Source organism: Bifidobacterium sp. M0404 (assembly GCF_016101415.1).
Taxonomy (GTDB): domain Bacteria; phylum Actinomycetota; class Actinomycetes; order Actinomycetales; family Bifidobacteriaceae; genus Bombiscardovia; species Bombiscardovia polysaccharolytica.
Genome location: NZ_JACFQP010000001.1, coordinates 634,387 through 692,057 on the forward strand (window position 1 = coordinate 634,387; position 57,671 = coordinate 692,057).

Below are 57,671 nucleotides of genomic sequence, written 5' to 3' on the forward strand. Positions count from 1 at the left end.
AAATAACAACTTATAAAGTGTTCTGCAAGACCATTCATGATTGCATCCTCTTGTACCATCATGATCACAAAAGAGACCACTGCAACTTCTGCGTATACCTTTCGCGACAAGATAACAGAATCTTCATCCATATCAAGATGTTTGGCCGAAGTAAACAGTTGAATAAACATGCCCGTTCCGAGAAGGCAAAAGCTGATAGGCAAGGCAAGGAACTCGCTTATCAGCTAGGCTCTATGTTGGGATCCTGCTTGTACAACATCGGTATGAGTAAGAAAAAACTCGAAGAAGAGCAAGAGTATTACAGTGCTCTTGATCAGGTTTTCGAGAAAGCGTTTGATAACTTTCCTCCACGTGCCTCTCTTTGTTAAGTAGCCAATGCATATGAATCGTCCACAATTGATAATCGGCAATAATTAAGCCATTTCAGTTCTACCTATAGTTCACTCAAATACTGGCATGACATTTTATAAAGACTGTATTCTTTCATCTAGTGCATCAATCGCATAAGTCGGGACCTATTGAACTTAAAACTGTGCATGTGCTCATTGAAGCTGCTATGAAACTCATGTGTTAACTCGGTTTGGCTCAATATTAAGAAACACTGTCTTACTCTGTGTTGGCATGTCCTCTGCAGGGGACATTTCCTTTTCCCGCCTTGAAGACCTGTGCGCTCCGAATTTGCATGGAAATCATTAGCGTTCTTGTTGGGAGGGTATGCACAATGGCACATGCAGACGGAAGCAATCACCCACAGCTGGCTGTGGCCACACAGGGGTTGGTCAAGGCTTATGGCAAATTTAAAGCCGTGGATGGGCTGAATCTACGGGTACCGGCTGGCGGGGTCTATGGACTGCTGGGACCAAACGGAGCCGGAAAATCGACCACCATGAAGCTCCTCCTGGGATTGACAAAACCGACTGCCGGAAGCATGTGGCTGCTGGGACAGCAGGTCGGAAAGAAGAGCAGGATCCAGCCGGGCCGTGTGGGCTCCATGATTGAAGGACCCAGCTTCTATCCAGGCCTATCAGGTCTCGATAACTGCCGCATGGTAGCCGATTATCTGGATCTGCCAGTTTCGGCTGCCTCAGAAGTGCTCACCAAGGTTGGATTGCGGGGATACGAGAAGAGGAAGGCGGGCGCCTACTCTCTGGGGATGAAGCAGCGGCTGGGCATCGCCATGGCGCTGATCTCGCATCCGGAGCTCCTGCTCCTGGATGAGCCCACCAATGGATTGGATGCCGAGGCGGTGGTCGAGGTGCGACGAATGATTATGGACTTGGCCGCCTCGGAGGGGGTCACTGTCATCATCAGCAGCCATATCCTGTCGGAGATTGAAAAGATGGCTCCGGTGGTTGGCATCATTGCCGATGGTCATTTGCTCTACCAGGGAACTTTGAAAAACCTGCGGGAAGAGGGTCATATCGATCTACGGGTGTCCGATCCTGGGCTCGCGTCAGAGATGCTCGAAACTCAAGGCATTCAACACGAATATATCAGGAAGAGCGCAACCCTGCGCATTCCCGAGATACCAGACCCGCAAATCGGGTCGCTGGTAACTCGACTGGTATCGCATGGTTTGCAGGTATACCGTGTCGCCTCCGAACGCAAAAGCTTGGAAGAAGCCTTCCTCGAACTAGTGGAAAACCCGCAGAACCATATTCCACAAAACTATGTCTTACAGAACCATGTAGCGCAGAGTGATATGAAGCCGTCCGATCTTAAACGGAGGAACACACGATGAGCTCTGTCGAATCAATCTCCATGCGGTCCGAAGAATTTCGATTGGGAAAACCGCCACGCCCATCCCATCCAGGAGGGCTACCTGTTCTGCTTTCCATGGAGCTTCGCAAGTTGAAAGGCTCCTCATTCTGGTGGATGGCCTTGGGCATGATTGTTCTGGTTTCGTCATGGTCAGGCTTGGCATTCATGAAACGAGCTGAATCTTCGAACCCCGCCACTCGTACCGTAGCCCTTGCACAAGGTGAGATCTTCCAGACCGTAGGCCTGCTGGCACCTATCCTCGCGGCCCTGCTGACCAGCCGGCTTGCCGTCATGGAGAGCAGCGAGCGCATGGATCTCAAATGGCTCTCCTTGGGCCAGAGCCCGATGGGGATGTTTCTTGCCAAGCTCGTAGTTGCGGGGTGCGCGCTTACACTTTGCTTCGTGATTCCTCTGACTTGGATACCGCTGTCAGCTTCAGCACAAGGGTTCCATCTCGATGGCAGTCTGGCCGAATACATACTCCTTCCGGCACTGATTGCTTGCTTCTCATCCATGGCTGTCACGGCCATACAACTCGCCCTCTCCCTGACTATCGAAAGGCAGGCCATAGGCCTGGGTCTGGGTGTGATAGCCGGTCTGATCGGGACTGGACTGGGCCCGATGAATATGCCGGCTCTGGGCTGGTTCTTCCCAGCCGGGATCAGTTCCGCGACCAGCCCGTTCCTGTTTTCAGCCAGCTCTGATGGTTTTGCCAGAATGACCTTGGTCGCCAATCCCTGGCCAAAAGTCCTGACCAGCCTTCTGGCATACATTATCTGGTCGGGAATATCAGCACTCATCGTCAAGGTCAAGGAGTCAGGCCGATGAACAGGCAATACCCTGCAAACGCTATGACCATCACCCCGATGCATCGCCACAAGCCATCGATCGCCGCCGCCTTCAAATGGGAGATTCGCAAGGCCGGCAATCTCTGGTACTGGCTGGCCACCATGCTCTTCGACGCCATAGGAATCTTCAACGGTTGGGACCAGTATCAGAGCTACAAACCGGACTTCCAGGCTCAAGGGGTGACCTGGGCTGCGGTCTGGGGGCAGGCGATCCTTCTGCCAAGCATGGTCTTCATGCCAGTCCTGGTCGCGGCCTTTGCAGCCCAGGTTGAAGCCAACGAGCACAAGGGACGAAACTGGCAGCGTCTTAATGCCTCAGGCATGGTCGGGACCGCCATAGTCGGGAAGATGCTGCACGGACTGCTGGCATCCCTCCTTACCGTCGCCATTTTCGAATCCGAATTCATACTCGTGGGTGTTCTGGTAGGAGGCTTCGGCCCAGCGGAACTCGGTCCCTATCTCTTGCGCGGCGTACCAATGACGTTGGCAGTGTGGGCCATTATGACTCTGACCCAGGCCATAGCTGCCAGAGCCGAATCCTTTGCCTCGACTATGAGCATCATGTTTCTGCTCACTCTGGCAGGCTGTGCGCTGTCGGTTGCCGCACCGGCTTTGGCACTGCCTTATCCGCTGGCCCTGATCACCACTGCATCCGCAGCCCGTGACATGGGCAATATCGCGTCTACGGCCTCCATGGCGGCCTCGTGCATGACGGCAATCCTCTGGGTGCTAATCAGCCTCCTTATATTCCGGCACGAGGCCCGCAGAGCAGTCTAATTTTGATGCAGAGTCAATGAAGAGAGGATGTAGCACTCGCAAGGTCGCACATTTCAGTGTCTGACAGCATAATGGACTACCAGCAGTTACCAGGAAGAGGCTCATCGATGAGGGCAGACAAGAAGACTCAAGGTTGGATTCAGTTATGGAACCGGCCATACACGGCCTTCGTGGCAGTCTTTCTCTGCGCCATCTACGAGACGATGATGCTGACCAGGCTGATTCTCGCCCCGGGCAGTGCCAATCGAACCCTTTACCAGGTTTTGAAGTCTGACAGCTGGGGCTTGCCCCTGTTCGTGGTCATTATTTTTGTCGCACTTGTCACCCTATGCCTGCGCCGCCTATATCCTATGGCGACCCTACTGGTTTTCAGTGGCCTGCTTGCCCTGACTGCCGCAATCTATGGCTCGGGATGCACCTACCTGATCATTCCCTGGCTCGTCAACCTCTACGCCTGCGCTGTAGAAGCCAAAAGCTTGGCATCATTGGCAGCTGGACTGTGTAGTTCCACCATTCTGGGTCTGCTCAGCATTGCACTCTCTGCCAACTGGCATCATGATGTCCACTTCACTGACCTTCTATATCCGACTGGTCTGGCATTCGCCCTGTGTCTGACAGCCGCCTTTTTCTCACGCTCAGCAAGGCAGTCACGCATGTCGGAGCAGGAACTGGAGGAGGAGCGCTCGCATGCCCAGACCCTGGCCCGCGAGCGGGACGAGGCCATGTATCAGTCCAAGGTCGCCGCCGATTTGCACGACAGCCTGGGTCACGACTTGACCGCCATCATCGCCCTATCCGAGGGGATGGATCATACCAGCGGTAAGCCGGAAATCGATGAGGCCATCTCGATGATCAACGACCTGGCACGGCAGGGATTGGACGACACCCGGACAGCTGTAAAAACCCTGCAATCAAAGGCAGGGCCTGAAAACGACCCAGCGCAGTCCATAGGGGAGGAGCATGGCTGGAATGACATCAAACCCATCCTCGACCACGCCCGTCATGCCGGCATCAGCACTGCCTTGACAGAGACAGGCCGTCGACCACAAGATCCCAGGCAGGCCAATCTTGCTTTCACTGTAACCAGGGAGGCGATCACCAACGCCCTCCGCCACGGACAGGAGGTTAATCGTATTGTGGTCTCCTGGGATCACAACAGCCACGGCGGCATAAACATTACCGTTCGCGACGATGGCCAACTTTTGAACAATGATGATGACAACAACGGTAGCAACGGTACAGGCCTTGCCAGGTTAAAGGCCGAAGTGCAAGCTCATGGGGGCAGCTTCCATTCGGGTCCTGATTCTGACGGTTGGACCTTGCAGGCCCGTTTACCCTCACTAGCCGCAATGGCAGCTGACAACAGGGGTAAGGAGGAAAGTGCATGATCCGCGTCATGATCGTCGACGACCAGCGCCCGACCCGCATGGGACTGGCACTCATGGTCGCCAAGGATCCAACCTTGCAGGTCGTAGCACAGGCGGCCAACGGCCAAGAAGCTTTGGATAAACTGGCCACAGCCACCGAAAATCAACAGCCTTTGCCTGATGTGATTCTGATGGATGTGCGAATGCCGGTCATGGACGGGCTGGATGCCATCAGCCGTATCAAGAAACTCCATCCTGAAATGAGTATTCTCATTTTGACCACCTACGACGAGGACGACTATGCCTTCACAGCTTTAGGGGCAGGAGCCTCCGGATTCCTGCTCAAGGATGTCAAGACAGCCGATCTGAACAGAGCCATCCATGCGGTACATGCGGGCGATGCCATTCTTACGCCGCGCATCACGGCCGAAGTGATCAGGAGAGGAGTCCCAAAGACAAGAGCCAGTGATGAGTCTAAGGCTCGCGAAAAATTCGCCCAGCTGGGCAAACGCGAGCTTGAGGTCGCTTCGCTGGTCAGCCAAGGCCTGACGAATGCGGAGATTGCTGAGCATCTCCAGCTACAGCCTGACTCGGTCAAAAAGACCGTCAGCCGCATACTGGCAAAGATCAAGGTCAGGGACCGGATCAACATTGCCGTTCTCTGGTATCAGGCCAACATGGCAAACCACTAAGTAGCACTGAATGCGGTCTCGCTCATCCATGGATGGAAAAGAACCGCCTCTGACTGGAATTCCTGCGTCTTAACTCTTTAACTCTTATATTGGCGATAGAAGTCTGCCATCTGGTTCATCAACGGCACATCCAGCTCGAAGCCCTTTGACTTGTCAAAATGCTTGGCCGAATATGCGTTATAGCTTTCGTTAGAAGGCTTTTGACCCAGTTGTCTTATGTGCTCCTTGTATTCCTGGTCGAATTGCTTTCGGTATCGCACCGAGTCCTGAGAATAGTAGACATAGGCGTGCCCGCGATCCTGGTATTCACGGAACCGGAATCGTGGGTTGGACTGAAATTCCTCATGGAAGAGGCCATAACTATATCTGACTGGGACCACCTGATCGTCCCGGCTCTGAGTGATGAAAATTCCTACCTTGGATTTCTTCAAGCCATCCAAAGCGGTATAGTCCGCAAACTTCCCGAACTTTACATGCTCATACAAACCCAGGCAGGGCAGAATGAGCGAGACGGCAGGGCCAGCGATTTTTCTGCCGGGCTGACGCATCATATCGATCGAGCGATTGAATCCAGAAACCATGACCGCAGCCTTGACCTCTGGGTGAAGATTGAGAACAGCGCCAACGGCATAGCCTCCCCATCTCTGTCCGAACAGGAAAAGAGAAATTAGACGATTACATATCTCGACGGGAGTAAGGTAAAATACCAAAACCTTGGTATCCAGAGCTATAGCACGCTTTAAAAGCGTTATCTAACCGAAATACTACGAGCCCACATGGGGTGCTAACACAAAACAATTGAATATGTCCGTACAGGCACAATAAATCGGACTATTGCTCTCAATGCCCGGCGGTGTTCCTTTACAAGTGTATTACGAGACACTTGACTGACCGACCCTACCCCTTCAGCCTCAAATCCGGCAAATTTTAGCTCGTGCTCATCGCGCTCAACCTCTTATAATGTCGTTTAGCTGTATTGGGATGTCGAATAAGACTGGGCCAACCTTCATGAGTTCATCTTCCTCGAGCATAATGGATCTCAAAATACACGTAATAAAACACCATCAAGTTGAAGAAACTGGTTTTCGATCAGTGACATGGACACACAAAAGTAAAACCTAACACGGAACCCATTAGCATGCTGTCCATGCATCTCGCTTCACGAGGTACCGCCTCCAAAACTCACCCAGGAAATTGCGTTCCACTCCAGATAAGTGATTAGAATGCGTCCTGTCACACCATTAGTTTAAACGAACGCATACAAGCCGTATAAAACTCGCCTCGGCTCCCGCCATCGAATAGTAATTGAAATCTAACTATTAGACGTGGGATTTGAGACTAAGTTTAATATAGAGTTATCCTAAAGCTGCGATCACAATGCCTTTATGCAAAAGTTGCATTGTTGCAAGACAGAAGGCGGAATATACAGACTAATCATTCTTTTTGAACAAGATTACTCTCTCTCCCATAGAGCTATCTGTAAACCTTCGGTCTGTGCCTCATCTTCTGTGATTGGGAACAGAGCAACAATCCTGTATTCACCGAGATATGTGTATATGTTGCGTCTTGTGTCTTGCTTATACATTATGAAGATATGGCGTTTAAGACCTATAGAATTACCATCACGCTTGGAATTCTCTTCTTTTGGCCAACATTCAATAATGTATTTTCTATTTGGTGTAGATGAAACAAAGTCCCAATTATCTTTTCCTTCTTTAAAAAATGATATTTGAAGGCTAGTTAAACCTGGAGAGGCAGCAGTGACATGAGGAGGGTTTTTTGCATTTAAATTAGTAGATACCGTTGGCGACCATGAGGAATGCTGATAGAAGCTGTAAACTGACGGAACTTGTTGATTTGTAAAACTTACCTTATTTTTAGCCATGAAAGTAAGTGCTTCTGGAATTGTGTGGAATGTAGCCCCCTCATCAGGAATCCTCAATGATTGCGATGCAATGCCAATAGGATAAGAATCCATTTCTGCTTTCCTCCATATTCAGTGATTCAAAAATTCATCTAACACTTTACTAGTTTAGTATATATATATCATATACTAAAGGCTGGTTGATAAGCAGATTTCCGAGAATTTGCAATAGCATTAATTACTCTCCAAGATTCTTTATGTGAAGCTTGTTTTAGATCTTTGTCATTCCCAGCCATCAAAGTTGTCTTCTAGAGTTTTATGGACTCTCCGACACTGCTTACTTTGTTATGCCTAAGTATCGCTATTTATCTTATCCTAATAACTTTTATATGTTTTCAAAAGTCTATGGAGTGGATCGCCAACACTATGCACACAGCCTAAGCAGTCTGAACAGTTTCCCCGTCAATTATCGCAACAATCTCAGTGTTTAGAACTGCGCGGTAATTGGATCTGCGGCCTGCCGATCTATTGCGATCAAAATGTAATCACGCTCCGAGGTCTTCTCCTACAACTCAGGAAATTTCCACTATCATCAGTATAATCCTGTCAACGTTTCAACAATAACAGGGATCTAAAAGGTCTCCTGAGGTTTGATTCGATCGCTCAATCGTTTTGCAGATGCTTATGAATGATTTTTTCACTGGATGCCCGGTCTCATGGCTCCTGAAAAGCAGCAGCCGATACCCGACCTAGATCGTCTGGCACTGCTCGTTTCCGTTTTCTTTCGATGCTAGTGCTCACAGCCGCCTTGATTTCAAACCTTATGAGTAACATTCCTATGAGATTGATTCTAGCTGGCTTCATGCCAAAGACCGTACTGTAGCTGATTAAGGCCTTAATCGTGTCCGTAGTACTTTGTGTCCCGCAGCCGCAAGCCTTTGGTGGGGCATTTTGATGGATCCAAAATCTTGTGCGGAACCAATCAACATGCAGAAAAGTACAGTATAGAGCCACCAGTACGAAAAGTTCGAGCAACATTCATGCCGTGTTTTCCTTGGACTGGTGTCGGTCGATTGCCTGCTGGCCAGTTGATGGGAGCTAATCAATGGGCGCTCATGCTCGTGTACGCTCTGTTAGCGATGCTCTTGATCCCTGCCCTGTCTTATGCAATCGTAAGGTTCGTACATCATGGATTACCGTCTGGCAAAGCTGCGAAAAGAACACGACTGGTTTCAAGAACAACTATCAAAAAGCTGGGAGTAAGTCGACAGGCGATCATTTCGATCGAAAAAGGCCATAATAATGAATGCCGTGAGCATATTAGGCTTAATTGTCACAGCTGCTATACAAAATCCGAGCTGGCTATTACAGTGACGAGCACCCTAACCTTTTCACTCAATTCGATTCGACGCAATCAGATTTTGCATGGATTTGTGCCTTGTTATTTTTTATTCTTTGCGTATTATCACTTTCAATGGTAATTTACTTTGTCGAACAGGCAAAACGAAAGTCGCCGAACCAATAAAAGTGGCGGTACCAGGTCGTACGTCACTACGAATACACGTCTCAAACACGGCATACTGCCAGCTATTGAACTCAGGAACTATCAAACAGTTCTCGCCCCTCGTTTTGAGCTTATCCTTGTTCAGCTGCCTGCAGCATCACAATTAATAGGGATTTATGCTGGAGTACGTTTTAATAATAATATGTTAATCGTTGACTTGACATGCGGAACCTCTGGTATGTCCTTCTTGGATATTACAGCATCAAAGCGCAGCCAAGACGACAACTGCGGCCTTCTCGTCGGTCTCAGTTCCCAATATTCTAGCAAGTTTTACTAGAATATTAACAGCGATGGGATCGATACCTTACTTATCTATATAACAAAGCGCATCGTCGCACTGAAACATATTTCTTAAACACTAGCGGTTGACAACCATTGCGGCAGTCTTATTTATCTCTCATAATCTTTATTCGACCTCACTTAGCACCCAACCAGGTATTCGTCATACTGTTGAACTCCACCGCTGGAAGCGCCTTACCATTTTCAACCAAATTAGTTCCAGTAGCACAGCATTCCATTACTACAACTCACATGGGGAATTCAAAAGATGTATCACCATATGGAGACTCTTGAAATAGGATTGAGAATAGTAATTGTGTTTGATGAAGCAAAAATTGTAATTCCTAATAGCATGTTTTATTTTTAAGCATATGCCACCTGCTGTCTGACATTAGGTTAAGCGAATTTGTTTGCGTTCAGTATGTATTGCGTCTAACCTAGTTTAATTTTCGTCGTGGGATTTGACACGCGAGTGAGCCGCATATATGCGCCCAAATTACGTGCATGGACGGCATAGCATTGAATTAAGACAAATCCTATCTATTACTCATCAATCAGTACGACGACATCATTTGAGGTATAGGCCAAACTTTTTTTGCCTTGTGCAAGCATGCTCTCCACATCTTTGAGAGAAACATATCCTTTTTCTTCTCTTGCTCGCAGAGCGAAGCTATACGCGCGACATACTCAAGCCACTGACTGCAGGCACCCAACTTACGCGTGCTTCCGAAAATACTTATATTCTTCAACATATAACTTCGCACATGGAACGACGAAACCATTGCCAAAAAGTACAACACGATAATGATCTTCACAGGTAGAATTAAAGTATATTAAAATTCTTGCCGTGAATCACCGAGAATTGCTTTCATCTACTCGGAAACCATAACAGTTTTAAGAATCAATACTTGAATAGCCTGACATAAATAGCATAATTGTCTTATATCGTTGGTACAGATACAATATGTCTATAATTTAAGGAAATTTTTAAGCAGAAATTAGTTTAAGTTGTCTTTTTGGTTGCTTCTGCGTCAGATTTAATTTGAGATTTTCTCTCATCCCCTCAACTAGACTACACCGGCAGTCTTTATAACAGTGACCAAGCAAATTGCAAGTATCTCAATGTTTCATAGCGCGGAGTTTAAACTGCGATTTATATGAGTTTTAACACTAAGGGTGGATAGCCTAAACAATATCTGCTGCTGACAATATCTGCTGCTGACATTATTTGCTTCTAACTTAGCAAATGCGAGCATAAGCAGTTCTTTTAAGTTGTAACCGAAGTTATTCTCCTTAGGCGAAGAATAATTCAATCTCAATGCATCCAATCGCAATATAAGTATATAATTTAATCCGAATACGGAGGGGCTATGGTCGACTTTAATCAACTTGGTTATGAAGCAGCAAAGAGCGAACCTATTGATCCGCTTGATATCTTTGAGCGTTTAGTAAAGCCACAGGGGATAAACGATCTTTATAACAGCCAGCATGAAGTTCTCAATAACTGGTATCAAAAAATGAAAGATATCAAAGATGTTGTTGTAAAACTACACACTGGCGGCGGCAAAACACTTGTCGGCCTACTTATCGGTCTTTCTTCAATGCGGGAATTACACAAACCAGTACTTTATCTAACACCAACCCACCAACTTGCAGAACAAACATTTGAACAAGCTCAACGTATCGGAATACCAGCTGTCCTGTATGAGAAAGGCGTGCCTCTGGTTCCGGATTTTCTTAATGGAAATGCAATAATGGTCGGCACATATAACTGCTTATTCAATGCCAAGAGTAAATTTGGCGTCAACGGATCAGCAAAGTTTCAAGAGCTCGGTGCTATTTTACTCGATGATGCTCATGCAAGTTTCCCTATAATAAGAGATTGCTTTACGCTTGAAGTATCATCAAAGAATAATAAGGATTTATATGAAGCTCTAACAGATTTGTTCAAATATTCTTTTATTAGGATTCATCGAGAAGAAGCGTACGAGGATATATTGGCTGGTAGAGATTCAGGAGTACTCGAAGTACCATACTGGGCATGGCATGAAAAAAGCAGCAACATAGCGGAGCTTATAAGACAACAATCGAACATGATTGGTTCTGATTTTACATTTTCATGGCCCTTGTTACGCGACAATTTAAATCTCTGTCATGCTTTGATTAGTTCGACCTCATTTACTATTACCTCCATGTTGCCACTCGTCAAACTATTCCCAGCTTTTGTTAATGCGGACAGACGAATTTATATGTCAGCAAATATTAATGACACAAATGAAATCATACGGACATTTGGTGCCACGCCAGAGCTGATACCGACACCTGAAAGTTCTAAGACACTGGTAGGTGTAAGTGAAAAAATGATATTAATACCAGAAAAAATGCCCTTCTATCCTCAGACACAAGAGGATGTGCAAAATATATTCAGTCAAATGATGGAATTAGTAAGAACCGCAAAACTCGGCACAATTATACTAGTCCCTTCTAATAGGGTTGCTGAAGAATGGGCTGATTATGCATATGTTGCCAATGGCTCAGAACAGGTTGAAGAGTATGTCAAAGAACTACAAAGCAAATTAAATTATGGTCCATTTGTTTTTGCTAACCGCTACGACGGTGTAGATCTGCCTGGCAATGCATGTCGGCTGCTCATTATGAGCGGGTTACCAGAAGGATCTAGCAATTACGATAAATTTAAGGCCACTGCTCTTAGAGGAAGCGAATCAATAACTAGAGAAATTGCGCAAAAAATAGAACAGGGTATCGGGCGTGGGGCAAGAGGCGCAAGCGACTATTGCGTTGTTTTTCTGGTAGGCCGTGATTTGGTCAATTGGGTGTCTATAACGAAGAATACAGCATATTTGACAAATATAACACGAGCTCAGTTGGAAATTGCAAGTCAAGTAAGTGAGTCCGTATCAAGTTATGAAGACCTAATCGATACAGTGAGAAAATGTCTCACTAGGGATAAGACTTGGACCGAGTTTTACCGAAAGACATTGTCGAATAATCTAACAGATGATTATGAAACAGCTCAAGTCGAAGAAGCTTTATTGGAGAGGACAGTTATTGATCTCTGGCAGGAGGGATATAAGGATAAAGCAATTGACAAGCTGAATAACTATTTTAAAAAAGGGCATACTATTACGGATCCTCCAATGAGAGGTTGGCTCGAACAACTGAGCAGCAAGATATATTATGACAATAATAATTACATAGCTTCAGAGCAAATGCAGAAAAGAGCTTTTGGTCACAACAAGAATTTAACCCGTCCGAGCGAGTACACAGATTATCCGTCTCTACCAGCACCTGATGGTCAGGCAAAAGCCATAGTTGAGAATCTATCCAAGTATTCATCAGTCAATGATGCGATTAGAAAGTTTGAATCAATTGCTGATTCTTTAGTACTGCACGCCCCTCCTAAAAAGTTTGAACAGGCTCTCTGTGATTTTGCATATTTTCTTGGCTTCAAACCGGAGAGGCATGATATCAACGGAGAAGGCTCGGATGTCATATGGCTGACACCTTCGAAAGTGGGCTTCATTATGGAAGCGAAGAACAACAAGAACAACGACGTGCCGTTACACAAGAAAGAAGCTGGGCAGCTTAATGTAGCTAAGAACTGGTTTAATAGGGAATATACCCATTATCGGGGAATACCTGTAAGTGTCCACCCTAGCGACTTAGCTGATAAGAATGCCGAAGCTCAAGTTTTAAAACTCTTGTCGTTAAAGGACTTGAGACGACTTATTAGCGAAACATATAATTTTCTTTTACAATTTGAAACATATAGGATTGATCAGTATGAAACAAACTGTGAGTTATTGCTGGAACAGTCAAAGTTAAGACCTGAAGATATCGAACGTTATTTTCTTTCTAACTTCAAAACTGTAGAACATTGATTTAATATCAGAGCTTAATAAACAAATTATTTATGTTGACCTTATTCAAAACCATGACAGCCTTGACCTGTAGCATATCTCTGGACAACCACCGTGCGATTAAATTAGACTGACGAGATATAGCATTCAACTGCTACAGCACAGATAAAAAGAGAAATACGGTGAACGTGTTCTTACAGCGCCGAACCGCCTTTCAGCAGGGGAGGGAGGTAGAATTGGCCCATCAATAACAACCACTTTTGAAATTAGGAGCTAAACTCATCTATACAGATTTGGCACCGAAGATACCTGAACTATCGTCTAAAGGATGATAGTCCCATTACCGCCATATCACACAAAACAAATGGAATCTGAAACTTGTGGTTACGGTACTTTATCTAGTGAAGATTGCTTATGCATATAGCGGTAATTCCATTTGTAGAGAAATAGATGAGACGAGGAATACATCCGATTCTTTCATTTCCATTAGGCTTACCATCATTCACCTTTTAACGCCAAAACCTGTACATCTTATATAGAAGAAACGGAAGAGCTCATTGCCAGATGGGTAGCTTCTGTCAGTTGTTTGGGAAGCACATCAATCCGAGGGAAATGTCAGGATAGCAGTTCATCAGTTCCGAGAAATTCTTGTGTCAATAAGTAATGCCCAGCTGCTGCAGCAAAAAGTGGTCCATGGTAAGGAACACCTCTGGGTCTTTAATTCCGGTCAGTGGAAGGGATTCCATTTGTTCACAGCCAGTTGGTATGCCAGATACAGCTTAGCCTTAATATTTAATATACTTGGTTTTGTGCTGTTCGAGAGACGGTCATGGAGGTCGGTCTTGTTCAGGACGACACAATGTTATCGATTCAAACGCGCAGCAGTTTCTTATTGCCAACACCGGGCTTGTTGGACATGATTCCCGGTTGCAAGACCAACCTGCTTTTGATGGCAGGTTCGACACACTTGTAGAAGATCTTCTTGAAATTACCGCAGAACAGCCAATCCACTAGCATCCATATGGGCGGCTGAGAATCGTAGTAGGTGCTCTTGAAAGGCTTGAGCTGTGCAGCGAAGATTGCTTATAATTCTTTGCGATGGCGACAATCACACTCTTATAATCCTCGGTGCCGGGTCCAGGTAGACCAGCAGGCTCATAGTAACCGAACGGCCCGTAGCCTTGGCAAGTTCAGTAGCCATGTAGCTTTTGAGAATGACCTCAATGTTAACGATACCATCAAAGACGAGATAACGTAATTCCTGATCCAACATTTACCGTTCCCAAATGGGATCACAAGCAGTGTTCGGAAGAAAGGACAGCTTACGTTTACTGTGCTACCTGACCTAAAAGCAAAAAGGATACCGATAGCCCTTGATACGATAATAGCCTACCAACTCCATACGACCCGCGAGGTCCTGCACGTTGATGTCTGTCAACTCGTTGTCCAAAAGCAGCTGAGCCAAGTCTGCATAATCGCGGTAAAGATGGCTAGGGTAAAAGGGCAGCTTGGTTGCGGTTGCGGATTCCATATGCCTTCCGGGTTAAAAAATAACGCCATAGTATACGTTCCGCCCCGAAAGGCAGTAGAGGCGGTGGCAGCTTCTAACACAACTGACATTTCTTGATGCCGGGGCCGAATGCAAAACTTCAAAACTTGATTGTGGCCCAGAGCTAAGACTGAGCGTAGATGACGCTAAACGAGATGGCATTTTCTGGGCCAAACCAGGACGCTGGGTCTCGTTATGACCTTCTGCCATGCTCCCATAGTGGCCCTAGGTACACTCCTGGTGGTCCCGGTTAGAGCGGGAGGATACCGGCGACATTAGCTCTGACTGTCCACCAGTACGACCCGCTTTCGGATTCGCAAGGACCCAGTGACGAAAATCAAAAACCTGTCGGCTTCTCAGACCAATCCGCCACAGGAACTCGGAAACCAGCATCCGGACGCAACTCAATACAAAGAGGAGACTCTACTTTAGAATTAAGTAAAGAATGCTATTCGGGGGGACTACCCCATATGCCAAGGTGGTCCGAGTGGAAGAGGCCTCGACTTGTGTCTGTGATGAGACAGTTGCCCAGGCAGTCGGCTTAGACCGTCGAAACTGCTGAGTTCTGTTTTCCGATCCACCACCCTACTGAAGCGGCCAAAGGATGAGCTCCCCAGCTATTTGCGGCGACTGTCCCCGCAGGAGAATCCTGAGGCCAAAACTACCGTCACTCAGATTCGCACCACCCACTGCGATCATTCCAGTATGAGGTCAGTGATCCGAAGCCACACGATGAGTAGCTGACCAGCTGCCTGACCAGTCACAGCCGACGATTCCCCTGATGATGAACCAGACCGCATCACCATCAGAAGGAAACCCATGCCGAACCCTAGTATCATCACCGTCACCGACCTCGGCTTCGCCTATCCGAGCAGCCCATCCGCCATCTTTGAGCACCTGTCCGCGACCTTGGATCGGGGCTTGACCGCCCTGCTTGGCGATAACGGCTGCGGTAAAATCACCTTGGCTCTGCTCCTGTGCGGACGCCTATCGCCAACCCAGGGAAGCATCAGCCCGAAACCAAGCAGCCTGGTTTGCGAATACTGCCCCCAGGACATCGCCGAGCAACCGCATAACCTGGACGATTTTGCCAACGACTGGTCACAGCGGACCGTTGCCATCAGGCGGACCCTGGGCATAGCAGACGATTGGGTCTACCGGTATCCGACCCTCTCCGGTGGTGAGGCGAAGCGCCTGCAAGTGGCCTGCTCACTCAGCCGGGAACCTGACCTGCTGGTCCTGGATGAGCCAACCAACCATGTGGATGCAGCGACCAGAACCCGTATCGGTAAGGCCATGGACCGCTTCGCAGGTATCGGTCTATTGATCTCTCACGACCGGGCCCTGATCGACGCCAGCTGCCCTAGGTCGTTGGCCTTCCGCACACGTCACACGCAGGCTGGCAATGTGCTGACGCTGACCCAGTTCAAGGGCAGGCTGGCGCAGATCGAGGAGCAGGAGAAGGCTGAAGACCGTCACGCCCAGGAGGAATTGGATGGCAACCACAGGGAATTGGACAGGCTTATGCGGTACAAGGCTGCCCGCTTCCAGAAACTCCAGCATGTAGATGCCCTGAGACGGCAGGGAGGCCGGATCGACCCACACGACCACGACGCCCGGAACATTCACAAACTGGCCAAACCCGGGGCCTCGGGAGCAGCAGCTGCTCGCGGCTATCGGCAAGCTGACGCGCGCATCGCCGCGACCAGCAGAAAGAACGCCGACCTACAGACTGCCGCTAAACGCTATGACGGGAGTATGAGCCTACAGGCCGAAGCCAGCCGTAAACGTGAATTGGTCTGGGTTGATGGCAGCGACCTACGTGACTGGATGGAAAGACATGGCGTCGAAGACTTCCACCTGTATCTGAGCGGGAATGCAGCTACAGACAGCGGGGATGACAGCCAGCATGGGCCAGCTCTAAAAACCATCAGCATCAGGCCGAAAGACCACATCGGCATCAGTGGTCCGAATGGACGTGGTAAGTCCACCTTGCTCGAGCTGCTTGCCGCCCGTCTGCCCACGGATCTGCCCCGCCTGATCCTGCCCCAGATCATTGGCTCGGCACGAATACACAAGGCCTTGGAGGACGCGGTCGCGCTGCCGGGGACTCAGAGAAGGAAACAGATGTCGGCTTACGCCCAGCTCAACGCTGACCCAGAAGATCTTCTGGCCGGTCACGAACTCTCTGCGGGCGAGGGCCGCAAACTATTGCTGTGCCTGGGATTCTTGGAGCATCCGCAGCTATTGATCCTGGACGAACCGACCAATCATCTAGACCTTCGCTCCCAGGCCGCTCTGGCCGAGGTGCTGGCACCCTACCACGGAGCCCTGGTGGTCGTCTCCCACGATGAAGGCCTCCTGGAAGCTGTAAGCTCAATCCACTGGGAAGTCGAATGATCCCAGGACACCCAGCAGCCTGATATTAGTGTGCGTGTTAGGGGACGCAAGTTAGTGATGTACCTGTCGCCATGCGACCTCCATATGAACATGTTGCCCCAAACATGTCGCCCCAATCCGCCACAGTGCTGTGCAGCTAAAAGAGCGAAGAAACGAGAAGAACCAGTGATATGTCAAATATGTGCCCGGAGCTGAGAACACAGATAATAAAAAAATCCAAGGCCTAAGACCTTGGAATCGTTGCTATTTGGTCGGGCCGGCGGGATTTGAACCCGCGACCCCTTGACCCCCAGTCAAGTGCGCTACCAAACTGCGCTACGGCCCGACAGTGCATCAGCACCGAGTAGAGATACTAGCACAGCGTAACTGGGCCGACAACGGTCCGGCGAGTCCCAGCAAACAAATCCAGGCAGACCAGGTCACATGATCAACTTGCTATCATGTTTCTGGACGGTCGACGCAACCCGCGTCGACCGCAAGTCGTCCCAGCCCGGAAGGGGTTCCATGAGCACAGACGTTTTCGACCTTTCGGCCGCGAAGATGCGAGACAAGGGCATGAGCGAAGTCTCCATCAACCAGTTCAAGCAGCTTTACGAAACTTGGGAACGGGGAGATGCCAAGGCCTGCGTGCGCGAGAAGGATGTTACCCCGCTCAAGGACGTGCCCCGCACCAAAGACATCCACGACACCATGGACATGGACATGGCCCTGGATGCATTCTCCCGCACCGCCTTCATCAAGCTTAATGGAGGACTGGGCACCTCCATGGGCCTGGAGAAGGCCAAATCCCTGCTACCCATCCGTCGCCACAAGGCCCGTCGCATGCGTTTCCTGGACATCATCATGGGCCAGGTGCTGACGGCCCGCAAGCGCCTAGGGGTTCCGCTGCCGCTGATCTTCATGAACTCCTTCCGCACCTCGCGCGACACCATGCGCGCGGTCAAGCAGGACCGCCGCTTTGTTCAGAAAGACGTGCCCGTGGAGATCATTCAGCACATCGAACCTAAGATCGACGCTGACACCGGCCGTCCTGTCGACTTCCCAGCCAACCCCGACCTTGAATGGTGCCCTCCCGGCCATGGCGACATCTTCTCGACCATCTGGGAGACGGGCCTACTGGATACACTCAAGGAGCATGGAATCGACTATCTGTTCATCTCTAACTCCGACAACCTGGGCGCCCGGCCTTCAAGGACCCTGGCCGGTTATTTCGCGCAGTCCGGAGCGCCCTTCATGATCGAGGTGGCCAAGCGCACCGATGCTGATCGGAAGGGCGGCCATATCGTTATCGATAAGGCCAGCGGACGCCTTATCCTGCGGGAGATGTCCCAGGTGGACCCGCACGACCGCAGCTCAGCCATGTCCATTCGCAAGCATCCCTACTTCAATACCAACAGCATCTGGGTCAGGGTCGATGCCCTGCGCGACAAGCTGACCGAATACAACGGCGTGCTGCCGCTGCCCATCATCGAGAATCGGAAGACCGTGGACCCCACCGATCCATCCACCCGCCCCGTGGTGCAACTGGAGACCGCCATGGGCTCTGCCGCCACGCTCTTCGAAGGAGCCATCTGCGTACAGGTGGACCGTATGCGCTTTCTGCCGGTCAAGACCACCGACGACCTGTTCATCATGCGCTCTGACCGCTTCCATCTGACCGACTCCTATGAGATGGAGGATGGCAACTACGATTTCCCAAACGTTCAGCTGGATGAGCGCTACTACAAGTACATCGCCGACTTTGACGAGCGCTTCCCCTATGGGGTTCCCAGCCTGGCGGCCGCCAACTCGGTCACGATCGAGGGGGACTGGACCTTCGGCAGGGATGTGACCCTGTATTCGGATGCCCATCTGAGTGATCAGGGGCGCTCCTCATACGTGCCCAATGGTCAGTATGTGGGACCCCAGGGGATCGAACCGGACGAGTGGGTCTAGGGCCAGTCTCAGCAGGGTTCAGCCTGTCAAGAAAAGGTACCGTATTTGGGTATTTGGCTCCCACGGTCCTGAAAATCAATCTATGATAGATAAGCGTGCGTTAGGCGCACTGATACACAAATTTTAACGATACGCGAGGACTGATGGCAGAAGGCACGAACGGAAGACGGCGTTTCTCGGATAAATGGGGCAAGCACGAACTTGATGTCCTAGCCGTCTTATCGTCAGCTTTCCCACAATGGCTTACATCTCGGCAAATAGCCCAACGGGTCAAGGCCTATGCCGACTCCTATGGCGAGCTGGCTGACCAGGCCGCCAAGGCAGCCTTCGCCAAGCAGTTCCAGCGTGACCGCGCCAAGTTGGCGGCCATGGGCATAGCCATAGAATCCCGTCAGCCCGAGTATTCTTCCAAGTCAGAGGGGCAGGATTTCGCCTCCTACCGTCTGCAGCTGGGGGATGAGCCCCGCATCCGTATGCACTTCAATCAGGAGGACATGCCGGTGCTGGCCGCGGCCAACTACCTAGCGCGATCCATAGCCATGTCCCAGGAGGCCAGCGAGGAGCCGACCCGACCGGTCTCGCGCACCACGCCCCGGGTACCGCAGGTGCCCATCCCCGGCCTGGGCCTGGACTCCATAGCCCCTGGATTGGGCACCCAGCGCATTCCCGACGATCTGGTCAAGGTCATCGATTCCCGCCGCTTCGCCGCCACTGTGGACGTGGACGGGGAGAACCTCAACGTGGCCTATGCCGACTCCGATGACCTGGCCATGTTCGTCCTGGAGCACCCCGATGCCTCCATCGTCAGCCCTCAGGAGGCCGCAGATGCCTTCCGGCGCCGTCTGGATGCAGCCGCCCGCTTCAAGCTGGCCGACGAGTCTTTGAGCCCTGGCGCGGCAACGGTCATCTCTCCGGAGATTGCCCGGACCAGCGTCGAGCATTTCGCCACTGACCTAAGCGACGACGACACCGACCTTCGCCACGCCCGTCGGGTCAGTGCATCCTCCTTCCAGACCGGATCCGAGGTGGACCGCCGCCTGAGGCTCATGCTCTTCCTGTCCGCCCACCTGGGCGAGGAGTTCTCCCTGGCCGAGCTGGCCGATCGCTTCATCGGCCACCCCAACAGCAAGGAAGAGCTACGCAAATATGTCAACACCATTCACAAGGACATCAACACCCTGACTACGGTTTCGGACGACGGGGAGATGGCAGGCAGCCAGTTCTTCGATATCGACTGGTCCCTGCTGGACGACAGTGGCATCGTCTCGGCCACCAACTCGCTGGGGCTGGAACGACTGGCCGGCATTTCACCCCAGTACCTGAGCATGCTGACCGCCTCTCTCAACTACCTGGCCCATTCGCCCCTGCTGCCCGAACAGTCCCGCACCCAGGCCGAGTCGCTCTACCAGCGCCTGCGCACGCATGTAGGGCCGGGGGAGACACCCTGGCTCTCCCTGACCGGTTATGAGACTGAGCCCAAGAGCTTCTCGGTAGTCCGACGCGCCATCAAGACCGAGTCCTTGCTGGACATGGAGTACACGGACGCCGCCGGCCGCACCCGCCGCAAGGTGGTGGCACCTGCCAAGATCTTCGTGGATGAGGGCGTCTACTATGTCGCCGCCTGGACCGATATAGGCGATGCAGCAGAGGGCACTGAGGCTGCGGATGCTCCCTCGGATTCCAGCCGCCACCTCAAGCAGGGCACTGGACGCAACAGGCAGTGGCAGGTTCTGCGAATCGCCAGAATCGAGCACGCAACCATCGTCAAGCCCAGCCATAAGGTGGAGTTCCCGGATGTGCCGGTCAGCGAGCTGCGCAAGTGGTCCTTCGACAACGGCACGGCTGCGGTCTTCATCACCGACCGGCCGGATCTGCCCTACATCAAGTCCCTGCCGGGCGCCTCGGTCGAGCCATGCGGATCCGGGCAGAAGGTCCACCTGACCGTCTCCTCGGACTCATGGTTCGTGGCCTTCTGCATCGCCCACGCCAAGCACATCACCGCAGTGGCGCCCAAGACCCTGCGCACCATGATTCTGGCCCGTGCCCAGCGCGAGATCACCATCAGCGACGCTCACGACAAGGAGCAGGACCGGCACTAGTCCCGGTCGGAGAGGAGTGCCATGCCTGGATGGATCTGGATCTTTCTGGTGATCTTCATGCTGGCCATGCTGATTGGCGGAGCCGTCTACGCCATCCGCCACGCCATGACAGCCGGCCGATCCATAGGGCGGGTCTCAGACGATCTGAACCGACACATGCCCCAGCCCCCAGTTGCAGGACAGTCCCAGGCAACAGATAGGGCTGAAGGTCCGGCTTTCGCCCTGCCCTTGTCGCACTCAACCGAACGCTACAGCCAGGCCCACGCCCAGGTTCTGCAGCGCAAGGAGCAGCGCAGGAGGAATCATGCCCGCGTCTGGCGGCGGTGGAAGCAGTTCAATAAGTAGTTCTTGGAGGAATATGTCAGGTCATCGTCACCACGGACAGGATTCATCAACATCCGAACCGGGGCCGGCGGAACGTTACGCTCGTTTCAGTCGTCATCGCAAACGCATGACCGGAGCGCCCGCACGTTTTCAGTCCAAGTTGCCCTTCCCTCTGGATGACTTCCAGCTGGAGGCCATCACGGCTCTGGAGGATGGCGACAACGTTCTGGTGGCCGCTCCGACCGGCGCCGGCAAGACCATCGTGGCCGACTTCGCAGTATTCTTAGCTCAGGAGCAGAACGTCAAGACCTTCTATACCACCCCAATCAAGGCGCTGAGCAACCAGAAATATCATGATCTGGTCGACCGTTACGGCGAGGACCGGGTGGGGCTGCTGACCGGCGACACCTCCATCAACTCCGAGGCGGACATCGTGGTCATGACCACCGAGGTCCTGCGCAACATGCTCTACGAGCAGTCCTCCACCCTGACGGCCCTGAAGTACGTGATCCTGGATGAGGTCCACTATCTGGCCGACCGCTTCCGGGGGCCAGTCTGGGAGGAGGTCATCATCCATCTTCCGGCCTCCATCCGCATTGTGGGGCTGTCGGCCACCGTGTCCAACGTGGAGGAATTCTCCGACTGGATCTCCTCAGTGCGCGGACGCACCCATCTGGTGGTCTCCGAGCGCAGACCCGTGCCGCTGGAGCAGCACGTCCTGGTCCAGGCCGACAGGCACTCCGAGCCCGAGATCCTGGACCTGTATCGGCACGACGGTTCAGGACGGCAGACGCCAAAGATCAACCCGCGTCTGGTCTCCCGGCTGGCCCAGCTGGACAAGGCAGGACAAGAACGTGCCCAGACCCGTGATCAAGGACACCATCACCACCATGGCCGCGGCGGCAGGCCAGAGCGACGGATGGGGGAGCGGTATCGTCCAAGCCGGGCAGACGTGGTCGATGAGCTGGACTTCATGGACATGTTGCCCGGCATCTACTTCATTTTCTCCCGTACCGGCTGCGACCAGGCCGTCCAGCAGTGCATCCGGGCAGGCCTGCAGCTGACTACTGATGAGGAGGCGCGCCGAATACGGCACATCGTGGACTCCATGGCAGCCGGCCAGCTCAGCAAGGAGGATCTCAAGGCGCTGGGATTCTCCCAGTTCCGTTTCGCTCTGGAGCAGGGCTTCGCCGCCCATCACGCTGGCGTGGTCACCCTCTTCCGGCAGATAGTCGAACATCTGTTCGAACTGGGACTACTTAAGGTGGTCTTCGCCACCGAGACCCTGGCTCTGGGCATCAACATGCCTGCCCGCTGCGTCGTGGTCGAAAAGCTGGAGAAGTTTGACGGCACCGGCCATGTAGCCCTGACGCCCGGCGAATTCACCCAGCTGACAGGTCGAGCCGGCCGGCGCGGCATCGACGACATCGGCCATGTAGTAGTGGTCGACCACCGGGACTTCAGCCCCAAGACCATGGTGGCCCTGTCCAGCCGGAGAGTCTATCCGCTGCACTCCAGCTTCCGACCCACCTTCAACATGGCCGTCAACCTGCTCAACTCCTCCAGCTACACGCGTGCCCGGGATACCCTGGACCATTCCTTTGCTCAGTGGGAAGCCAACCGATCAGCCTCAGAGCTGGAGGAGCGCATCGAGACTCTGACCAGCGGCCTGGAGGACTACCTTAAGGCCGCCCAATGCAGCCGCGGCGATCTGATCGAGTTCATGCGCATCCGTGCAGCCCTCTCTTCGGCCCAGAAGAACGATCGCCGCCGTTTGAAGCGTCAAAGGTTCACCAGCGAGAAAGCTCGCGACCAGGCATTCCGTGACCTTGACCGGCACATCGACCAGCTGCGCGAGCAGGAGCGCAACCATCCCTGCCGCCAGTGCCCGGATCTGCCCAAGCACCTTCGCTGGGGGAACCGGTGGATTCGCATGGACAAGGAGCTGCAGAGGACTCGAGAACAGTACGAGTCCAAAACAGGATCAGTCTCGCGCCAGTTCGACAGAATCTGCCAGATTCTGGCTGACCTGCACTACACCCGTCCCGTCGACCCTGATGACTGCCGATTGACACGCAAAGGGCAGCTGCTTCGGCGCATCTACAGTGAGCAGGATCTGAGCCTTGCCGAGATCCTGGATCGGGGCATCCTCAACGATCTGGAGCCCGCAGAACTGGCGGCCGCCGTTTCCGGACTGGTCTACGAATCCCGACGTGGGGTAGGGGAGCAGCCGGGGGAGAGGGCCGGGTACAGAGCTCCCAGGCTGGTCGAGGCCATGGAGGATATGAAACGTCAGTGGTCCCAGGTGCAGGAACGTTGCGATCAGGCCGGGTTGGAACTGCCCCCGGAACTTGATTTTGACTTAGGGCCGACCATCTACGACTGGGCCTGCGGCGACTCTCTGACCACCATCCTGCGTGACAGTGATCTGACGGCGGGGGACTTCGTGCGCAACGCCAAGCGCCTGTCCGATGTGCTCACCCAGATCGTCCAAGTGGAACCCTACCTGGGCAGGGGAGGGCATCACCTGGCCAGGGCAGCCAGCATCGCCGCCGACCAGGTCAATCGCGGCATTGTGGCATATACAGGCGTGGAGTGAACACGGCCGCAGACAGGGAATAAGTTTCAGGTCAACACTGTTCTGTAGCTTGGAGGCAGTGACGGACACGAGTAAGGAGGAATCATGGCAGAGCGTAGTCTTCGCGGTATGAGTATTGGGGCGAAGTCCCTGGAATCTGATCAGAATGTGGACTTCGCGGCACGCAGCGAGGTCGCCTACATCTGCCCCAAGGGCCATCGGACTATCCTGCCCTTGGCCGAGGGCGCTGAGGTGCCGCAGGAGTGGGAGTGCCGCTGTGGGCAGATCGCTCACCTTGAGGGGCACGACGAGCAGGAGTCCGGCAAGACCGGCAAGCCGACCAGGACCCACTGGGACATGCTGTTGGAGCGTCGATCCGAGGACGAGCTCAAGGCTGTGCTTGACAAGCGTCTGAAAATGCATCGCGAAGGATGGTTCCCTGACTATGAGTAAATCACCGCGCCGTCTGGTTCTTCTGGACCTCGACGGCACCCTGACCGCTTCACATCCAGGCATTATCGCTTCCGTAGTGCAAACTTTTAAGGATCTTGGTTATCCCGTGCCCAATGATAGCGAGCTTCGCAGATTCATCGGTCCGGCCGTGAAAGTATCGTTGCGCCGCAACGGCGTCAGGGAGGAAGACCTCGACAGGGGCGTACAGATATACCGGCGCTATTACAGCGAGATGGCATCATTCGAGGATCCGGAGCATCCTGGGCAACACATCCCTGGACGCCTGCTTGCCACCGTTTTCGACGGCATCCCAGAGCAGCTGAATCGTATGCACGAGCGTGGTCTGACGTTGGCCGTGGCCACCTGCAAGCCTGAGTATCAGGCCCTGCCCGTCTGTGACCACTTCGGATTGAGGCCACTGGTAGATGGAGTCTATGGCGCCAGTAAGGACTCCACAAGGGTAACCAAGGATCAGGTCATCACTTATGCGCTGGAGCAGCTTGGTTTCGATGCCGAACACGGCGATCGGGCCCTTATGGTCGGCGATCGCTGGACTGATGCCGATGGTGCGCAGGAAACCGGTCTGGACTGCCTGGGATGCGGCTGGGGCTATGCCGAGCCCGGAGAACTTGAGTCTCACGGGTGCTACCGTGTCATCGCCCAAGTCGACCAGTTGTTCCAGGCCGCCGAGGATTACTTCGACAAAGACCAGACTCAGCACTGAGTCGACCAGAACTGTATCCTGCCTTTTAGGGACCGCCTAGGGCCACCCGAGATTACCAGGGTGGCCCTTTGCTATCTGTGAGTGATGCTAGTGAAACGTCACCAAATTTGACCACAATAGATCGACCATGAATCGCTTGAAAATGGCAAAAATCGTAATCATGATCTAGTAAGCCGATAATGTACGTTATGTCAAATTGCTTATTATTTTTCTCCCCCATTTAGGCCGCCACATGGCCTTCGCACAATGTTGTCCTCGTGATCATGCAGCCCGTTGACGCTGCTCGTGCTGGTGCTCCAAACGCTGGCGCAGACGCATAGCCGTGAGCTCGTCGATGGGCCGCTCAGGCAAGCCTGGTGTCAGCTGTCCGGTAGTCAAATCCACATGGTCGCAGGTCTGCAGTTCCAGATCCATCCGATGCCAGATAGCACCCACAGAGATAGCAAAGACGGCACGCCCGGACTGCATCAAAGCGAAGACCTGATCCGGGCCTGAACACTCGGTAACCTCGTCCCCGTCGCAAACCACAGTCACATGCTCAAGCTGACCGACTGTCCGATGCTCAAGATAAGCCACGGTGCTCGTTGCATTGACCAGGTTGACGCCGGCATCCAGAAGTCGCTTGAGGACAGCCAGGATGACCACATCTTTAAAAGAATATAACCTGCGGGAGCCTGATCCATGTGAGGCCTTGATTGAGGGCTCTACAATCCGTTTGCGGGCCCAGTAATCCAGCTGCCGATAGGTGATGCCGGCCACCTTGGCCGCGACAGTTCCCCGGTAGCCTCGGGTCGTGCCCTCGGCCTGCTCAGCCGAGAAGAGTTCCCCCTGCACCAGCTTCGGCACCTCTTCGGCCATGCCATGCCCCCCTATCAGCTCTTGGCGATGACTGCCCGATTGTCAAAGTAGACCAGCCTGAACTTGCCGATCATGATCTCGTCGCCGTTGTGCAGGTCGGCCTGGTCCACGCGTTCACGGTTGACGTAGGTGCCGTTGAGGCTGCCCGTGTCCTCGACCCTGAAGCCTTGGTCAGTCCGTACAAATATGGCGTGCGCCCTGGAGACTGTCGAGTCGTCCAACAGAATATCCGCTTTGGGATCACGGCCCACGCTGACCTGGTCCTCATCGAGCAGATAACGCGATCCCGACACCGCTCCCCTGGTAGAAATCAGCAGGGCTGTACCCTCAGGCAATCGGGCCATAGTCTCCAGGTCGTCCTTGGTCAGTGGACGGTCACCGTTGGAGGTGACTGGAATGTTCAGGGCCGGCATGCCAATGATGGTCGTCTCGCCCGCAGTGGGAATAGGTTCTGTCATAACTGTCTATTCTACAGGCTTTGCATACTGATAGTCCTGCACGCGTCGAACCTGGTCGATTCTGACACTATCGGACTGCTCCACGGACACGGATGCGTGGAATTGGACCTTGATCCGCGAACCCACTCCCCCGGCGATCTGAATGGCGTTCTGCAGGCTGTCCGGGTCCCCGATGGCCTTGACGACATAGGGGCTTTGCAGCTTGGAGTGGTCGCACTGCAGGCCGGTGCGCGTATCCAGCAGATAGGTGTTGGTGACCACCCGGACATCGTTGAAGGATATGACCTCAGCCCCTGCATTGCGTAGCTCCTCGATCAGGTTGAACATAGTCGAGGCATCCACACGGTCGCTGTCCTCGGTGACAGTCACCACCACTCCCCTGCCCTGTGCTGGCAACCGTCCGGACAGGATGCCGCTGCTCTGCTCGTTCTGCTGGGCGATACGGGCGGCTTCCTTTTGCTTGTCGGCAGCGGACTTAATAGAGGTCAGCTGCTGGTTGAGTTGGCTCTTGCGCTCCTCCAGCTTATCGACCTGGTTGCTGGTTTCGTCCAACACCCGCACCAGCTCTTCCTCCGACAGGCTTTGGTAAGAGGACTGGTTGTTGCGCACTTGGACGGCGTACCCGAAGCCCAGCAAGGCGCACATAAGGGCCACCAAGACGCTGGTGACCAGCCTGACCCTGGTGGCGTTGGAATTGAGTGTGCGCAGAGGCCGCCGACGTACCACCGGGAAAGCACCGGTCTGCGTATCGTCGGATGGAGCTCTGACCCGCCCAGGCCGCCTGGGCGGAATGCTCTTGGGCATCTGTTCATCGCGCTTCTTCCTGAGGGTGTGTCTCATATACTCACCCCTTGAAAATGAACCGTCGAATAGCGGAGACGTTAGAGAAGATGCGGATGCCCAAGACCACGATGACAGCTGTGGACAGCTGGGAGCCCACGCCCAGCTGATTGCCCAGGAAGACCAGCAGAGTGGCGGTGATCACGTTGGAGATGAAGGAAACCACGAAGACCCGGTCCGAGAAGCTGCGCTCGAAGTAGGAACGGACCGCGCCCATGAGTGCATCCAGGGCCGCTACCACCATAATGGGCAGATAGGGCTGCAGGACGATGGGAATGTCTGGCTTGAGGAAGATGCCCGCCACCACACCTAGGATCAGGCCTAGAATTGCCGACATGTCAATTACTCCTTCCGGCATAGGACAGATTGGGCAGACCGACTGCATTCAGGTTCAGGCGCCGCTGCTTGTTCACATTGACGGTGATGTTCGCATTCTTCAGGTCATGCAGGCGGCTCTGCAGATCGCTGCGAGACATCAGATCAGACAGTGCACCCTGGTCGCCTATGGCCTCAATCTTGTAGGGTGCCTCGATGGAGGCGGTCCCCACCAGGATGGTCTGACCGGCCGTGCGCACTGATGTCTGTGTCCCTATTCTATTGCCGTTGATGGCAATGGCCTCGGCTCCCGCGGACCAGAGCTTGGTCAGGAACCACTGCAGATCCTGGTCGGTGACCAATTTGATCTGATCCGCATTGTCTCGGACATCCTTGGAGGCAATAGGGTTAGCCAGGGTGATAACGATGCCTTGGCCCTGCACCTTGCTGGTACCGTTGGTCAGATCGTCGGCGGTCTGGGTGCCGTTCTGCCCCTGGCCGCCAACTTGACCCGAAAGCGTGTCGATCTTTCCGTTGAGGTCTGAAATCTGGCTGTTGAGGTCATTGGCACGTTTGCTGACCACCTCCACTTGGGAGATCAGCTTTTCACGTACCTTCTGACGCGGGTCCCGGTGCAGCACCTGCACTATGCCCGTGCCAGCCAAACCAACCAGCACACAGATGACAAAGACCAGGATCCTGTTGACCCAGACGCTCAGCGGTGATCTGCGTTCAGCAGGCAGCAGGCGGGCATCCTCGAACATAGGATCCATGGGACGGTTGGTCAGATCGTCTATCAGCCTCAAGGACTCATCGGCCATGCGCCGACGAATGGACTCCTGTGAGGGCTCAGAGCTTTCTTCATCAACATAGTGGCGTTCCAGACCAGAAGTGGAACGCGAAAAAGCCGCCCGGCGGTGAATCAGGGCACGGTCGGGCGGCACGGGGAAGGATTCAGGCATCCTCTGCGGTTCAGTCATGTTGGCGGTCCTGACGAATCAGTCCGATGCCTTGACGTGCGTATATCAGCCCTGCCAGCCAATAGAGGCCCACCCCCCAAATGACGGCTGCCAGGGCCACCAGATGAAAGAAGCGGAAGAAGGGTGAAGTACCAACATCCGCAAAGATCAGGGCCGGTATGGCCAGCATGAGTACGGCTGTGCCAGTCTTGCCCGCGAAGTGAACAGGCAGAGGACCATAGTTGTGCTGAGCCAGCACCAGAACCAGCAGACCCATGAGCACGTCCCGGGCCCCGACCAGGGCCAGAAGCCACCAGGGCAGGATCGAGGCAATACTCAGGGCAAGGACGGAGCAGAGAATGAGTAGACGATCGGCAACCGGATCCAGGATCTGCCCCAGCTTGCTGACCTGGTTGAACCTGCGGGCGATGATTCCGTCCACCCCATCTGACAGGGCCGAAATCAGCATGACCACCAGAGAGATGATCAGATGCCGATTGGCCACCAGGTAGGCAATAAGGGGTATGGATAGGATACGGAGCAGGCTGATGACATTCGGTACAGTGAGAATCACAGACCGCGGCTCAGGGCTGTACCTGCTGCGTGAAATTCGATCAATCAGTGCCATCCGACTACATTCTAGAAGCTTGAAGGGCTGTTACAAGGATGGCACGCGCACCAATCTCATAGAGGCGGTCCATTAGGCTGTTCACCTGGTCCCTGGGGACCATGGCCCTGACTGCCGCCCACTGCTTGTCATGCAGGGAAGAGACTGTCGGCGACTCGTACCCGGGCGTGATGCCTACAGCCATGGCTACACGCTCGACCGGGATGTCGTAATCCATCAGTACATAGCGACGGGCTGTCAGCACACCCTCCAGCCTACGGGACATGACCGCCAGCCGCTCATCATCCGGATCCAGGCGGGGCGACCTGATGAGAATCCCCTCCGATTTCAGAATGGGATCGCCGAAGACCCGAAGCCCGGCGTTGCGCAGGGTGGTGCCGGTGGAGACCACATCGGCGATCAGGTCGGCTACTCCCAGCTGGACCGACGACTCCACTGCCCCGTCCAAGTGGATCAGTTCAGCCTTGAGTCCTTTGCTGGTCAGGTAGTCCTCAAGAAGCCGGTCGAAAGTGGTGCCGATCCGCTTGCCGTCCACGTCCTGCAGGGTGTTGATGGAGCTGGCCTCCGGAGCGGCGAACCTGAAGTTGGAAGCGCCGAATCCCAACTGGGTGACCTCGACGGCCCCTGTACCCGAGTTCAGCAGAAGATCACGACCGGTGATGCCCAGATCAATGGTTCCTAGGCCGACATAGACCGCTATGTCGTTGGGCCTTAAGTAAAAGAGCTGGATGTCGTTGTCGGCATCATCGACTACCAGCTGCCGGTCGTTGGAACGCAGACGGTAGCCGGACTCTGACAGCAGCCTCCATGCGGGCTGGGACAACATGCCTTTATTGGGCACCGCGACCTTCAACACGGCAACCTCCTAATTGCGGAAGCGAATCTACAGTGGGACGGGATTGGGGGTCACAGGTACTTGTAGACATCCTCCAGGGTGATGCCCCGATCAATCATCATGACCTGAATGTGATACAGCAGCTGGCTCATCTCCTCGGCTGTCCGCTCCTTGCCCTCATACTCAGCGGCAATCCAGGTCTCCCCGGCCTCTTCATTAATCTTCTTGCCGATGAAATGCGTGCCCTTGTCCAGCTCGTCCACTGTCGAGGACCCTTCTGGGCGCTCCTTGGCCTTGGTCGTGAGCTCCTCAAACAACCCATCGAAGGTTTTCATCTGGCTATCTCCATTCTTCCTGCAAAACCTGTCAGTCCTTGTAGCTTACCTGCGCGGCCTGCCTGATCTGTTCAATGGCCTTGGCCGGGTCGTCTGCGCCGTAGACCGCGGAGCCTGCCACCAGGACATCGGCTCCAGCCTCTGCCACGATGGAAGCCGTGGTGGGGCTTACCCCGCCATCCACCTGGATGTGGGTCTTAAGACCGCGAGCTGTGATCTGGTCACGCAGGCGGCGGGTCTTAGGCATCTGATTGTTCAGGAACTTCTGGCCGCCGAAGCCTGGCTCCACGGTCATGACTAGAATCATGTCAAACTCATCGAGAATATCGAAGATCGGTTCCACAGGTTCGGCGGGGCGCACGGCCAGGCAGGCCTTGACCCCCATGTCGTGCAGCTGGCGGGCCAGACGAACCGGGGCATGGACGGCTCCGGTATGGAAGGTGACAGAGGCAACACCCAGCTTCGCGAATTCAGGGGCCCAGCGGTCGGGGTCCTCGATCATCAGATGTACGTCCACTGGCAGGTCGGTCACTTGGCAGATGCGCTCCACCACGGGCTCGCCAAGCGTCAGGTTGGGAACGAAATGATGATCCATCACATCCACGTGGACCATATCGGCATTGGCAATAGCCTTGAGATCCCGCTCCAGGTTGGCGAAATCGGCGGAAAGAATGCTGGGTGCTATCTGAATGCTCATGGAGATTATTCTATGTTGTACGGAAGACCGGCGGCACCGGTTTGTGGCTCAATTGCACAGGTCCCGACCTTCGGGCAACCGACCCCTGACCTACTTGCTCTGGCCCTCGGATTCCTGACGTACCTCAAGCTCGGTAATGGTCCTCAGCTTTTCGGACAGCAGGGAGGTCGGCTTGCCTTTGCGCGCTATGAGGACGAAGGCTGCAGCCGCCAGGAAGAAGACCGTCATGGACACCCAGACGTTGATCCTGACACCTAGAAATTCGTGGGCGAAGTCGATGCGAAGGGCCTCGATCCAGGTGCGCCCCAGGGTATACCACATGACATAGAGGGCGAAGAGGGAGCCGGCCTTGAGGATGTTCACGGCCTTGTGGCCGATCCAGACCAGGAGGGCCGCACCAATCAGGTTCCAGATCATCTCATACAGGAAAGTGGGCTGGAAGAGGGTGCCGGTCGGACAGGTGGCCCCGTCATAGCACTGTTCGCTGCTGCCGATGGCGGAACCTGCGGTGTCGATCTTCAGCCCCCAAGGCAGCGTGGTGGGAGCCCCGTAGAGCTCCTGGTTGAACCAGTTGCCCAGCCGCCCGATGGCCTGGGCCACCAGAAGGGCAGGAGCCACGCTGTCGGCCAGCAGGGCGGTCGGGTAATTCTTGTGACGGCACCAGGCCCATGCTGCCAGAGCTCCCAGGAAAACCGCACCCCAGATGCCCAAGCCTCCGCGCCAGATGCGCAGGATGTCAGCCGGGTTGCCATCAGCTCCGAAGTAGCGTTCGGGGGTGGTGATGACGTGATAGAGCCTTGCGCCAACGATGCCGGCTGGAACCGCGCAGATGGCGATGTCCAGAATCTGGTCAGTCCGGCCACCCTCCTTCTTCCAGCGTCTGGTCGTGATCCAAGCAGCCACGATGATGGCCAGGAGCATGGTCAGGGCATAGAACCGGATGGTGACCGGTCCCAGATGGAAGCTGGATATTCCCGGCGATGGAATGTAGGCAAGCGTCATAAAGCCCCAATCTAGCCCCTGGGCCTTACAGCCCCACTCATTTCCTGGCCTGGGAGATGCCCCAGCGCAGGTCGGAGCAAATCTCAGCCAGGGCCTCAAGAGCCTTTCTGCGGTCTTTCCGCGGTCTGCCCTCGTCATCCAGAAGACAGTGGACCAGGGCCGATCCGACGATTACCCCGTCCGCATAGGCGCCAACCTGAGAGGCCTGCTGGGCGGTCGAAACCCCGATGCCCACGCACACATAAGGAGCGCCCGCATGTCTGACTCTTGCCACCAGGTTCTGGGCCGAATTGGACATGCTGGTTCGTTCGCCGGTCACTCCCATTCGTGAGGTCGCATAGACGAATCCTCTGGCGGCTCGAGAGGTGATCTGCAGACGTGCATCAGTGGAGTCGGGCGAGACCAGATAGACCCGGTCAAGCCCATAGCGGTCAGACTGCTCTATCCATTCCCCAGATTCGTCGACAATCAGATCCGGGGTGACAAGCCCGGACCCGCCAGCCTCGGCCATGCGCTGGGCAAAGTCCGCTACGCCATGATGCAGAATCAGATTCCAATAGCTCATGACCAGAGCCCTTGCACCGTCCGCCTGGACCTGGCGAACCGCATCGAAGACACCCTCGACCTTAACGCCATTATCGATGGCGCACTTGCTGGCCGCTTGGATTACTGGGCCATCCATGACCGGGTCGCTATAGGGCAGTCCGATCTCAACGATGTCGACACCGCTTTTCACCATGACCCGCATGGCCTCCAAGGATGTTGGCACGTCGGGGAATCCGTAGGGGAAGTAGCCGATAAAGGCAGGCCTGCCCTGCTGCCGGAGGGCCTGCAAAGTGGATGCCACCGGGCTGGTCGTGCGGCTAAACCCTTTGGGCTGGGCGGGGGCTTTTTGCCATTGCCATATCTGGTTGACCATCATCGGGCCTCCTCTTCCGCTTGATCACTCTTGCCGTGCCCGGCCTGGGCTTCCAGCGCACTGGCCTCCTGCTCGGACAGGTAGCCGAACCATCTGCCCGCAGTGGCCACATCCTTGTCGCCTCGGCCCGAGATGTTGATCAGGATGACAGGATTCCTGATTCCTTTGCGCAAAAGGTCGGTGGCCGCCTTGCTGGCTCCGGCCAAGGCGTGCGAAGACTCCAGGGCGGGAATGATGCCTTCGGTCCGGCAGAGATCGCTGAAAGCCTGCATGGCCTCTTTGTCGGTTGCGTAGTCATACTTGACCCGGCCTATGTCGTGCAACCAGGCATGCTCAGGTCCCACCGAAGCGTAGTCCAGGCCGGCGGAAATCGAGTAGGTGTCCATGGTCTGGCCTTGGTCATCCTCCAAAAGATAGGACTTGGTCCCCTGGAAGACGCCGATCTGGCCTGTCCCTGGCGACAGGCGGATGGCGTGCTCGCCTGACTTGGGCCCGTTTCCACCAGCCTCGTAAGCGTATAGGGAGACTCGGGGATCATCCAGGAAAGTGTTCATGATGCCGATGGCGTTGGAGCCTCCGCCGACGCAGGCCACAACTCCATCAGGATGGTCGATGCCGTACGCAGACAGCTGGGCGGAGGCTTCTTCGCCGATGATCTTCTGAAAGTCCCTGACGATGGTCGGGAAGGGATGGGGGCCTGCTACCGTGCCCAGCAGGTAGTGAGTGGACTCCACGTTGGTCACCCAATCGCGCAGGGCCTCGTTGATGGCATCCTTGAGAATCCTGGTCCCGGTGGTCACCTCGACGACTTCGGCTCCCAGCATTCGCATCCTGGCCACGTTCAGGGCCTGTCTGCGGGCGTCGACCTGCCCCATGTAGATTCGGCACTTGAAGCCCAGGAGGGCGCAGACTGTAGCCGTGGCCACGCCGTGCTGCCCAGCGCCGGTCTCGGCGATAACGCGGGTCTTGCCCATGCGCTTGACCAGGAGCCCTTGACCCAGGGCGTTGTTGATCTTGTGGGCGCCCGTATGGTTCAAATCCTCCCGTTTCAGAAAGACCCTGACCTGGCCGCCGACCCGATCGCTGATCAGCTTGGCGAACCGAGGCGCAGGTGTCAGGGCTGAGGGACGCCCCACATAGACCCGGTTGAGCCTGTTCAGCTCCTCACGGAAGGCCGGATCGGCCTTGGCCTCCTTGTAGACACGCTCCAGTTCATCAAGGGCGCCAACCAGGGCCTCAGGTACATAACGACCGCCATAGGGGCCGAAATAGGGACCGTCATGGGTAGAGAGGGGCCTGGCCTCGGCAGCCTTGAATCGATGACCAGCCTGAACCAGCAAGCGAACCGTCCCCTCCTGGTCCTGGGAGGTGACCAGACCTTCTCCTATCAGGACTGCATCAGCCCCGGCCCGGGCGTACCGCTCCAGCTCGACCGTCCCGAACACTCCGGACTCAGCCACCTTGACCACGTCCTTGGGCAGGTTGGAAGCTAGACGGGCATACTGGTCAACGTCAACGCTCAAGTCCTTCAGGTTGCGGGCGTTGATGCCAATCACCTTGGCACCGGCCGCAATGGCACGCTCGATTTCCTGACGATCATGCGTCTCGACCAGGGCGGTCATGCCCAGACTCCCGGCCAGGTCGAGCAGGTGCTTGAGGCGGGTGTCATCCAAGGCCGCCACAATCAGCAGGATCATATCGGCCCCATTGGCTCTGGACTCCCAGACCTGGTAGTCGGAGACGATGAAGTTCTTGTTGAGCACGGGAATGCCCACTGCCTGCCTGACCTGTCGCAAATCTTCCAAGGACCCCAGGAAGCGTCTGCCCTCAGTCAGGACAGATATGGCTGAGGCGCCTCCGTTGGCATACTGTCGGGCCAGGGCAGCAGGATTTTTGATGTCGGCAAGATACCCCTTGGAGGGCGAGGCGCGCTTAATCTCTGCGATAATCGGAATGCCGACGCTCTCCCTGAGCAGTCGGGCGGCATCCAGAGGTTTGCGCTTCATGCTCCTGACCTGTTGCTTGAGGCTTTCCAAGGGAATCTTCTGTACCCGGCCCCTAGCATCCTCCACGGCGCCGGCCACCAGTTCATCCAAGACGGTCATAGAGCCCTTCCCTCCAGTTTCCTGTGTGTTCCCTGCAACAACCTTAGCGTCTTTCTGCACTGGATGGCCCTTCCTGACTCTGCATTTCCGCCTGAGTGCGATTGCCTTGCACTACCGGAAGCGGTCCGCCGGCTTCGAAGCACGACCTGGTCCCGGTATGGCAGGCCGCCCCTACCTGGTCCACCTCCACAAGAAGCGCGTCCCCGTCGCAGTCAATGCTGACTCCCTTAACATACTGGACATGCCCGGAGGTGTCCCCTTTCCGCCAGTATTCCTGCCTAGAGCGGGACCAGAATGTGACTCTTCCTGTTGTCAGGGTCCGTCTAAGGGCCTCCTCGTCCATGTAACCTACCATGAGCACCTGGCGACTGTCATACTGCTGGACCACTGCAGCCACGAGTCCCTTGGCGTCCTTCTTGAGCCTGGCCGCTATGCTCGGATCCAAACGTTCTTCCTGATCCTTCGAAGACTGTGACATTGATTCTCATTCTCCTTGATTCAGCTAATTAATTCGGCTAGTTTGTCCGACATAACCTTGGCGGTTGATTGTTCATGGTATGGGTATGGTTTCCCGATGGCTGCCAACAAGGCCTGCAAAAGCCATGCACCATGTGGTGCCAAAATTTTTCTGCGGGATTGGTTCAGGCCTGCCATCGAACCGGATACCCGGCCGCATGGAGCGCCTGCTTGACGTCCTTGATGGACACCTGGCCAAAATGGAAGACGGAAGCCGCCAGGACCGCATCAGCCCCAGCCCTGACCGCAGGAGGAAAATCGGCAGCCTTGCCTGCCCCGCCGCTGGCGATGAGCGGAAGAGATACTGCCTTGCGCACGTCGGCGATCATTTCCAGATCGAAACCTTGACGGGTGCCGTCCGCATCCATGGAATTGAGAAGAACCTCGCCGGCTCCGAGTTCTTGAGCCTGCTTGACCCAGTCAACGGCATCGATGCCAGTGGACTGGTGGCCGCCCATGGTGGTCACTTCATATCCCGAGGTAATACCCTGTGCATTAGATCGGCGGGCATCGACCGAGAGCACCAGAACCTGGCGACCAAACCGCTGGGCGATGTCGCCGATGACCTGCGGGTTGGCGATAGCTGCTGTATTAATGCCGACCTTGTCAGCCCCGGACCGCAGGAGGGTGTCGACATCCTGCGGGGTGCGCACGCCTCCGCCGACAGTCAGCGGAATGAAAATCTGGTCGGCAGTGCTTTTGACCAGGTCCACCATGGTGGCTCGCCCGCTGCCCGAAGCAGTCACATCCAGAAAGGTCAGCTCGTCGGCTCCCTGTTGGTAGTAGGTGGAAGCCAGTTCGACCGGATCACCCGCATCGCGCAGATTCTTAAAGTGGACGCCTTTGACCACACGGCCCTGGTCGACATCAAGGCAGGGAATGACACGAACCGCTACCGTCATGTGACCTGCCTTCCTGCCTGAACCAAATTGTTTGAATCAAAACTTTAGCTTCTGCTGTGTCTGAAGACTACCGCATGTCCACACTATGGCATGACCACAATGCAAACCGCTGAATCAGGCCTGAAGCTTGACGGCCTTGGCTGCCAGCTGTCCGCAGGCGCCGTCGATGTCCGATCCGCGGGTGTCCCTCATGGTTGCAGTAATGCCGGCCTTGTGAAGGATATCCAGGAAGCGCTGCTCATCCTCAGGCTTGGAGGCCGTCCAACGAGACCCCTCAATCGGATTCAGAGGTATGGGATTGACGTGCACCCAGTCGTCCCCATAGTGGTTGAGGCGCTTGGCAAGAAGACGGGCATGCTCGACCTGGTCGTTGATGCCTCGCATTAGGGCATACTCGATGCTGACCCGTCTGCCGCTGGCCAGGTAGTAGTCGTGAGCTGCATCCAGAACCTGGGTCGTGTTGAAGCGCCTGTTCATGGGCACCAGCTCGTCGCGCAACTTGTCGCTGGGGGCATGGAGGGAGACGGCTAGACAGACCGGAATTCCCTCTCTCGTCAGCTTGCGGATGCCGGGAACCACGCCCACCGTGGACACAGTGATGTTCCTGGCCGAGATGCCGAATCCCTTGGGCGGCAGGGCACTGATCTGCCTGACTGCGGACAGGACAGCCCGGTAGTTGCCCATGGGCTCGCCCATCCCCATGAAGACGATATTACTCAGGCGTCCCGGGCCCCCGGCAACCTGTCCGGACCTCATCATGTGGGAGGCAGCCCTGACCTGTTCCAGAATCTCGCCAGTCGACATGTTCCGAGTCAACCCAAGCTGACCGGTGGCGCAGAAGGGGCAGCCCATGCCGCAGCCGACCTGGCTGGAGATACAGAGGGTGGCCCTGGAGGGATATCGCATGAGCACGGACTCGATTCTGGACCCGTCGAAAAGCTCCCAGAGGGTCTTGATGGTCGTCCCCTGATCGGCTTTCTGGACGGTGACTGGGGTGATCAATTCAGGGAAAAAGCGGCGAGCGGCCTCTTGACGACTGGCCGCAGGGAAATCCGTGAAGTCACCCGGATTGATGGACAGATGACTGAAGTAATGGTTGGCCAGCTGAGAGACACGGAATTTCGGCAGGCCCAGTTGAGCGCAGACCTCCTGACGCTCCTGCTGGTCCATGTCCGTAAAGTGGCGCGGCGGCTTGCCTCGACGTGCATGGTCGGCCGCCAGAACGTCCCTGAAGGCACCATCTTTGCCTCCGGGGGTGATGCCGGTTTCAGGCTCGGCACCGGTCATGTCGACATCTGTCATACCTCTACCTCATCCTGTATCAGCTACTCAACCGCCAAAACTATGAAAAACACGTACAGTCAATTCCGATCACAGACCAGTGATCAAAAGGACCAGTGTGATGAATGGTGCGGACATGAGGATGGAATCCACCCTGTCCAGCACTCCGCCGTGGCCCTTGAGCAGGTGGCCCATGTCCTTGATCCCCAGGTCGCGTTTGATCAAAGATGCACTCAAGTCGCCCAAAGTGCCAGTGGCTCCGACCATGATGCCCATGAGCAGGGCGACCCACCAGATCCGCCCCCAATCCGCCATAGGATAGGTGGCCGCAAAGATGACCAGAGCGCCGACCAGACAGCAGAGCATGGAGCCTGCGAGACCCTCCAGGGACTTGCCGGGAGAGATGCGGGGCGCAATCTTGTGCTTGCCGAAAAGCGAACCGAAAAGAAGTCCGCCGATATCGCTTAGGGCAGGCAGGAAAATCACCATGAAGGCATGCGCGGCAGGATGCCCGCCGAAGGTAGTGGGCAAGGTTATCAGACAGGCCAGGAGGGTGATGTAGACAACAGTCAAAAGAGTGACGCCCACATTGGCAAGGCTGCTTAACTGGCTCTCCCCTTTTGCAGCACCGTAGGAGGCATCGGCCATAGTCTGTGCATCCTTGCCCGACAGCTTGGCATTCACCGCCTTGAGCAGACGGCCACCCAGGCGATGATTGCGAGTGGCCGCAAGAGCCCCGATCAAGGCAGTGACCAGAACACCAGCGGTCATGACCACGACGTGGTCCGGCGCGTAGAACGAGGCCAGCATGGTGGCCGCCGAGCAGATCCAGAGCTCTATCACCGGTATATGCAGACCTGCCGTGGCAAAGTCCACCCTGAGCTCCCAGAGCCCCAGGGTCATGAAAATCACAATCAGATAGATGAATGCGTCGATTCGCACAAGGATGCAGGCCAGGATGATGACGACCAGAAGCGCGCCAGTGGCCACCGCCTGCGGCATGTTGCGCCCGGTCCGCTTGTTCAGGGTTTCGACGGCATCCTGACCTGTCTTCTCGGCGGAGCTTTCCTTGGTACTCATGAACAGTGGATCCTCCCAGGCGAATCAGACCTCGAGGATTTCCTTCTCCTTCGCATCCAGGAGCTGGTCGATCATGTCGTTCTTCTGCTTGGTGACGGTCTCCAGCTCCTTCTGCAGCCGGTTGCCCTCATCCTCGCCCAGGTCGCCATCCTTGACCTTGCCCTCCAGCTCTTCCTTGACCTTGCGTCGGATGTTGCGGACAGCCACCTTACCCTCCTCGGCCTTGTTCTTGGCCAGCTTGACATAGTCCCGGCGACGCTCCTCGGTCAGCTCGGGCATGGTGACCCTGATGACGTTGCCGTCACGGCTGGGGTTGACGCCCAGGTCCGAGTCGCGGATGGCCTTCTCGACTGCGCCTGCTTGGGAGGGGTCGAAGGGGGTAACGGCCAGGGTGCGGGGTTCCGGGACGCCAATGGATGCCAGCGACTTGATAGGCGTAGGTGTGCCGTAATACTCCACCATGATGTCGTTGAGGAAGGAGGGGTTGGCACGCCCGGTCCTAATTCCCGAGAAGTTCTCCTTGGTCGCCTCGATGCTCTTGTCCATCTGCCTTCCGGCCTGGTCCACCACTGTGGTCATGATCTGCTCCTTGCTGTATGGACCATCCGCCTGTGCGCGCGAGGTCCGTTATTCTTATACTCTACGGCCATGAGGCCATAGGGGCCAAGCGGCGCGGGTGTGTGCCCGCAACCGGTCACAGGGTACGATCAGGACCGCCGTGGACCAAGGTTCCCAGGCGCTGGCCTTTAAGCGCCCCGGTCACGTTGCCTTCACCCTCCAGTCCGAAGACGCGGATGGGCATGTCATTGTCCCGGGCCATGGACAGCGCTGCCGCGTCCATGACGGCCAGGTTGTCCACCAGGGCCCGCTGGTAGCTCAGATTGGTAAACATGCGCGCAGAAGCCTGCTTGTGCGGATCAGCCGTATACACACCGTCCACACCGTTCTTGCCCATGAGGACCTCGACGCAATGTATCTCCAAGGCCCGCTGTATGGAGACCGTGTCGGTTGAGAAGTAAGGCATGCCGGATCCGGCGCCGAAGATGACCACGCGTCCCTTCTCCAGGTGGCGGATGGCCTTGAGCGGAATGTAGGGCTCGGCCACCTGGCCCATGGTGATGGCTGTCTGCACTCTGGTGGCCTGACCATCCTGCTCCAGGAAGTCCTGCAGGGCCAGGCAGTTCATGACCGTGCCCAGCATGCCCATGTAGTCGCCGCGCGAACGTTCGATTCCGGCCTGACTGAGCTCGGCTCCGCGGAAGAAGTTGCCACCGCCCACCACGATGGCCACCTGAACGCCGCCCTGCACCGCCTGGACGATCTCCTTGGCCACCCGCTTGACCACCTGCACGTCGATGCCGACCTCGCCTCCCCCGAAGGCCTCTCCGGAGAGCTTGAGCAGCACACGACGAGGCGATGCTTGGTTTTGCGCTGAATCGGATCCGGTCATAAAAGCCCTTTCTCCAGACATGATGACGGGCGGTATACGCCGCTAACAGGGTATCCGTGCTGGGCGACAACCCCTCTTGAGCAGACCGAGGGAATAGGCCCTGGGAACTGACTTAGGACAAAAGAAGGGGAGCAGCTACGAAAGCCACTCCCCTGCCATCAATGCCGGACGTCTGCCAGTCCCTTAGACAAGATCAAGCAGACGACACAAAACATTGCTAAACTACTTACTACTCCTCGTCGCCCTTGCCGACCTCGAGACGGGCGAAGGCCAGAGCCTTGCCGCCTGCCTGCTTGAAGAGGTCACCAATGGTCTTGGATGCGTCCTTGACGTACTGCTGCTCCAGCAGAACGGTCTCCTTGAAGAAGGCGTTCAGACGCCCCTCTACGATCTTGGGAATGATTTTCTCGGGCTTGCCTTCGGCCTGGGACTTCTCAGTGGCCACGCGACGCTCGGACTCCACCACATCGGCGGGCACATCTTCGCGGCTGAGCCACTTGGGGCTCATGGCGGAGATCTGGAGGGCCACCTCATGGGCGACCTGGGCGCCGGCCTCATCAGTGGCGATCATGGCCACGATGGATGGGGGCATCTCCACAGACTTGCGATGGGCGTAAATCTCTACACGGGGACCTTCAACCCGGGCCACCTGGCCGACCTTGACGTGCTCATGGAAGAGAGCACCAGCTTCCTCCACGGTCTCCTTGACGGTGCCTGACTTGGATGGAGCGGCATCGACCTGCTCGGCGTTGGAGGCATCAGCCTTGGCCACGTCATCGATGACCTCCTGGCCAAACTCGATGAACTGAGGGGTCTTGGCCACGAAATCAGTCTCGGAGTTGAGCTCGACGGCGTAGCCGATCTGACCCTGTCCGCCCTCGATGACGGTGGAGGCGATCAGGCCCTCCTGAGCCTTGCGGCCCTCACGGGCGCCTGCGGCCTGGATGCCGGTGGCGCGGATGATCTCCTTGGCGCGGGCCATGTCGCCCTCGGCCTCGGTTAGGGCCTTCTTGACGTCCATCATGCCGGCGCCGGTCTGGTCACGCAACTCCTTGATCAGTGCAGCGGTGATTTTTGCCATAAAACTCTCCTATCTGGTCTTTCCTGAATGCATCATCTAGACGCCAAAGTTCAGGCGGCCTGATCGGCAGCGGGGGTCTCCTGCTGCTGTTGCGCGGGCTGCTCGGCCTGGGGAGCCTGTGCGGTCTCCTGGGCCTGCTCCTGCGGCTGTCCATCCTTGTTCTCCAGCAGATTCTTCTCCCACTCGGCCATGGGCTGGTCAGAGGCCTCCTCGGTCTTGGCGGCCTTGCCAGAGCGCTCCAGCAGACCGTCAGCCACGGCATCGGCCATCAGCCGAGTCAGCAGCTCAACGCCGCGAATAGCATCGTCGTTGGCCGGAATAGGGTAGGTGACAAGCTCAGGATCCGTATTGGTGTCCACCAGGGCCACGACCGGGATGCCCAGCTTGTTAGCCTCGGAGACCGCCAGGGCCTCCTTGTTGATGTCGACCACGAACAGGGCCGAAGGGGTGCGGCTCATATTGCGGATGCCGCCCAGCTGACGCTCCAGCTTGTCCTTCTCGCGCCGCAGGAGCAGGAGCTCCTTCTTGGTCAGTCCCGAGCCATGCACGTCGTCGAAGTCCATCTCCTCCAGCTCCTTCAAGCGGCCGACCCGCTTGGTCACGGTCTGGAAGTTGGTCAGCATGCCGCCCAGCCAGCGCTCGGAGACGTAGGGCATGTTCACCCGGGTGGCTTGAGCCTTGATGGCCTCCTGGGCCTGCTTCTTGGTCCCCACGAAGAGCACGGTGCCGTTGTGGGCCACGGTCTGCTTGATGAAGTCATAGGCTTGGTCGATCAGACCGAGCGACTTGAAGAGATTGATAATGTGGATGCCGTTGCGCTCCATCAGGATGTACTGCTTCATCTTGGGGTTCCAACGACGGGTCTGGTGTCCGAAGTGGACACCGGCCTTCAGCATTTCGCTCATGGTGATCTGTGCCATGTCCGTACCTTTCATTGTCGGTTATTGCCTGGCCATGTGCACCTGCATGCAACTCCGAGGAGCCGACCGACACAGGACGTCGCGGACATGGCGCGAATTTACGGCGTGTGTTTGGGAATACTCTTGGCGCGCCTGCCCACCCGTGACAGCGGACCTGCGCAATGACACACCAAGTTACTATAATACCCGAGGCCAATGACCTCGGGCACCGTGTTCGCCCTCTGCCTACCTGGCTGATCTCAGCTGCTGCATGGCCTTGCGGCGGACATCGCTCTCCAGCCGATCCACATAGACATGGCCGTCTAGGTGATCGCACTCATGCTGGATCATCCGACCCATGATGCCATGGCCTTCGAGAGTCACTGTCTTGCCGTCCAGATCGATGCCGTGGGCTCGTGCGTAGTCGGCCCGTCTGGTCGGATACCAAAGGTTTGGAAGGGACAGGCATCCCTCCTCGCCATACTGCTCGCCCGAGGTCTTGTCGATGACCGGATTGATGATGTAGCCCACCTTGCCGCCAATATTATACGAGAAGACTCGCAGGCCCACGCCGATCTGATTAGCCGATAGGCCCGCCCTGCCCGGATCGTCGACGGTGTCCACCAGGTCACGCACCAGACTGCGCACAGCCGGGGTGACGCTGGTCACAGGATCGCATGGGGTACGCAAAACCGGATCGGGAACCACTCTGATTGTACGAATCGCCACTGCTACTCCTCGTCATCCCGGCCGTCGTGGCCGTCCTTCTCATCCTCCGGGGCCGCTTCCTCCTCCTGGCGACCATCACGCTTGCGTCCGGTCATGCTGGCCAGGGAGTCACTCATAGTGGTCCGTGCCCTGCTGACGATGTCGTTTTCCTTGGCAGCGGATTTGGCTGGCGTCCTAGGCGCATAGAGGACCTTGTCCACAAGTTCGGCATACTGGCGGAGCACCTCGGGGCGCACAACCTTCAGACTGGGGGTCAGGGTACCGTCCTCCTGGCTGAAGTCCTTGTCCAGCACCAGGAACTTCCGCACCGACTCGGCCCGCGAGACGTTGCAGTTGGCCTTGTCCACATACTGCTGGATGAAGGCATGGATCGCATCGTTATGGCTGGCCTGCTCCATGCTCATGTCAGCGTCCAGACCCTGGGAGGTCAGCCACGATTTCAGCATGCCGACATCCAAAGTAACCAGGGCGCCCACGAAGGGTCTGCCGTCGCCCACGACCACGGCTTGAGAGACTATCGGACAGGTGCTGATCACATCCTCCAAAGGTGCCGGGCTCACGTTCTTGCCGCCGGCTGTGATGATAACGTCCTTCTTTCGGCCGGTGATGAAGACGAAGCCCTGGTCGTCGATCTGGGCTAGATCGCCGGTATGCAGCCAGCCGTCCTTATCAAGCACGGTGGAATCCAGCTCGGGCTGGTGGTAGTAGCCCATAAAGACGCTGGGGCCCTTGACCAAAAGCTCATCGTCGTCGCTCAGCCTGACCGTGATGCCCGAGCCAGGTCGACCGACCGAACCAACTTCGTTGGCATCCTCGAAGTTGACAATGCAGGGGGCCGCCGTCTCGGTCATTCCGTATCCCTGAATGAAGGTGATCCCGTCGATTCCGTTGAAGAAGTGGGCCAGGTCGGCGTTCATGGGTGCGCCGCCGCAAGCCAGATAGCTCAGGTTGGAACCCAGGGCGGACTCAATTGTGTTGCCGACGGTTTTGGTGTAGAAGGCGTGAGCCAGGCGGGTCAGCGGCGAGTGGCCGCGCCCCTCCTGCTCGTCCTTTGACCACTTGATGAAGTGCCTGGTGGCCTTGGCAAAGACCTTGCCGGCCAAACCTGTGCCGGCCTTCTGCGAGGCGGCATTGTAGACCTTCTCGAAGACTCGGGGCACGCCCAACAGATAGGTGGGCCGGAAGGTGCGCAGGTCAGTCAGCAGGTGCTTGGCGTTGGAAACGTATCCGACCACGCCCTGAGCGCCGATGGCCACGTACTGGATGTAGCGGGCGAAGCAGTGGGCCAGGGGCAGGAAAAGCATCAGGCGGGAGGGGGCTGCCAGCATGTGGTAGAGCACATCCCAGCCGACGAAAACGATGTGGACGAAGTTCCGGTTGGAAAGCATAGCGCCTTTGGGCTCACCGGTGGAGCCCGAAGTGTAGACGATGGTGGCCAAATCGTCGGCCTTGACCTGGGCGATGGCTTGATCCAGGCGCTCGTCGTCAATCCCCTGGCCGAATTCGCTGACTGCATTCAGGCCCCCTGCCTCGAAATTGAAGACATACTTGAGCTTGGGCGATGACCCCCGAACCTGCTCAAGGATCTGCGCATGCTCCGAATCGCCGGCAAAGGCCAGAACGCAGTCCACGTCCTGAACGATCTTCTGGGCCTGGCTGGGCGAGTCGGTCTCATAAATGGGCACAGAGACCGCCCCGATGGCCGCGCAAGCGAAGTCCGTGACCCCCCAGTCATAGCTGGTCGAGGCGTAGATGACTACGGTGCTGCCTTTTTCCACACCCAGGGCCATCATGCCCTTGGCCACGGCACGAACCCGCGCGGACATCTGCCCGGCCTTGACATCGTGCCAGTTTCTGGTCATGGGATCCTGCCACTGGGCAACCAGCTCCTCAGGATCGCGAGCGGTGCGTTTTGCCAGGAGCGAATAGATGGTGTCCTTGTCCGTCGTCGGGTGTTGAAGCTCGACCGTATATTCACGCAACATACCCACCATCATATGGGTCAACCCGCCAAAGCCGCCGCCTAGCCCATGTCGAAGCGTACACAGACCCAGCGCGAACCGCTCCTTGCAACAATCATGTTGGCAAGCACAGTGCGCTCGCCGACCAGGAATCCGATAGTGGTTTCGTATCGGTCACGGTCCACGCGGTAGATCTCAACCAGTTTAGGAATCAGCGGCAAGTATGTCATTCTGGCATGATCTGCAGTACGAACCATGCTCAGATGCCGATCATTCAGCAACCGGGCCAGTAGGGCCAGCCGTTCCATGCATACGCGGTTGAGCACGCGCTCCAGGCTCTTCATCGGCAGACGGCCCCTTAGCACATCGAAAACCCTGGAAGCCAGTGCGCACAGGTTGACGAGAATTCGCTTGAGACCCCCTGGCAGACCCTCATTCTCAGCAACATCTTCCGGCCGAACGAAATTGACTGTTCGCACTGTCAGATTGATGTCGCCGAGTCCGAGCGGCACCTGTGTACAGGTGGACGGCCACCAGCTGTCGAACTCCTGTCCTTCTGGATCCTCGATTGCCTGATCACTATCCCAGGCCGGTGCCAGATCCATATACTCCGTCATACTTCTCTCCTTGCACTTCGGCGTGCTTGATCCCCCTCCGCGCACCGGGCAACTGACGCAACGACAGCGATTACGTTCAGAACAGGAATGCGCAGAGGGATTGTAAATGTAAGTGTTGTGAATAAATAGGCTGTGGATGTCTTCTTCTGCTTAGCTGCGTGGAGCAGGAGTCACTGCCACACGGCACTTTTGGAAGTTCTTGACATCCACGTAGCCGGTGGAAGCCATGGCTCGCCGCAGAGCCCCGATGAAATTCAGACTGCCATCGGTGCGATCGCTGGGTCCAAAAAGTATGCGCTCCAGGCTCCCCACCTGGCCGACCTGGACCCTGCGACCCCTTGGCAGCTCAGGATGATGGGCCTCGGCCCCCCAATGCATGCCCTGGCCGGGAGCATCGGTAGCCTTAGCCAGAGGCGTGCCCAGCATGACCGCGTCGGCCCCCATGGCCAAGGCCTTGACAAAGGACCCCGATGTGCCCGTCTCACCGTCGGCGATGACCTGAACGTAGCGTCCGCCGGACTCATCCAGGTAGTCGCGACGCGCCTCAGCCACATCCGAGATGGCCGTAGCCATGGGGGCCTGAATGCCGATGGTGGCGGAGTCAGTTGAGGAGGCTCCCCCGCCGAACCCGACAAGAACCCCAGCGGCACCCGTGCGCATCAGATGCAGAGCCGCCTGGTAGGTGGCGGCCCCGCCAACGATGACCGGAACGTCCAGGTCGTAGATGAATTTCTTCAAATCCAAGGGCTCATGGCTGGTAGAGACATGCTCGGCCGAGACCGCCGTCCCACGGATCACGAAGAGGTCCACGCCCGCATCAACCACCGTAGTGTAGAACTCCTGCGTGCGCTGAGGGGACAGAGCCCCGGCCACTGTGACTCCGGCCTTGCGAATCTCCTGCAGACGGCGGGTAATCAGCTCTGCCTTGACCGGCTCCCGGTAGACCTCCTGAATGACCCCAGTCGCCTGCTCCGACGAGGCATGGGCTATCCTGTCCAGCTGCGGACGCGGATCTTCATATCGGGTCCACAATCCTTCCAGGTCAAGCACACCCAATCCACCTAACCGACCCAGGGCAATTGCCGTCTCGGGGCTGGTCGCCGAATCCATAGGCGCCCCCAGCAAAGGCAGGTCGAACTCGTAGGCATCCACCTGCCAAGCCGTGGAGACATCCTGTGGATCCCTAGTCCTCCTTGAAGGGAGTATGGAAACATCATCGAGCGTGTAGGCGACTGTAGCCTTCTTGCCGAGACCAATTTCGATTTCCTGTGTCATGTCTGTCAGCCTAGCGCCTCATGATGACGCTCCGGCGTGCTACGAACGGGTTACGAGCAGGGGAACAGAGATTAACAAACTTGGGATAGAACTGTTCGCGAGCGCAATTGCGGCATCGGGAGCAGGATCCGGCCCCCGACCCGCCGACCGATAGGAGGCCGCCATGGACAAGATCGCCGTGAAGGGACGCATCGTCGAGCTCGACGGTGACGAGATGACCCGGGTCATCTGGAAAATGATCAAGGAACGGCTGATTCTGCCCTATCTGGACGTGGACCTGGACTATTACGACCTGGGCATTCGCAACAGGGATGCCACCGACGACGAGGTTACCGTGCAGGCGGCTCAGGCCATTCAACGCGAGCATGTGGGAGTCAAATGCGCCACCATTACCCCGGACGAGGCCCGCGTAAAGGAATTCGGTCTTAAGCGCATGTGGAAGTCGCCCAACGGCACCATCCGCAACATCCTTGGTGGAACCATCTTCCGCGAGCCCATCGTCATCGACAATATTCCCCGGCTGGTCCCCGGATGGACCAAACCCATTGTGGTGGCCCGCCATGCCTTCGGCGACCAGTACCAGGCGACTGATTTCACCGTTCCCGGGCCGGGAAAGCTAAGCGTCGTGTTCACTCCTGATGACGGGAGCGACCCGGTGACCAGACAGGTGACCATCTACCCGGGTCCGGGCGTGGCCCAGGTGCAGTTCAACCTTGATGATTCCATCCGTGACTTCGCACGTTCCTGCTTCAACTATGCCCTGCAAAGGCGCTATCCGGTCTACCTGAGCACCAAGAACACCATCCTCAAGGCCTATGACGGTCGGTTCAAGGATATTTTCGCCCAGGTCTACGAGCAGGAATACCAGAGTCGGTTCGAGGAAGAGGGACTGACCTATCAGCATCGGCTGATCGACGACATGGTGGCCTCCTCGCTCAAGTGGCCGGGAGGATACGTCTGGGCCTGCAAGAATTACGACGGTGATGTCCAGTCTGATGCAATAGCTCAAGGGTTCGGGTCTCTTGGCCTTATGACCTCCATGCTGATGACGGCCGACGGGCAAACTGTAGAAGCCGAGGCTGCCCATGGGACCGTGACCAGGCATTACCGGCGATGGCTCAAGGGCGAAACCACCTCTACCAACCCGATCGCCTCCATTTTTGCCTGGACCGGCGGACTCAAGCAACGGGCTCGGCTGGATGATACGCCCAAGGTAGCTTGGTTTGCGCGAACTCTGGAAACTGTGGTTATCGAGACCGTGCGCTCCGGCCGCATGACCAAGGACCTGGCCAGCCTGGTCGGTCCTGATCAGCCCTGGCTGGACACCGAGGGCTTCATGGATGCCCTGGACCATGCCCTTGCCGAACGTATGGCTTCAGCTACGACAGAGGCCGGGGACAGCAAGGCGGACTAACACATCATCACACAGAGCATCATCTCCTAGCTATTGCAAACGGTTAATCTGTTCGGATCGGTCTTGACCGTCTGCCCATTGGCGAGAACCTCGTCACAAAAGCAAGGAGGCTCCATACGCTCCTGCCCGAGAGCCATACAATGGTTGCTCGGGACCCGGCCAGAGTCGGGCTCTGTCAGGATGAAGGAGCGAATGTGAAGAAGACCGGCTTTGCACGGCATTTGTCCGGCTTGATGACCCTGCTGGCATGCCTGGTCATGGTCGCATCAGCAAGTGCCTGCGGTCCGGCCATAAGCGGGGGGAGACAATCCCCGACCGCCCCGCAGAGCCAGGCGACCTCCACGGCAACTGCCGAAGTACCCGGTCGGGTGGCCATTTTCACTCCCTCTGACGGCATCACCCTCTCCCAGCACACACCCATCAACAAATGGGCCGCCCTGGTTCCAGAGCTCAAGTCGGCACTGACCAAGGAACATCTTTCCAGCAAGCGCATCGACGCATACACCAGCGGGAATCTGGAGGATCAAAGCAAAGAACTGCAGGATTACGTGGTCAACCGTCTTTCGGAGCGCAAGGCCGAAAAGACCTCAGAGCCGACCACATTGGTGGTGGCGCCCATGACCTCGCCAGACTCCATCACCCGCCAGTATGGCGACTATATCAGCAAGTCACTGGATGTTGATGCCAAAGACAAGGCGAGTTCACGTCTGGTCTCGTCTCTGCGTCTGGCTGCTGGAGCGGGCATGCATGTGGTGCTGATGGCCAACCAAGTACCGGGCATTCAGCCGGATCTATTCGTACAGTTGTCTGACGCACGGGCCATTGGTCAGATGCAGGCGGAGAAGCTGGCCAGCAAGCTGGAGCTGGACAAGGCCAGCAAGGACAACCCCTGCCGCATCGAGATCCTGCTGCCGAACCGTCCTGCCGATGCATCCTCTGATGCATCCTCTGCTGACACGGGTGCTGAAGCCAACCAGGCTGAACAGGACCAGCAAGAGGATCAGAATTCCTTCCCCGCCCAGGCCTTCGCCGGAATCTGGCAGGTGCTAGGTCCATATTTCAAGGATGGAAAGGCCGACAGTCCCTCGGGACGCCTGCAGGCCGACAGTACCGAACGGGACTGGCAGGCTGTCGCCTTCGATCCAGGCAAGGATGCCTCGGCTACAGGCAAAGAGCTGGCAACCCGTCTATCCATGAACGACGACGCCAAATCCCATACCGAGGTAGACGGCATTCTGGCCATGAACGACTTCATCGTTTCCGGAGTGGTCTCTGAGCTCAGGGATTTAGGATATCGAGGTTCGTCGGCGGACGTCAACCCGGAAATTTCCATATCCGGCATCGTGGGATCCATGGCCGGCCGTCAGGATCTGCACCGTCAGCGCGTGCCCAAACCCGCCCAGAGCCCTGCAAGCCAGAATTCGTCGGGGTCGCAAACGGATTCTTCGCAGAACACGGGCAAGACCCAAGAATCCACGTCCTCCGACGACCACACCGCCTGGCCCATCATCAGTGGGTATGGCGCCTATGCGGACAACATCCCCCAAATCGTGGATGGACAGCAGTGGATGACCGGGCTGGAAGACAGACTGGGGCTTGCGGGTGATATTGCCAAGGCCTGCGTCAACCTCAACAGCCAGGGGAAGGTGCCAGCCATGGATACGATTCAGACCGTCAATCAGGATGGCAAACAGTTACACCGTCTGTCAAGACCTTTGGTTGCGGTTTCGGCATCCAACCTCAAGGCGACGCTGATCGACACCGGCTACATCAAACCTGCCGATGCTGGTCTTTGAGCATAGATCTCCTGCTCGATCCGATCCTCATACCGCTTGAGAACCTCCTGACGGCGGGGCTTGTATGATGCGGTGAGCAGACCGTTTTCACGAGTGAAGTCCTGGTCCAGAATCAGATAGCGGCGGATGCCCTCGGCCCGGGATACCTGAGCATTGGCCGCGTCCACTGCACGGTCGACCTCGGTGCGGATAATGGGGTTCTCCCCAGCCGTAGCGGCCTCTTTCAGGGGCTCAGCGCCCTGGTCCCGCAACCAGCGGTCGACCTCCTCGGAATTGAGGGTGATCAAGGCCGAGACGAATGGCCTGCGGTCTCCGATGACCATACAGTGGCTGATAATGGGCGAACGTTCAACAGCCGTCTCCAGCAGCGCCGGCGAGATGTTCTTGCCACCAGCAGTAATGATGATTTCCTTGCGCCGGCCAGTCAGCCGAACGAACCCGTCCTCGTCCAGACTTCCCAGATCGCCGGTCAGCAACCAGCCGTCGCGAATCTGCCTGGTGGTGATTTCTGGATGGTTGTGGTAGCCCATGCAGACATCGGGGCCCTTGACACAGAGCTGGCCCTCCTGGTCGATGCCCACGGTGATGCCGGGCATGGGCAAGCCGATGGTGCCCAGCCGGTAGCCCTTGGTAGGGTTGACCGTCACCGGACCCATGGTCTCGGTCATGCCGTAGCCCTCGAGGAGGGGCAGACCTATGCCGTTGAAGAAGTCCGCGATGTCCCTGTCCAGGGGTGCCCCGCCCGAAATGGCATACTTGACCCGGCCGCCCAAGGCCTCGAGGATGGGATCGTAGACGGTGCCCGTGTACATGAGGTGCTTGGTCTTCAACGACATGGGAACGCGGGTGCCGTTCTGTTGGTGACGGGACCACTGCCTGGCCACCCCTGCAGCATCCAGGAAAATCCTGCCCCTAGCGCCTGTGCCGGCCCGCTGGGATGCGGCGTTGTAGATCTTCTCGAAGATTCGCGGCACAGCCAGGATGAAGGTGGGCTTGAAAGTCTGCGTGTCCTGCAGCAGATTGCGGATGGACCCGGTGAGCCCCAGGGTGAGATCCGTGGCGATGGCGAAGAACTGCAGGCAGCGGGCAAAGGCGTGGGCCAGAGGCAGACAGAGTAGAAGCCGCCTGCCCTCGCCCAAGCAGATGTCAGGAACCGCCTGAGCACCCGAACGAACGGTGAAGACGATGTTGCTGTGACTGATCTCTATGCCCTTGGGCTTGCCCGTGGAGCCTGAAGTGTAGACGATAGTGGCCAGGTCGGAGCCTCGCACCGAGTCGGCCCGGGATTGGAAGTCTGCCTGGTCCACCGCCCGTCCGTAGGCGGTCATGGTGGTCAGCGCCCCCCTTGTTATCACATACAGATCGTTCAGATAGGCACACTGGGAACGAACCGCGTCCACCCGGGCCCTCATGTCGTCATCCTCCAGAAAGGCCAAGCCCACGTGGGAGTCGTTGAAGATACGGCGGATCTGATCGGGCGAGTCTGTCTCGTAGACCGGCACCGTAACCGCTCCGATGGACAGGATAGCCATGTCCAGGGCAGTCCACTCCCATCGGGTGTGCGAGACGATGGCCACCGAATCCCCCCGACCTATCCCTCGTGCCATAAGCCCCTTGGCCAGCCCGACCACACGATCCCGGAACTCACGGGCCGTGATGGTGTTCCACTCACGTCCGCTTCGGTATTCAATCAAAGGATCGTCCCCCAGGCGCACCACCCTGTCTTCAAGCAGGGAGAAGACGCTGGCATCGGCATCTATGGGCTCCTCAAGCGGACGCGTGAATTCTTGCTGAATGTTCTGCATGACCACTCCCTGCTGAAACGGCGTTATGCTTAACGATTCTAACCGCTCCCCCGGGCCAGCGATATACCCGGTCTGCAGACGCGCGCGTCATCTGAACGACTGTGGCACTGCTATAAGGGTTTAAGACGAATCCTATGATTTCCGACTTTAGCGCCGGGATTCAAATAGCGGCCTTGACCGTCTTTGAGACCCCAGTGCAGACAATCCTGAGCACAGTGGTCCGAGACCCCCTCTACTTTCCCCCAGACCGTGCCGGCCTGAAGCCGGGTTCCCGTCGGCAAAGAGCTCTGCGCAGGCTCGTAGGTGGAGACCAGATTGCCGTGACGAATGGAGACCACGTCCTTGCCTGCTACGGAACCTGCAAAGGCGATGACACCGTCTGCCGGAGTCCTGATGCGCCTGCCCTGCTGCGCTGCCAGGTCAATCCCACGATGACCGCTCAGCCAGGGATGATCCGGCGGATCAAAGGGACGAATAATAACCTGCGATGCGGCATTATCTCCAGTCAGGGGTTCAAGGGGCCACAGCCAGCCCCGGCGGCAGGCTGCAGTCGATGATGTAACTCGACCGTTCTGCGCCGGAATTGCAGCCGAAGGTAGGGTCGGCGCAGGCTGAGCCATGACAGTTGCCGTGGGTCCTGCGGCCGACAGGACCAGTGCCAGCATCAGCACCAGCAGAGTCCTGGGGAACCAAGGAGGCCGACAGCCGGAAGGCATAATGGGCATCCGGCCGGTAATCCGTTTGATGCCCTTGTTCTTATGGTCACGCGCACAGGCCATAGGTGCACCTTCCCTCCGTCATCGTGGACGCCCGATTGAGCGTCCACCATCAGGATGGATTCGATGCCAAGGCCGCGTGAACCGGAAAAAGGCATGTGGTCGAATATCCAGTCGTCCACATCCAGATGGACCGTAAAGGCACCATACCCGAAAACCCTGAAAGGGTTGCCAGCCCAGATGCCTTTATCGGCCTTTTAAGCCAAATGAATGACCGTCCAAGAGATGGGAGGCAGCTGAAGATTCAAGGCATCCTCATCCATCTTGATGTCTTTCCGGGCATGCATGACGACCCGTTCCTGGTCTTCAAGAGTGTTGCGTGCCGAGGGGTCGTCCTCATGCAGAGTGCTGACTGTGGCTTGTCTGCGTCGATCCTGTTCAGGCAAGGCGATTTTGAAATCAACAGAACTGTCAGGGCTGCGGTTGACCACAAAAACGTTTAGTGAACCATCGGCACCTCTGACGGCCACTGAATCGGTCATGGGCACCTGACCATAGCGCGAAGTCTCATAGGTGTCGCCGCTTTGCAGACTCTTGAGCACGTTGCCGCCTCGTGCATAACGAGCTGTCAGGGCGAAGGGGTAGAAAATGGTCTGCCGCCAAGCAGGACCGCCGGGCTCAGTCATGATGGGGGCAATGACGTTGACCAGCTGGGCCAGGCTGGCTGCATGAACGACATCGGCATGCCTGAGCAGGGTAATCAGCAAGTCGCCCACCACCACGGCATCTGCTGCCGAATAGACATCCTCCAAAAGCGGTGCGCCTAGAGGCCAATTGCCGATGCCTTCGGGCGATCTGCTGGCCTGAGCCTCCTGGTACCATACATTCCACTCGTCAAAGGAGATGAAAACCTGATGATCGCTGCCCAGCCGGGCACGCGAGGCGGCGATGATGGCCGCCACATCGGTGATGAAACTGTCCATGTCCACGCCGGAAGCCAGAAAGCTGGCCATGTCTCCATCCTTGGGTGCGTAATAGGCATGGCATGAGAGGAAGTTCACATTTTCAAAGCAGCGCTCCAGGACTGTACGCTCCCAGAGGCCGAAAGTGGGCATGGTGTGCGAGGAAGACCCGCATACAACCAGATCCAAGTCCGGGTCGATCATCCGCATGGCCACAGCCGTCCGGTTGGCCAGATCAGCGTATTCCTGTGCACTCTTGTGGCCAATCTGCCAGTCGCCATCCATCTCGTTGCCCAGACACCACATCTTGATGCCAAAGGGACGATCATGGCCGTTGGCCCGCCGCCGTTCGGACAGCTCGGTGCCCGATGGCACATTGCTGTATTCGAGCAGGTCCAGGGCTTCCTGCATGCCCCTGGTACCCAGGTTGACGGCCTCCATAAGCTCGTTGCCGCCCAGCTTGTCCAACCAGTCGCTCATCTCGTGCAGTCCGAATTCGTTGCTTTCGCCGGAGTGCCAGGCCAGATCGAGACGGCGAGGACGGCTTTCGCGCGGTCCCACGCCATCCTCCCAGCGATAGCCCGAAACAAAGTTGCCACCTGGGTATCGGATGGTTGTTACGCCTAATTCCTTCACAAGATCCATGACGTCGCGGCGGAAGCCCTGCTCGTCTGCTGTCGGATGCCCCGGTTCATAGATACCCGAGTAAATGCCCCGACCCAGGTGCTCCACGAAAGATCCGAAGAGGCGATCGTCAATGGGTGTAGACTCCTGCTCCTCATCCACCTTGAACTGTGCCCCGCTCCTGTGATTTTGCTGCCCTTGCGTCACTGTCTGGCTCCTTCGTTCTGACTTTATCGTCAATGATTCTCGTCCATCTCCAAAACTATGGATCATCTGAATAGTACAACGTTGTTAATTCGGCCAGGCACCCGTCTGTCGCCTCATGCATTACCGAAAAGGCGCCCTCCGGGTGCCAAACGAAAGGCTACATAGTCATTCATCTGTCATGAGAGAAGCGAATCTCCAAAATAAACTGGCAGCATCAAACCCTGGATCAGGAGACTCCAACAGCAATTCAATAGACTGATCGTCCCGATACTCGTGTTGACAACAACTAAGACCATTGGGGATAACAGGATTGCATGTGTCTGAAAAATCGCACAATATAAAGAAACCGCCGGAAGACCGGCGGTTGAGAGCTCCCGCAGCTGGGCTTGAACCAGCGACATTTCGATTAACAGTCGAACGCTCTGCCAACTGAGCTATGCGGGAATGTCCCGTTCAACTCTTGCTGAACACAATTACCATACTATAGTCAGGACCTTCGTATCCGACAACTTGGCGTGTCGATTACATGAGGATCTTGTCCATTGGCATGGCTGAATCAATAGAGAAGTCAGGAGCAGAGGGAGGCAGGCAGGCCTGAACCAGATTGACGCCCAGCATGGCCACCATGGCACCGTTGTCCGTGCACAAGTTGATCTTCGGAATACGGACCTTGACGCCCTCCTCGTCGCCGAACTTCTGAAGCCTACCGCGCAGCTGCGAGTTGGCCGAGAACCCGCCGCCGACAATCAGGGTATCCGTGTCGAACCGGTGGCAGGCAGCCATGGCCTTGCGGGAGAGGACGGTGGCCACGGAGTCCGCCAGCGAGGCGCAGACATCATCCACGGGAATATCGAGCCCGGCCTGCTGTCTGCGCTCGACCCATCGAGCCACTGCGGTCTTGACCCCCGAGAAGCTGAAGTCATAAGGATGCTCGGCTCCGGCCCGGCCCTTTGTCAACCCCTGGGGCACGGCGATGGCGTGGGGGTCGCCCAGACGGGCATGACGGTCGATGTGGGGACCGCCCGGATAGGGGAAGCCGAGCAAACGTGCAATCTTGTCGAAGCATTCCCCCGCCGCATCGTCCAGTGTGGTGCCCACCACCTGGACCGATCGCGCCAGATCATCCACATGCAGCAGCGAGGTGTGGCCGCCGGAGACAATCAGAGCCAGGGCATTCTGGGGGAATGGACCGAATTGGAGCTGGGTGACCGCTATATGGCCGATGACGTGGTTGATACCGTACAAGGGCTTTTTCGCCGCCCAAGCCAGCGCCTTGGCACCGGAAACGCCTACGGCCAGGCATCCAGCCAGTCCAGGACCGGCCGAGACCGCTATGGCATCGACCTGGGACAGGTTCATATCCGCATCGTTCAGGGCCTTGGAGACGACCGGCACAAAGGACTCAGCGTGTGCCCGTGAGGCGATCTCGGGTATGACGCCACCATAGCGGGCATGCTCGTTCATGGAGGATGCCACCACGTTGGACAACAGCCGGTTGCCCTGAACCAAGGCGGCCGCGGTCTCGTCGCAGGTGGATTCGATGCCAAGCACCAGAGGCTCACTCATGGTCAATGATCCTTTCCTGTCCTTTCGAAAGCTTGTTGCTGCCAAAGCCCACCGGGCCCGGTCCCACCGAGATTAAGGGCCTGGTCATAGCCCAAGCATCCACATCTTCAGGCTGATAATAGCCTTTGCACAGACCCGTCTGTGAGAAGCCAAAGTCCTTGTAGAGGTCAATGGCAGCGGAGTTGTCTACACGCACTTTCAGGTTCATGCGCTGCAAACCCTCGCGATCGGCTCCAGCAATCAACCTGGCCAGCAAGAATCCTGCAATGCCTCGATTCCGGGCTTCCGGCAGCACCCCGATGGTCATCAGCTCGGCATCCCGTTCACCAGACCAGTAACCTCCGTAGCCCAGGATGACTCCCTGGTCATCCCATACCAGGTAGGTGCGTGAGGGCGCAGACAGCTCGAACCGCAGCGCCTGCCGACTCCAGGCTTGGTCGCCGAAAACCCTCGCCTCCAGATCGACCAGCTGGTCCAAATCCCCCAAGGCCACCCCGCGAATCATGACTGGACGGCTACGTGTTTGAGCGGATTGGGCACGGAGACATCCGGCCTGCGAAGGTAAAGCGGCTCCACAGGATCGATCAGCCCCTGCTGGGCACGTCGGCATGCACAAGCAGCCATCAGGCTTGTCCCGTCAATCCGATCCTCTAGGAAAGATCCCTCGTCCAGCACAACCCGTATATCAGATTGCTTGTTCAGACGCTCCCATTGGTCAGCGTAGCGACCGGTTCCGTGGCCGCTGACGACCACGGTGACAGGATCTTGGTCGGAAGACTTTTGCTCTTCTGCAATGGCCGCGATCTTCTCACAGATAGCTGCTGGATAGTCGATGCTCATCTCGGTCAGCGGCCTGGCCGGGCCCTCCACGTCTCCAAAGTCGTCAAAAAGACGATAGTAGAGCTGGCGACGCCGAGCGTCATTGACTGCCAAGACCAGGAGCCGGGTATGGTCTTGGTCCTGCTGCTTGAACCGCCTGTAGGCATAGCGGGCTTGCGGCTCCAGGATGTCCTGGCCAAGCAGACGGGCACCCGTGGCAAAAGCCAGGGCCTTGGCGGTGACGATGCCCGCCCGCAAACCAGTGAAAGGCGCAGGACCCAGTCCCACTACGATGGTCCTCAGATCGTCTGCAGACAATCCAGCCTGGTCCATGACCTTGGCGATATTGACTTGAAGACGTTCCACATGCGAGCGCGAGTCGGTCTCGATGCAGGGCTGCCTCCCGGGCAGCCCCACAGTCGAGCCATATGAGGTATCGATCACTAAAAGGGGCGTATCGCTCCCGCTCATGCCGTCATCGCCTTTCTCAGCTCCTCCAGTCTGGTGGCCCATGAAGGACCTACTCCACGCAGACGTACCATACGCTGACCCTGGGAGCTGGGTGGAGCGTCAGGATCTTCCCGGGCGTCCACGGGTCGGCTGATGGTCACTTCCAAACGTTGATCGGCCAGCGCCGAGGCCATCTGCTCCCCCCATTCCATCAGGATGATGGTGCTTTGACCCGGATCTTCCAATTCCTCGTCCAGACCAAGGGACTCCAGCTCGTCCAGAAGCCGATCCACGGCATCTTCGCCGGGCAGATAATCCTGTCCGCCCAACCTATAGGCATCCACATGAATCAGGGTCACAGGTGAGCCGTCGGACAGATGGCCGTGCAGTTCTCTTGCGATGGTGAACGTGGGCGAGACTACAGGGCCGTCCACTCCAAGTCCGCTGCCCAGCCCCTGGGCCAGCGTGGTCTTGC

General features: G+C 56.4%; 49 protein-coding genes, 2 tRNA genes and 2 pseudogenes (2 of these 53 only partly in view). 17 read left to right on the top strand and 36 right to left on the bottom strand.

Features of this window, described 5'->3' with window-relative positions; genetic code table 11:
- From H3T93_RS02620 to H3T93_RS02645, 6 genes are all read left to right on the top strand, one after another.
- Window positions 1-368: the 3' portion of a hypothetical protein gene (locus H3T93_RS02620; protein ID WP_144177027.1), read on the top strand. 145 nt of this gene lie to the left of the window's left edge; the window shows 368 of its 513 coding nt (coding positions 146-513); its start codon lies off the left edge, out of view; it ends in the stop codon at window positions 366-368.
- Between the two features lie 353 nt (window positions 369-721).
- Window positions 722-1,741: an ABC transporter ATP-binding protein gene (locus tag H3T93_RS02625; protein ID WP_144177026.1), complete on the top strand. Its 1,020-nt coding sequence runs from the start codon at window positions 722-724 to the stop codon at window positions 1,739-1,741.
- Window positions 1,742-1,836: 95 nt separating this feature from the next.
- Window positions 1,837-2,589 carry an ABC transporter permease gene (locus tag H3T93_RS02630; protein ID WP_233439320.1) on the top strand — a complete coding sequence of 251 codons (753 nt, stop codon included), beginning with the start codon at window positions 1,837-1,839 and terminating at the stop codon, window positions 2,587-2,589.
- The gene (locus tag H3T93_RS02635) at window positions 2,586-3,386 is read left to right on the top strand and encodes an ABC transporter permease (protein WP_144177022.1); all 801 of its coding nucleotides are present in this window, start codon (window positions 2,586-2,588) and stop codon (window positions 3,384-3,386) included. The genes H3T93_RS02630 and H3T93_RS02635 overlap by 4 nt, the downstream gene beginning before the upstream one ends.
- 107 nt (window positions 3,387-3,493) lie before the next feature.
- The gene (locus H3T93_RS02640) at window positions 3,494-4,774 is read left to right on the top strand and encodes a sensor histidine kinase (protein WP_186363878.1); all 1,281 of its coding nucleotides are present in this window, start codon (window positions 3,494-3,496) and stop codon (window positions 4,772-4,774) included.
- Window positions 4,771-5,445: a response regulator transcription factor gene (locus tag H3T93_RS02645; protein WP_144177019.1), complete on the top strand. Its 675-nt coding sequence runs from the start codon at window positions 4,771-4,773 to the stop codon at window positions 5,443-5,445. Before H3T93_RS02640 ends, H3T93_RS02645 begins: the two co-directional genes overlap by 4 nt.
- A 77-nt stretch (window positions 5,446-5,522) precedes the next feature.
- On the opposite strand, the gene H3T93_RS02650 is transcribed toward H3T93_RS02645, so the two are convergent.
- Window positions 5,523-6,026, bottom strand: a complete 504-nt coding sequence (locus H3T93_RS02650) for a hypothetical protein (RefSeq protein WP_144177017.1) — start codon at window positions 6,024-6,026, stop codon at window positions 5,523-5,525.
- Between the two features lie 872 nt (window positions 6,027-6,898).
- On the bottom strand, window positions 6,899-7,423 hold the full coding sequence (locus tag H3T93_RS02655) for a hypothetical protein (protein ID WP_144177015.1): 525 nt from the start codon (window positions 7,421-7,423) through the stop codon (window positions 6,899-6,901).
- Window positions 7,424-10,522: 3,099 nt separating this feature from the next.
- Between H3T93_RS02655 and H3T93_RS02660 the strand changes: the two genes are divergently transcribed.
- The gene (locus tag H3T93_RS02660; protein WP_144177013.1) at window positions 10,523-13,054 is read left to right on the top strand and encodes a DEAD/DEAH box helicase; all 2,532 of its coding nucleotides are present in this window, start codon (window positions 10,523-10,525) and stop codon (window positions 13,052-13,054) included.
- 1,087 nt (window positions 13,055-14,141) lie between these two features.
- On the opposite strand, the gene H3T93_RS02665 is transcribed toward H3T93_RS02660, so the two are convergent.
- Entirely contained in the window at window positions 14,142-14,306 is a 165-nt protein-coding gene (locus H3T93_RS02665) for a hypothetical protein (RefSeq protein WP_198214732.1), read from the bottom strand.
- A gap of 1,095 nt (window positions 14,307-15,401) precedes the next feature.
- On the opposite strand from H3T93_RS02665, the gene H3T93_RS02670 reads away from it, so the two are divergent.
- Complete coding sequence (locus H3T93_RS02670) at window positions 15,402-16,982, top strand: ATP-binding cassette domain-containing protein (RefSeq protein ID WP_144177012.1); 1,581 nt, start codon at window positions 15,402-15,404, stop codon at window positions 16,980-16,982.
- A gap of 248 nt (window positions 16,983-17,230) precedes the next feature.
- Here H3T93_RS02670 and H3T93_RS02675 read toward each other — a convergent pair.
- Window positions 17,231-17,307: transfer RNA gene (locus H3T93_RS02675), tRNA-Pro, on the bottom strand.
- A 179-nt stretch (window positions 17,308-17,486) separates the two neighbouring features.
- Here H3T93_RS02675 and H3T93_RS02680 point away from each other — a divergent pair.
- From H3T93_RS02680 to H3T93_RS02705, 7 genes and pseudogenes are all read left to right on the top strand, one after another.
- A complete protein-coding gene (locus H3T93_RS02680) occupies window positions 17,487-18,917 on the top strand; it encodes a UTP--glucose-1-phosphate uridylyltransferase (RefSeq protein WP_144177010.1) in 1,431 nt (476 codons plus the stop codon).
- 143 nt (window positions 18,918-19,060) lie between these two features.
- Window positions 19,061-19,844: pseudogene (locus H3T93_RS09295) on the top strand (helix-turn-helix transcriptional regulator); the annotation flags it as partial.
- 74 nt (window positions 19,845-19,918) lie between these two features.
- Window positions 19,919-21,016, top strand: a pseudogene (locus H3T93_RS09300) (helix-turn-helix transcriptional regulator); the annotation flags it as partial.
- 21 nt (window positions 21,017-21,037) lie between these two features.
- Window positions 21,038-21,361, top strand: coding sequence for a hypothetical protein (locus H3T93_RS02690; RefSeq protein WP_110425190.1), 324 nt, complete (start codon window positions 21,038-21,040; stop codon window positions 21,359-21,361).
- Between the two features lie 13 nt (window positions 21,362-21,374).
- Window positions 21,375-23,939, top strand: a complete 2,565-nt coding sequence (locus H3T93_RS02695) for a DEAD/DEAH box helicase (RefSeq protein WP_144177008.1) — start codon at window positions 21,375-21,377, stop codon at window positions 23,937-23,939.
- Window positions 23,940-24,023: 84 nt separating this feature from the next.
- The gene (locus H3T93_RS02700; protein ID WP_045935333.1) at window positions 24,024-24,371 is read left to right on the top strand and encodes an RNA polymerase-binding protein RbpA; all 348 of its coding nucleotides are present in this window, start codon (window positions 24,024-24,026) and stop codon (window positions 24,369-24,371) included.
- Window positions 24,364-25,095, top strand: a complete 732-nt coding sequence (locus H3T93_RS02705) for an HAD hydrolase-like protein (RefSeq protein WP_144177006.1) — start codon at window positions 24,364-24,366, stop codon at window positions 25,093-25,095. Before H3T93_RS02700 ends, H3T93_RS02705 begins: the two co-directional genes overlap by 8 nt.
- A gap of 261 nt (window positions 25,096-25,356) precedes the next feature.
- On the opposite strand, the gene H3T93_RS02710 is transcribed toward H3T93_RS02705, so the two are convergent.
- From H3T93_RS02710 to H3T93_RS02825, 24 genes are all read right to left on the bottom strand, one after another.
- A complete protein-coding gene (locus H3T93_RS02710) occupies window positions 25,357-25,953 on the bottom strand; it encodes a MerR family transcriptional regulator (RefSeq protein ID WP_144177004.1) in 597 nt (198 codons plus the stop codon).
- 14 nt (window positions 25,954-25,967) lie between these two features.
- Window positions 25,968-26,411 carry an FHA domain-containing protein gene (locus tag H3T93_RS02715; RefSeq protein WP_046322859.1) on the bottom strand — a complete coding sequence of 148 codons (444 nt, stop codon included), beginning with the start codon at window positions 26,409-26,411 and terminating at the stop codon, window positions 25,968-25,970.
- Between the two features lie 6 nt (window positions 26,412-26,417).
- Window positions 26,418-27,251 (bottom strand): DUF881 domain-containing protein, encoded by an 834-nt coding sequence (locus tag H3T93_RS02720; RefSeq protein ID WP_144177002.1) that lies wholly within the window; start codon window positions 27,249-27,251, stop codon window positions 26,418-26,420.
- Window positions 27,252-27,255: 4 nt separating this feature from the next.
- On the bottom strand, window positions 27,256-27,588 hold the full coding sequence (locus H3T93_RS02725; protein ID WP_015021764.1) for a small basic family protein: 333 nt from the start codon (window positions 27,586-27,588) through the stop codon (window positions 27,256-27,258).
- A gap of 1 nt (window position 27,589) precedes the next feature.
- Window positions 27,590-28,546, bottom strand: coding sequence for a DUF881 domain-containing protein (locus H3T93_RS02730; RefSeq protein WP_144177000.1), 957 nt, complete (start codon window positions 28,544-28,546; stop codon window positions 27,590-27,592).
- Window positions 28,539-29,153 carry a CDP-alcohol phosphatidyltransferase family protein gene (locus H3T93_RS02735; RefSeq protein WP_186363877.1) on the bottom strand — a complete coding sequence of 205 codons (615 nt, stop codon included), beginning with the start codon at window positions 29,151-29,153 and terminating at the stop codon, window positions 28,539-28,541. Before H3T93_RS02735 ends, H3T93_RS02730 begins: the two co-directional genes overlap by 8 nt.
- Window positions 29,154-29,157: 4 nt before the next feature.
- Window positions 29,158-30,009 carry an ATP phosphoribosyltransferase gene (gene hisG / locus H3T93_RS02740; RefSeq protein ID WP_110425184.1) on the bottom strand — a complete coding sequence of 284 codons (852 nt, stop codon included), beginning with the start codon at window positions 30,007-30,009 and terminating at the stop codon, window positions 29,158-29,160.
- A 50-nt stretch (window positions 30,010-30,059) separates the two neighbouring features.
- Entirely contained in the window at window positions 30,060-30,323 is a 264-nt protein-coding gene (locus H3T93_RS02745) for a phosphoribosyl-ATP diphosphatase (RefSeq protein WP_110425183.1), read from the bottom strand.
- Between the two features lie 31 nt (window positions 30,324-30,354).
- Window positions 30,355-31,020: a ribulose-phosphate 3-epimerase gene (rpe, locus tag H3T93_RS02750; protein ID WP_110425182.1), complete on the bottom strand. Its 666-nt coding sequence runs from the start codon at window positions 31,018-31,020 to the stop codon at window positions 30,355-30,357.
- A gap of 90 nt (window positions 31,021-31,110) precedes the next feature.
- Window positions 31,111-32,022 carry a prolipoprotein diacylglyceryl transferase gene (gene lgt, locus H3T93_RS02755; RefSeq protein ID WP_144176998.1) on the bottom strand — a complete coding sequence of 304 codons (912 nt, stop codon included), beginning with the start codon at window positions 32,020-32,022 and terminating at the stop codon, window positions 31,111-31,113.
- A 37-nt stretch (window positions 32,023-32,059) separates the two neighbouring features.
- Entirely contained in the window at window positions 32,060-32,941 is an 882-nt protein-coding gene (trpA, locus tag H3T93_RS02760; protein ID WP_144177583.1) for a tryptophan synthase subunit alpha, read from the bottom strand.
- A complete protein-coding gene (gene trpB / locus H3T93_RS02765; protein WP_144176996.1) occupies window positions 32,941-35,046 on the bottom strand; it encodes a tryptophan synthase subunit beta in 2,106 nt (701 codons plus the stop codon). Before trpB ends, trpA begins: the two co-directional genes overlap by 1 nt.
- Window positions 35,047-35,089: 43 nt before the next feature.
- Window positions 35,090-35,524, bottom strand: coding sequence for a phosphoribosyl-AMP cyclohydrolase (gene hisI, locus H3T93_RS02770; protein ID WP_046322851.1), 435 nt, complete (start codon window positions 35,522-35,524; stop codon window positions 35,090-35,092).
- A gap of 163 nt (window positions 35,525-35,687) precedes the next feature.
- Window positions 35,688-36,464 (bottom strand): imidazole glycerol phosphate synthase subunit HisF, encoded by a 777-nt coding sequence (gene hisF / locus H3T93_RS02775; protein ID WP_144176995.1) that lies wholly within the window; start codon window positions 36,462-36,464, stop codon window positions 35,688-35,690.
- A 114-nt stretch (window positions 36,465-36,578) separates the two neighbouring features.
- Entirely contained in the window at window positions 36,579-37,766 is a 1,188-nt protein-coding gene (gene rlmN / locus H3T93_RS02780) for a 23S rRNA (adenine(2503)-C(2))-methyltransferase RlmN (protein WP_411674989.1), read from the bottom strand.
- A 69-nt stretch (window positions 37,767-37,835) separates the two neighbouring features.
- Window positions 37,836-38,825, bottom strand: a complete 990-nt coding sequence (locus H3T93_RS02785) for a phosphatidate cytidylyltransferase (protein ID WP_144176993.1) — start codon at window positions 38,823-38,825, stop codon at window positions 37,836-37,838.
- A gap of 24 nt (window positions 38,826-38,849) precedes the next feature.
- The gene (frr, locus tag H3T93_RS02790) at window positions 38,850-39,404 is read right to left on the bottom strand and encodes a ribosome recycling factor (protein WP_046322848.1); all 555 of its coding nucleotides are present in this window, start codon (window positions 39,402-39,404) and stop codon (window positions 38,850-38,852) included.
- Between the two features lie 115 nt (window positions 39,405-39,519).
- The gene (gene pyrH, locus H3T93_RS02795) at window positions 39,520-40,275 is read right to left on the bottom strand and encodes a UMP kinase (RefSeq protein ID WP_110412760.1); all 756 of its coding nucleotides are present in this window, start codon (window positions 40,273-40,275) and stop codon (window positions 39,520-39,522) included.
- 229 nt (window positions 40,276-40,504) lie between these two features.
- On the bottom strand, window positions 40,505-41,356 hold the full coding sequence (tsf, locus tag H3T93_RS02800) for a translation elongation factor Ts (protein WP_144176991.1): 852 nt from the start codon (window positions 41,354-41,356) through the stop codon (window positions 40,505-40,507).
- A gap of 50 nt (window positions 41,357-41,406) precedes the next feature.
- Window positions 41,407-42,276 carry a 30S ribosomal protein S2 gene (gene rpsB, locus H3T93_RS02805; RefSeq protein ID WP_046323753.1) on the bottom strand — a complete coding sequence of 290 codons (870 nt, stop codon included), beginning with the start codon at window positions 42,274-42,276 and terminating at the stop codon, window positions 41,407-41,409.
- 225 nt (window positions 42,277-42,501) lie between these two features.
- On the bottom strand, window positions 42,502-42,984 hold the full coding sequence (locus H3T93_RS02810) for a peptide deformylase (protein WP_144176989.1): 483 nt from the start codon (window positions 42,982-42,984) through the stop codon (window positions 42,502-42,504).
- A 2-nt stretch (window positions 42,985-42,986) separates the two neighbouring features.
- Complete coding sequence (locus tag H3T93_RS02815; protein ID WP_144176988.1) at window positions 42,987-44,969, bottom strand: AMP-dependent synthetase/ligase; 1,983 nt, start codon at window positions 44,967-44,969, stop codon at window positions 42,987-42,989.
- Window positions 44,970-45,007: 38 nt separating this feature from the next.
- The gene (locus H3T93_RS02820) at window positions 45,008-45,562 is read right to left on the bottom strand and encodes an Rv3235 family protein (RefSeq protein WP_144176987.1); all 555 of its coding nucleotides are present in this window, start codon (window positions 45,560-45,562) and stop codon (window positions 45,008-45,010) included.
- A gap of 150 nt (window positions 45,563-45,712) precedes the next feature.
- The gene (locus H3T93_RS02825; protein WP_046322843.1) at window positions 45,713-46,837 is read right to left on the bottom strand and encodes a GuaB3 family IMP dehydrogenase-related protein; all 1,125 of its coding nucleotides are present in this window, start codon (window positions 46,835-46,837) and stop codon (window positions 45,713-45,715) included.
- Window positions 46,838-47,000: 163 nt separating this feature from the next.
- Between H3T93_RS02825 and H3T93_RS02830 the strand changes: the two genes are divergently transcribed.
- Together H3T93_RS02830 and H3T93_RS02835 are read left to right on the top strand one after the other, a co-directional pair.
- On the top strand, window positions 47,001-48,251 hold the full coding sequence (locus H3T93_RS02830; protein ID WP_144176985.1) for an NADP-dependent isocitrate dehydrogenase: 1,251 nt from the start codon (window positions 47,001-47,003) through the stop codon (window positions 48,249-48,251).
- A gap of 233 nt (window positions 48,252-48,484) precedes the next feature.
- Window positions 48,485-50,047, top strand: a complete 1,563-nt coding sequence (locus H3T93_RS02835) for a hypothetical protein (RefSeq protein WP_186363918.1) — start codon at window positions 48,485-48,487, stop codon at window positions 50,045-50,047.
- Here H3T93_RS02835 and H3T93_RS02840 read toward each other — a convergent pair.
- The 8 genes from H3T93_RS02840 to tsaE form a co-directional block, all read right to left on the bottom strand.
- On the bottom strand, window positions 50,017-51,852 hold the full coding sequence (locus H3T93_RS02840) for an AMP-dependent synthetase/ligase (protein ID WP_144176983.1): 1,836 nt from the start codon (window positions 51,850-51,852) through the stop codon (window positions 50,017-50,019). The genes H3T93_RS02835 and H3T93_RS02840 overlap by 31 nt on opposite strands.
- 110 nt (window positions 51,853-51,962) lie before the next feature.
- A complete protein-coding gene (locus H3T93_RS02845; protein ID WP_144176981.1) occupies window positions 51,963-52,631 on the bottom strand; it encodes a M23 family metallopeptidase in 669 nt (222 codons plus the stop codon).
- Window positions 52,632-52,825: 194 nt separating this feature from the next.
- A complete protein-coding gene (arfA, locus tag H3T93_RS02850; protein ID WP_144176979.1) occupies window positions 52,826-54,361 on the bottom strand; it encodes an arabinosylfuranosidase ArfA in 1,536 nt (511 codons plus the stop codon).
- 371 nt (window positions 54,362-54,732) lie between these two features.
- A tRNA-Asn gene (locus tag H3T93_RS02855) sits at window positions 54,733-54,805 on the bottom strand.
- Between the two features lie 78 nt (window positions 54,806-54,883).
- Complete coding sequence (gene tsaD, locus H3T93_RS02860) at window positions 54,884-55,927, bottom strand: tRNA (adenosine(37)-N6)-threonylcarbamoyltransferase complex transferase subunit TsaD (RefSeq protein ID WP_046322841.1); 1,044 nt, start codon at window positions 55,925-55,927, stop codon at window positions 54,884-54,886.
- On the bottom strand, window positions 55,920-56,432 hold the full coding sequence (gene rimI, locus H3T93_RS02865; RefSeq protein ID WP_144176977.1) for a ribosomal protein S18-alanine N-acetyltransferase: 513 nt from the start codon (window positions 56,430-56,432) through the stop codon (window positions 55,920-55,922). The genes tsaD and rimI overlap by 8 nt, the downstream gene beginning before the upstream one ends.
- A complete protein-coding gene (gene tsaB, locus H3T93_RS02870; protein ID WP_144176975.1) occupies window positions 56,429-57,217 on the bottom strand; it encodes a tRNA (adenosine(37)-N6)-threonylcarbamoyltransferase complex dimerization subunit type 1 TsaB in 789 nt (262 codons plus the stop codon). The genes rimI and tsaB overlap by 4 nt, the downstream gene beginning before the upstream one ends.
- Window positions 57,214-57,671: the 3' portion of a tRNA (adenosine(37)-N6)-threonylcarbamoyltransferase complex ATPase subunit type 1 TsaE gene (gene tsaE, locus H3T93_RS02875; protein WP_144176973.1), read on the bottom strand. Its footprint extends 145 nt past the window's final position; 458 of the gene's 603 nt are visible here — the last part of the coding sequence; the start codon falls outside the window, past its right edge — the gene reads right to left on this strand; its stop codon occupies window positions 57,214-57,216. The genes tsaB and tsaE overlap by 4 nt, the downstream gene beginning before the upstream one ends.

What these genes read in the sequence shown, in the direction of transcription:
- H3T93_RS02625 (WP_144177026.1), top strand. Translation starts at nt 722, where the DNA reads ATGGCACATGCAGACGGAAGCAATCACCCACAGCTGGCTGTGGCCACA.
- H3T93_RS02630 (WP_233439320.1), top strand. Translation starts at nt 1,837, where the DNA reads ATGGAGCTTCGCAAGTTGAAAGGCTCCTCATTCTGGTGGATGGCCTTG.
- H3T93_RS02635 (WP_144177022.1), top strand. Translation starts at nt 2,586, where the DNA reads ATGAACAGGCAATACCCTGCAAACGCTATGACCATCACCCCGATGCAT.
- H3T93_RS02640 (WP_186363878.1), top strand. Translation starts at nt 3,494, where the DNA reads ATGAGGGCAGACAAGAAGACTCAAGGTTGGATTCAGTTATGGAACCGG.
- H3T93_RS02645 (WP_144177019.1), top strand. Translation starts at nt 4,771, where the DNA reads ATGATCCGCGTCATGATCGTCGACGACCAGCGCCCGACCCGCATGGGA.
- H3T93_RS02650 (WP_144177017.1), bottom strand. Translation starts at nt 6,026, where the DNA reads ATGGTTTCTGGATTCAATCGCTCGATCGATATGATGCGTCAGCCCGGC.
- H3T93_RS02655 (WP_144177015.1), bottom strand. Translation starts at nt 7,423, where the DNA reads ATGGATTCTTATCCTATTGGCATTGCATCGCAATCATTGAGGATTCCT.
- H3T93_RS02660 (WP_144177013.1), top strand. Translation starts at nt 10,523, where the DNA reads ATGGTCGACTTTAATCAACTTGGTTATGAAGCAGCAAAGAGCGAACCT.
- H3T93_RS02665 (WP_198214732.1), bottom strand. Translation starts at nt 14,306, where the DNA reads ATGTTGGATCAGGAATTACGTTATCTCGTCTTTGATGGTATCGTTAAC.
- H3T93_RS02670 (WP_144177012.1), top strand. Translation starts at nt 15,402, where the DNA reads ATGCCGAACCCTAGTATCATCACCGTCACCGACCTCGGCTTCGCCTAT.
- H3T93_RS02680 (WP_144177010.1), top strand. Translation starts at nt 17,487, where the DNA reads ATGAGCACAGACGTTTTCGACCTTTCGGCCGCGAAGATGCGAGACAAG.
- H3T93_RS02690 (WP_110425190.1), top strand. Translation starts at nt 21,038, where the DNA reads ATGCCTGGATGGATCTGGATCTTTCTGGTGATCTTCATGCTGGCCATG.
- H3T93_RS02695 (WP_144177008.1), top strand. Translation starts at nt 21,375, where the DNA reads ATGTCAGGTCATCGTCACCACGGACAGGATTCATCAACATCCGAACCG.
- H3T93_RS02700 (WP_045935333.1), top strand. Translation starts at nt 24,024, where the DNA reads ATGGCAGAGCGTAGTCTTCGCGGTATGAGTATTGGGGCGAAGTCCCTG.
- H3T93_RS02705 (WP_144177006.1), top strand. Translation starts at nt 24,364, where the DNA reads ATGAGTAAATCACCGCGCCGTCTGGTTCTTCTGGACCTCGACGGCACC.
- H3T93_RS02710 (WP_144177004.1), bottom strand. Translation starts at nt 25,953, where the DNA reads ATGGCCGAAGAGGTGCCGAAGCTGGTGCAGGGGGAACTCTTCTCGGCT.
- H3T93_RS02715 (WP_046322859.1), bottom strand. Translation starts at nt 26,411, where the DNA reads ATGACAGAACCTATTCCCACTGCGGGCGAGACGACCATCATTGGCATG.
- H3T93_RS02720 (WP_144177002.1), bottom strand. Translation starts at nt 27,251, where the DNA reads ATGAGACACACCCTCAGGAAGAAGCGCGATGAACAGATGCCCAAGAGC.
- H3T93_RS02725 (WP_015021764.1), bottom strand. Translation starts at nt 27,588, where the DNA reads ATGTCGGCAATTCTAGGCCTGATCCTAGGTGTGGTGGCGGGCATCTTC.
- H3T93_RS02730 (WP_144177000.1), bottom strand. Translation starts at nt 28,546, where the DNA reads ATGACTGAACCGCAGAGGATGCCTGAATCCTTCCCCGTGCCGCCCGAC.
- H3T93_RS02735 (WP_186363877.1), bottom strand. Translation starts at nt 29,153, where the DNA reads ATGGCACTGATTGATCGAATTTCACGCAGCAGGTACAGCCCTGAGCCG.
- H3T93_RS02745 (WP_110425183.1), bottom strand. Translation starts at nt 30,323, where the DNA reads ATGAAAACCTTCGATGGGTTGTTTGAGGAGCTCACGACCAAGGCCAAG.
- rpe (WP_110425182.1), bottom strand. Translation starts at nt 31,020, where the DNA reads ATGAGCATTCAGATAGCACCCAGCATTCTTTCCGCCGATTTCGCCAAC.
- lgt (WP_144176998.1), bottom strand. Translation starts at nt 32,022, where the DNA reads ATGACGCTTGCCTACATTCCATCGCCGGGAATATCCAGCTTCCATCTG.
- trpA (WP_144177583.1), bottom strand. Translation starts at nt 32,941, where the DNA reads ATGGTCAACCAGATATGGCAATGGCAAAAAGCCCCCGCCCAGCCCAAA.
- trpB (WP_144176996.1), bottom strand. Translation starts at nt 35,046, where the DNA reads ATGACCGTCTTGGATGAACTGGTGGCCGGCGCCGTGGAGGATGCTAGG.
- hisI (WP_046322851.1), bottom strand. Translation starts at nt 35,524, where the DNA reads ATGTCACAGTCTTCGAAGGATCAGGAAGAACGTTTGGATCCGAGCATA.
- hisF (WP_144176995.1), bottom strand. Translation starts at nt 36,464, where the DNA reads ATGACGGTAGCGGTTCGTGTCATTCCCTGCCTTGATGTCGACCAGGGC.
- rlmN (WP_411674989.1), bottom strand. Translation starts at nt 37,766, where the DNA reads ATGACAGATGTCGACATGACCGGTGCCGAGCCTGAAACCGGCATCACC.
- H3T93_RS02785 (WP_144176993.1), bottom strand. Translation starts at nt 38,825, where the DNA reads ATGAGTACCAAGGAAAGCTCCGCCGAGAAGACAGGTCAGGATGCCGTC.
- frr (WP_046322848.1), bottom strand. Translation starts at nt 39,404, where the DNA reads ATGACCACAGTGGTGGACCAGGCCGGAAGGCAGATGGACAAGAGCATC.
- pyrH (WP_110412760.1), bottom strand. Translation starts at nt 40,275, where the DNA reads ATGACCGGATCCGATTCAGCGCAAAACCAAGCATCGCCTCGTCGTGTG.
- tsf (WP_144176991.1), bottom strand. Translation starts at nt 41,356, where the DNA reads ATGGCAAAAATCACCGCTGCACTGATCAAGGAGTTGCGTGACCAGACC.
- rpsB (WP_046323753.1), bottom strand. Translation starts at nt 42,276, where the DNA reads ATGGCACAGATCACCATGAGCGAAATGCTGAAGGCCGGTGTCCACTTC.
- H3T93_RS02815 (WP_144176988.1), bottom strand. Translation starts at nt 44,969, where the DNA reads ATGTTGCGTGAATATACGGTCGAGCTTCAACACCCGACGACGGACAAG.
- H3T93_RS02820 (WP_144176987.1), bottom strand. Translation starts at nt 45,562, where the DNA reads ATGACGGAGTATATGGATCTGGCACCGGCCTGGGATAGTGATCAGGCA.
- H3T93_RS02825 (WP_046322843.1), bottom strand. Translation starts at nt 46,837, where the DNA reads ATGACACAGGAAATCGAAATTGGTCTCGGCAAGAAGGCTACAGTCGCC.
- H3T93_RS02830 (WP_144176985.1), top strand. Translation starts at nt 47,001, where the DNA reads ATGGACAAGATCGCCGTGAAGGGACGCATCGTCGAGCTCGACGGTGAC.
- H3T93_RS02835 (WP_186363918.1), top strand. Translation starts at nt 48,485, where the DNA reads ATGACCCTGCTGGCATGCCTGGTCATGGTCGCATCAGCAAGTGCCTGC.
- H3T93_RS02840 (WP_144176983.1), bottom strand. Translation starts at nt 51,852, where the DNA reads ATGCAGAACATTCAGCAAGAATTCACGCGTCCGCTTGAGGAGCCCATA.
- H3T93_RS02845 (WP_144176981.1), bottom strand. Translation starts at nt 52,631, where the DNA reads ATGGCCTGTGCGCGTGACCATAAGAACAAGGGCATCAAACGGATTACC.
- tsaD (WP_046322841.1), bottom strand. Translation starts at nt 55,927, where the DNA reads ATGAGTGAGCCTCTGGTGCTTGGCATCGAATCCACCTGCGACGAGACC.
- rimI (WP_144176977.1), bottom strand. Translation starts at nt 56,432, where the DNA reads ATGATTCGCGGGGTGGCCTTGGGGGATTTGGACCAGCTGGTCGATCTG.
- tsaB (WP_144176975.1), bottom strand. Translation starts at nt 57,217, where the DNA reads ATGAGCGGGAGCGATACGCCCCTTTTAGTGATCGATACCTCATATGGC.